At 72.5% G+C, this 40,612-nt stretch carries 29 protein-coding genes and 3 tRNA genes (1 of these 32 only partly in view); 14 read left to right on the forward strand and 18 right to left on the reverse strand.

Features of this window, described 5'->3' with window-relative positions; genetic code table 11:
* Positions 1-359: the beginning of an FGGY family carbohydrate kinase gene (locus ACZ63F_RS14555; RefSeq protein WP_469711061.1), read on the reverse strand. 1,096 nt of this gene lie to the left of the window's left edge; 359 of the gene's 1,455 nt are visible here — the first part of the coding sequence; its start codon is at positions 357-359; its stop codon lies off the left edge, out of view.
* A 150-nt stretch (positions 360-509) separates the two neighbouring features.
* Entirely contained in the window at positions 510-815 is a 306-nt protein-coding gene (locus ACZ63F_RS14560; RefSeq protein ID WP_469711062.1) for a YtxH domain-containing protein, read from the reverse strand.
* A gap of 134 nt (positions 816-949) precedes the next feature.
* Between ACZ63F_RS14560 and ACZ63F_RS14565 the strand changes: the two genes are divergently transcribed.
* From ACZ63F_RS14565 to ACZ63F_RS14575, 3 genes are all read left to right on the forward strand, one after another.
* Positions 950-1,022 (forward strand) — tRNA-Asn (locus ACZ63F_RS14565).
* 5 nt (positions 1,023-1,027) lie between these two features.
* Positions 1,028-1,100: transfer RNA gene (locus ACZ63F_RS14570), tRNA-Asn, on the forward strand.
* 178 nt (positions 1,101-1,278) lie between these two features.
* Positions 1,279-1,355: transfer RNA gene (locus tag ACZ63F_RS14575), tRNA-Ile, on the forward strand.
* 315 nt (positions 1,356-1,670) lie between these two features.
* On the opposite strand, the gene ACZ63F_RS14580 is transcribed toward ACZ63F_RS14575, so the two are convergent.
* A complete protein-coding gene (locus ACZ63F_RS14580; protein WP_469711063.1) occupies positions 1,671-3,320 on the reverse strand; it encodes an alkaline phosphatase family protein in 1,650 nt (549 codons plus the stop codon).
* Between the two features lie 415 nt (positions 3,321-3,735).
* On the opposite strand from ACZ63F_RS14580, the gene ACZ63F_RS14585 reads away from it, so the two are divergent.
* Positions 3,736-3,978 (forward strand): DUF5302 domain-containing protein, encoded by a 243-nt coding sequence (locus ACZ63F_RS14585; RefSeq protein ID WP_469711065.1) that lies wholly within the window; start codon positions 3,736-3,738, stop codon positions 3,976-3,978.
* 273 nt (positions 3,979-4,251) lie between these two features.
* Here the strand turns inward: ACZ63F_RS14585 and ACZ63F_RS14590 are convergent, their stop codons facing one another.
* Positions 4,252-5,250, reverse strand: a complete 999-nt coding sequence (locus ACZ63F_RS14590; protein WP_469711067.1) for a DMT family transporter — start codon at positions 5,248-5,250, stop codon at positions 4,252-4,254.
* Between the two features lie 129 nt (positions 5,251-5,379).
* On the opposite strand from ACZ63F_RS14590, the gene ACZ63F_RS14595 reads away from it, so the two are divergent.
* On the forward strand, positions 5,380-6,300 hold the full coding sequence (locus tag ACZ63F_RS14595; RefSeq protein ID WP_469711070.1) for a LysR family transcriptional regulator: 921 nt from the start codon (positions 5,380-5,382) through the stop codon (positions 6,298-6,300).
* A gap of 22 nt (positions 6,301-6,322) precedes the next feature.
* On the opposite strand, the gene ACZ63F_RS14600 is transcribed toward ACZ63F_RS14595, so the two are convergent.
* The 3 genes from ACZ63F_RS14600 to ACZ63F_RS14610 are packed head-to-tail and all read right to left on the reverse strand — an operon-like array spanning position 6,323 to position 9,770.
* The gene (locus ACZ63F_RS14600) at positions 6,323-6,886 is read right to left on the reverse strand and encodes a DUF742 domain-containing protein (protein ID WP_469711071.1); all 564 of its coding nucleotides are present in this window, start codon (positions 6,884-6,886) and stop codon (positions 6,323-6,325) included.
* Positions 6,887-6,903: 17 nt separating this feature from the next.
* A complete protein-coding gene (locus ACZ63F_RS14605; protein ID WP_469711073.1) occupies positions 6,904-7,338 on the reverse strand; it encodes a roadblock/LC7 domain-containing protein in 435 nt (144 codons plus the stop codon).
* On the reverse strand, positions 7,335-9,770 hold the full coding sequence (locus ACZ63F_RS14610) for a sensor histidine kinase (RefSeq protein ID WP_469711075.1): 2,436 nt from the start codon (positions 9,768-9,770) through the stop codon (positions 7,335-7,337). The genes ACZ63F_RS14605 and ACZ63F_RS14610 overlap by 4 nt, the downstream gene beginning before the upstream one ends.
* A gap of 483 nt (positions 9,771-10,253) precedes the next feature.
* Here ACZ63F_RS14610 and ACZ63F_RS14615 point away from each other — a divergent pair, with 483 nt between their 5' ends.
* The gene (locus ACZ63F_RS14615) at positions 10,254-10,646 is read left to right on the forward strand and encodes a DUF485 domain-containing protein (RefSeq protein WP_469711077.1); all 393 of its coding nucleotides are present in this window, start codon (positions 10,254-10,256) and stop codon (positions 10,644-10,646) included.
* Positions 10,643-12,238 carry a solute symporter family protein gene (locus ACZ63F_RS14620; RefSeq protein ID WP_469711079.1) on the forward strand — a complete coding sequence of 532 codons (1,596 nt, stop codon included), beginning with the start codon at positions 10,643-10,645 and terminating at the stop codon, positions 12,236-12,238. The genes ACZ63F_RS14615 and ACZ63F_RS14620 overlap by 4 nt, the downstream gene beginning before the upstream one ends.
* Positions 12,239-12,296: 58 nt before the next feature.
* On the opposite strand, the gene ACZ63F_RS14625 is transcribed toward ACZ63F_RS14620, so the two are convergent.
* Positions 12,297-13,034: a phosphotransferase gene (locus ACZ63F_RS14625; protein ID WP_469711081.1), complete on the reverse strand. Its 738-nt coding sequence runs from the start codon at positions 13,032-13,034 to the stop codon at positions 12,297-12,299.
* A gap of 216 nt (positions 13,035-13,250) precedes the next feature.
* On the opposite strand from ACZ63F_RS14625, the gene ACZ63F_RS14630 reads away from it, so the two are divergent.
* Together ACZ63F_RS14630 and ACZ63F_RS14635 are read left to right on the forward strand one after the other, a co-directional pair.
* The gene (locus ACZ63F_RS14630; protein WP_469711083.1) at positions 13,251-14,231 is read left to right on the forward strand and encodes an alpha/beta hydrolase family protein; all 981 of its coding nucleotides are present in this window, start codon (positions 13,251-13,253) and stop codon (positions 14,229-14,231) included.
* Between the two features lie 161 nt (positions 14,232-14,392).
* The gene (locus ACZ63F_RS14635; protein WP_469711086.1) at positions 14,393-15,454 is read left to right on the forward strand and encodes a helix-turn-helix domain-containing protein; all 1,062 of its coding nucleotides are present in this window, start codon (positions 14,393-14,395) and stop codon (positions 15,452-15,454) included.
* Positions 15,455-15,533: 79 nt separating this feature from the next.
* On the opposite strand, the gene ACZ63F_RS14640 is transcribed toward ACZ63F_RS14635, so the two are convergent.
* From ACZ63F_RS14640 to ACZ63F_RS14650, 3 genes are read right to left on the reverse strand one after another with little or no spacing between them, the layout of a single operon-like run.
* Positions 15,534-16,283, reverse strand: coding sequence for a D-Ala-D-Ala carboxypeptidase family metallohydrolase (locus ACZ63F_RS14640; RefSeq protein WP_469711087.1), 750 nt, complete (start codon positions 16,281-16,283; stop codon positions 15,534-15,536).
* A gap of 27 nt (positions 16,284-16,310) precedes the next feature.
* On the reverse strand, positions 16,311-16,736 hold the full coding sequence (locus tag ACZ63F_RS14645; RefSeq protein WP_469711089.1) for a hypothetical protein: 426 nt from the start codon (positions 16,734-16,736) through the stop codon (positions 16,311-16,313).
* 27 nt (positions 16,737-16,763) lie between these two features.
* Positions 16,764-18,461 carry a GH25 family lysozyme gene (locus ACZ63F_RS14650; protein ID WP_469711092.1) on the reverse strand — a complete coding sequence of 566 codons (1,698 nt, stop codon included), beginning with the start codon at positions 18,459-18,461 and terminating at the stop codon, positions 16,764-16,766.
* A 337-nt stretch (positions 18,462-18,798) separates the two neighbouring features.
* Between ACZ63F_RS14650 and ACZ63F_RS14655 the strand changes: the two genes are divergently transcribed.
* Positions 18,799-20,685, forward strand: a complete 1,887-nt coding sequence (locus ACZ63F_RS14655; protein ID WP_469711094.1) for a hypothetical protein — start codon at positions 18,799-18,801, stop codon at positions 20,683-20,685.
* Positions 20,686-20,828: 143 nt separating this feature from the next.
* Positions 20,829-21,629 carry a hypothetical protein gene (locus ACZ63F_RS14660; protein WP_469711096.1) on the forward strand — a complete coding sequence of 267 codons (801 nt, stop codon included), beginning with the start codon at positions 20,829-20,831 and terminating at the stop codon, positions 21,627-21,629.
* Between the two features lie 73 nt (positions 21,630-21,702).
* On the opposite strand, the gene ACZ63F_RS14665 is transcribed toward ACZ63F_RS14660, so the two are convergent.
* Positions 21,703-23,328 carry a S53 family peptidase gene (locus tag ACZ63F_RS14665; protein WP_469711097.1) on the reverse strand — a complete coding sequence of 542 codons (1,626 nt, stop codon included), beginning with the start codon at positions 23,326-23,328 and terminating at the stop codon, positions 21,703-21,705.
* 134 nt (positions 23,329-23,462) lie between these two features.
* On the reverse strand, positions 23,463-26,738 hold the full coding sequence (locus ACZ63F_RS14670; protein ID WP_469711100.1) for an AAA family ATPase: 3,276 nt from the start codon (positions 26,736-26,738) through the stop codon (positions 23,463-23,465).
* Positions 26,739-26,933: 195 nt separating this feature from the next.
* On the opposite strand from ACZ63F_RS14670, the gene ACZ63F_RS14675 reads away from it, so the two are divergent.
* Positions 26,934-28,253, forward strand: coding sequence for an alpha/beta hydrolase (locus tag ACZ63F_RS14675; protein WP_469711101.1), 1,320 nt, complete (start codon positions 26,934-26,936; stop codon positions 28,251-28,253).
* Between the two features lie 59 nt (positions 28,254-28,312).
* Positions 28,313-28,930, forward strand: coding sequence for a DJ-1/PfpI family protein (locus ACZ63F_RS14680; RefSeq protein WP_352353454.1), 618 nt, complete (start codon positions 28,313-28,315; stop codon positions 28,928-28,930).
* Between the two features lie 44 nt (positions 28,931-28,974).
* Here the strand turns inward: ACZ63F_RS14680 and ACZ63F_RS14685 are convergent, their stop codons facing one another.
* Positions 28,975-30,711: a dolichyl-phosphate-mannose--protein mannosyltransferase gene (locus ACZ63F_RS14685; protein WP_469711102.1), complete on the reverse strand. Its 1,737-nt coding sequence runs from the start codon at positions 30,709-30,711 to the stop codon at positions 28,975-28,977.
* 389 nt (positions 30,712-31,100) lie between these two features.
* On the opposite strand from ACZ63F_RS14685, the gene ACZ63F_RS14690 reads away from it, so the two are divergent.
* The gene (locus tag ACZ63F_RS14690) at positions 31,101-31,979 is read left to right on the forward strand and encodes an alpha/beta fold hydrolase (protein WP_469711104.1); all 879 of its coding nucleotides are present in this window, start codon (positions 31,101-31,103) and stop codon (positions 31,977-31,979) included.
* 40 nt (positions 31,980-32,019) lie between these two features.
* Here ACZ63F_RS14690 and fxsT read toward each other — a convergent pair whose 3' ends face one another.
* The 4 genes from fxsT to fxsBH all read right to left on the reverse strand — a co-directional run bounded on the left by fxsT (position 32,020) and on the right by fxsBH (position 40,296).
* Positions 32,020-35,949: an FxSxx-COOH system tetratricopeptide repeat protein gene (gene fxsT / locus ACZ63F_RS14695; protein WP_469711106.1), complete on the reverse strand. Its 3,930-nt coding sequence runs from the start codon at positions 35,947-35,949 to the stop codon at positions 32,020-32,022.
* Positions 35,946-37,247, reverse strand: coding sequence for a TIR-like protein FxsC (locus ACZ63F_RS14700; RefSeq protein WP_469711108.1), 1,302 nt, complete (start codon positions 37,245-37,247; stop codon positions 35,946-35,948). The genes fxsT and ACZ63F_RS14700 overlap by 4 nt, the downstream gene beginning before the upstream one ends.
* Positions 37,248-37,360: 113 nt before the next feature.
* Complete coding sequence (locus ACZ63F_RS14705; RefSeq protein ID WP_469711110.1) at positions 37,361-38,149, reverse strand: AAC(3) family N-acetyltransferase; 789 nt, start codon at positions 38,147-38,149, stop codon at positions 37,361-37,363.
* The gene (fxsBH, locus tag ACZ63F_RS14710; protein ID WP_469711113.1) at positions 38,146-40,296 is read right to left on the reverse strand and encodes a radical SAM/SPASM protein FxsBH, inactivated beta-hydroxylase extension form; all 2,151 of its coding nucleotides are present in this window, start codon (positions 40,294-40,296) and stop codon (positions 38,146-38,148) included. Before fxsBH ends, ACZ63F_RS14705 begins: the two co-directional genes overlap by 4 nt.
* Between the last annotated feature and the right edge of the window lie 316 nt (positions 40,297-40,612).

Consider the following 40,612-nt stretch of genomic DNA (forward strand, 5'->3'; position numbering starts at 1 on the left):
GCCCAGGCCTCCCGGCCGCCCAGAGCGTCGATGAGATCGGCGGCCGCCACCTGGGCGCGCTTGTCCCCGCCGACCATCGCGGGGCGCACGGTGCTGCCCTGGGCGTCCAGCGGGATCAGCGCGTTCTGTTGCGCGGACACGCCGATGGCCTGCACGCCCTCCAGGAGTCCGCCGCCGGCGGCCTCGCCGAGGGAGAGCAGCCAGGCCTGCGGGTCGACGTCACTGGGGCGCGCCGCGCCGTCCGGCGTGTCGACCGGGTGCGGTGCGTATCCCTGGCGGAGCACCGCACCCGTGTCCGTGTCGCAGACCACGATGCGAGTGAAATCGGGTGAGCTGTCCAACCCGGCGACTATCCCCATGACCGAAATTCTGCCGCACGCGCCGCTGTGGTTCGGCCGAGGGCGCCGTAGGGGTTCGCGTGGTCCTGTGGGCGCGGGGCGCGCTGTGGCCGGTCGCGCAGTTCCCCGCGCCCCTGTGGGGGTTGCCGCCGGGCGCGTCGAAAAGTTGACCTACGTGTTGCTGGTGCCCCAGTCGTCGCCGGCTGCTCCGTTGGTGTTGCGGTCGCGCAGGGACCGGACCCGGGACGCGACCGAGTCGGGCATGTGGTCGCCGACCTTCTCGCTCACCGAGTGGATGGCCTTGCCCGCGTAGACGCGGCCCTGCTGGGCGGCGGTCTCCGCGGTGTTCCGGACGGCCGGGTTCTGGGCGACCTGGCGGGCGGACTTCTTCAGCTGTTCGTAGCGCTCTCGTCCGGCCCGCGTGCCGAGCACGTAACCGAGAGCGAGCCCGACGACGAACGTGAGCTTGTAGCGCATGGCGGTGCCACCCTTCCGACGTGGGGGAGTACCGATTGGCGGAGCACCCCCCTGCTTGCGCTAATGTATGTGTCGCAGCGAGCGGGCGCTTCCTGGCGAATACCCAGGTAGGTACGTTCGATGCAACGAGGCATTCCTCCGTAGCTCAATTGGCAGAGCAGCCGGCTGTTAACCGGCAGGTTACTGGTTCGAGTCCAGTCGGGGGAGCTCGGTCCTCCGTAGCTCAATTGGCAGAGCAGCCGGCTGTTAACCGGCAGGTTACTGGTTCGAGTCCAGTCGGGGGAGCATGCTGAACGAGGACCCCTGGCGGGGTCCTTTTTCATGTCCGCGGGAACCGCCGGGCCTGCACCGATGTCCTGAAGGTCGTGACTGTCCGCAGAAGCCGACCAGCCGAAGCAGGAGATCGTATGAGCGGCTATGCTGCGGCAGACGGCGCGCACACTTGTACGCGACACGCCGCTATGGGGCGGTAGCTCAGCCGGTTAGAGCAGCGGACTCATAATCCGTCGGCCGTGGGTTCGAGTCCCACCCGCCCCACCATGCAGGCCCCTGATCTGTGGAAGCGTCTCATCTCGGGCGCGGATTCAGGGCTTCGGGCTACGGAGCTGAATCCGCTGCTCGTGCGTTCGACTCCATGGCCGTCCGGTGGTGCCGCTCGGCACCGCGCGAGCCCTGCTGTCTCAGGCCGATCGTGCGGACCGGCGGCTGCCCTGTCGTGCGGGCGATGGTTTCGAGGTCGCGGTCGTAGTGGAGGAAGGTGAGTCCTGCACCGCTCAACGGCTCCGGTGAAGGGGACGGCAGGCCCTTGGCAAGACGGTGCGCCCCGCCGTGCGCGGCCGGGGCGCACCGCACGGGTCAGCGGACCGGCAGCACGGCGGTGTGCTCCTCGCGCACGGCCTTGAGGGAGCGGGGGTCCAGACCGAGCAGGCTCAGGATCGTCGGCGCGATCTGTTTGGTCTGCACGTCCGCCGAGTCGCGCACGCCGTCCGGGACGGAGGCGCCGGACACGACGAGGGGGACGTCGAGGTCGTCGGAGTGGCCGCCGCCGTGCTCGGCGATCTTCTTGGTGCCGCCGGTGTAGACGACGCCGTACTGCGCGACACCGAAGAGGTCGGGGACCCGGGCGTCGCCGGCCCTGACGTGGAAGTAGTCGGCCGCGGCCCGGCCTGCGTAGACCTTGCTGAGGCCGCTGTGCGTGTAGGCCTTCGGCGCGGCGTTGACGTCGGTGCCGGTGCCGCTCTGCGCGAGCAGGTACTGCTTGGCGAAGGCGGTGGCGGCCGCGGAGCGGTCGGAGAGCCACAGCAGCATGGCGTCGTCGTCCACCGCGTGCGTGACGAGGTCGGCGGCGCCGGGATGCAGCTTCTTCCAGGCGGCGTTGAGGCCGTCCAGCAGCGGGCCGTCGTCGACGCGGGTGAGCGCGGCGGGGTCGGTGGGGGACTGGCCGTGCTTGGTGGAGAGGATGACGGTGGTGCTGCCGGACAGGTGCCGCCTGCGGATCTCGGCGGTCAGGGCGCCGATCTCCGTGTTGACGAAGTCCAGGTTCTTCACCAGCAGCGGGCCCGGGACGTTCTTGGCGGTGTAGCCGCCGGTGAGACCGTCCGAGGCGGGCAGCTTCTGCGCGGTGGAGACGGACTGGAAGTTGAGGCCGAAGACCGCCGGGGTGCCGACCTTGTGGGAGCGGCTGTGGTCGTAGCCGTCGATCTCGTTGAGGACCGCCCGCACCTTGTAGCCGTCGTACTGTTCGGTGGCCTTGTTGTCCTTGGTCCAGTCGTCGCCGGAGGCGTAGCCGAGGGCGTCGCTGTTGATCTCCGGGGTGAACAGGTCCTGGACGCCGGTGCCCGAGGGGCCGTTGAGGATCTCGTAGGCGGCGTGCTTGTCCGACCAGGCGGTGCGCAGACCCGCCTGGCGGGCCACCTCGAAGACGGTGTTCACCTTGAGGTACGCGTGCGGGTAGACCGGCTTGCAGGTCTTCGGGTCGACGGGCAGCTTCGACGCGTCGATCAGACTCTCCGGGTGGCCGGTCATCGACAGGATGCTGTCCGGCAGGCCCGCGAGGCCCTGACCGGCGTCGATGGAGGCCTGGTTCTTGTCCAGGTCCTCGGTGAGGTCCACCTCGGCCCCGGGCTTGACGCCCTTGCAGCTGGTGGTTCCGGCCGGGAGGAGCGCGGCGTTGTAGGTGTCGTCGTAGTAGACACCCGTGGTGCCAGGGCTTCCGCCGGTCGCCTGGGCGACCATGCCGGGGAAGGAGTCGGACGGCGTGGTGGTCCTGGCGTGGGTGTACTCCACGCCGCCGCCGACCAGCCGGGCCAGCGCGGACTCCGGGTGTCTGGCGACGTACCAGGCCAGGTCCGACTGGTGCAGCCCGTCGACGGAGATCAGCAGGACATGCCTGGTGGCGGCCCGGTGGGGGGCGGCGGCGAACGCGGAGGGCTGGGCGGCGGTCACTCCGGCCAGGACTCCGGCGGCGGCGAGGACGGCTGCTGACCTGACGTAACGTCTGGACATGTGTTCTCTCCCGGGTGTTCGGGGCGGGCGGGCTGCTGGTGCCGGGCTCATCAGAGTGGCGCCTTGTGTACCGGGAACGGCGCAGGTGTGAACACACCCGGAATGAGCGGTCGGGTCTTCGCCAAGCAGGTCTGTTTTTCGCCAGGAAGGGCGTTCGCAGCTTCGGGAGAGCAGAACGACCGGAGCCGGCAGGTCGCCGACGGGGCGTGGAGAGTTCAGGGTGCGGTGTGCTCGGCCGGTGCGAAGGGGCCCCGACAGTCGGGCTACTGCCACTGGCAGATGGCCGACGCGGTCCGCATCCGGTCGAGGATCGCATTACACGGCGGGACAAGAGCCATGATGATGTCGCCGGCGCCCCGCACTGCGCTCGGCATGACAAGCTGTGCTTCCCACTGCCCGAACCCAGGAGGTCACCATGACCGCAGAGTCTGCGCCCGAAGAAGGTTCGGAGCCGACTGACGCCGAGGCGTCCGCTCTCGTGCCCGACAGCGACGGCCAGTACGACCTGAAACGCAAGTTCCGGGAGGCCCTGGCGCGCAAGCGCGGTCTGCAGGCGGACGCCGCTGACCTTGCTGCGAACGTCGATGCGTCGAAGGTCCGTGGGGCGCACGGCCCGGCTGCGAGCCAGCGGTCGTTCCGGCGCAAGAGCGGCGGCTGAGCCGACCGGGCCGGCGGTCCGGCCGCCCTGCAACACACCCTACGCCTCACCGAATCGGTTCCCCGCGACGGTTCACCGGCACGTCCAGTCGGCTGCACGCCCGAGTAATGCGCCTGGCGGAGCCGGAACCGGCCGCGGCATGCGTGCGCGCTGTTCACGATCGGCGGCGGCGCGGTGTTCCCTGACACGGTGATGCACGAGTGCTCGGTGTGCGTCCGGCCCGGGCCGTCGTGCCGTCCCCGGGACGCTCGCGTCGTACCGCGGGGTCTGGGCTCAAGTGCGTTCGCGGTGGCCGGACTTCTCCAGCAGGGGACGCGGGGCCTCGGACGGGTGCGGCTCCGGGGCGAGCCCGGGGGCCGCCGGTTGCCCGGTGGCCGTCGCCGGGCCCCCCTGCCTTCGGGTCATCCCCACACCCACCAGTACCACCGCCATCCCCAGCACCACCCGGGCGCTCAGGTCCTCGCCCAGGACGACAGCCCCCAACAGCACGGACACCACCGGCAGGAGATAGCCGACCACGGCGGCGTTGGTCGCGCCCTCGTCGTTGATGATCCGGTAGGTGAGGTGGAAGGTGGCCGCGGTGCAGAACACGCCGAGGACGAGGGCCGCGACGAGGACCGCCGGGCCGGGATCGAACGCGTCCAGGCCGCCGAGCGGCACCGCGAGGGCGGTCAGCCCGCTCGCGGCGACGAGCTGGGCGGCGGAGAGCGAGATCGTGGGCGTGCCCTTGGGGACCAGGGTGCGGCCCATGTACGTGAACGCGACGGCGTAACTGGCGGCGGCGCCCAGGATCGCGAGGGCACCCCAGCCGGTGGCCCCGGTCGCCCGCCAGGGGGCGAAGATGACGATCACGCCGGTGAAGCCGAGCAGCAGCCCCGCCAGCCGTACGGGCCGCAGCCCGCGCTCCGAGCCGAGGGCGACACCGAGGACGACCGACCAGAGCGGGGTCGTGGCGTTCAGGACGCCCGCGAGCCCGGAGTCGACGGTCTGCTGGCCCACGCTGAACAACGCGAACGGCAGGGCGTTGCAGAAGAAGGCCGCGACGACGATGTGCCGCCAGACGGCGACGCCCTTCGGCAGCCGGTGCCCCGTCGCGTAGCAGGCGACGACGAGGACGAGCGCGCCGAGGGCACAGCGCACGAACGTGACCTGGAGCGGGGAGAGCCCGCGCAGCGCCAGCTCGATCCACAGGAAGGTGGAGCCCCACAGCAGGGCGAGCACGGCCACCCGCATGCCGCCCCGCAGGGCCCGCGTGCCGCTGTCGTCGCTCATGTCGTCTCCCTGATCTCGTTTCCCCGGCCGGTGGTTGCCCCGTCCCTGCCCTGCGGCTCCTACGACGGTGCCCCAGCCAAGCTTTGAGAACAAGCAAACGCTTCTACCCATACTGTTAAGCTGTGCTACATGCTCGATGTGAGGCGACTGCAGGTCCTGCGCGCGGTGGTCACCAGCGGTACGGTCACCGCGGCCGCGGCCCACCTCGGCTACACCCCGTCCGCCGTCAGCCAGCAGGTGGCGGCGCTGGAGAAACAGGCCGGTACGGCGCTGCTCGAACGGGTCGGTCGCGGGGTGCGCCCCACGGCGGCCGGGCTGCTGCTCACCGAGCACGCCGCGCTGATCGGTTCGGCGGTCGCCCAGGCGGAGACGGCGCTCGCCGACCTCCGGGCCGGGCGTACCGGCCGGCTGTCGGTCCGGTACTTCGCCACGGCCGGCTCCACGCTGGTGGCACCCGCACTGGCCCGACTCCGCGCCGAGCACCCCGGTGTCCGCGTCGATCTCGAACTCACCGACCCGCAGGACCCGTTCCAGGGAGTGGCACGAGGCCGTCCCGACCTGGCCGTACTGGTCCAGGCGCGGGACCGCCCGGGCGACGGCTTCCGGCTCGTCCACCTCCTCGACGACCCGTACGCGGCCGTCCTGCCCCCCGGTCATCGGCTCGCCGGCGAGCAGGCGATCGACCTGCACGAGTTGTCCGGTGAGCAGTGGGTGGGCAGCGAGCCCCCCGGTCCCTGCCTCCAGCCCGTCATCGACTCCTGCGCGGCCGCCGGCTTCAGCCCCGACTTCGTCGTCCAGACCGAGGACCACGCCACCGCGCAGGGCTTTGTCGCGGCCGGTCTCGGCGTCGGTCTGATGCCGCTGCTCGGGCTGCGCAACCAGCACCCCGGTGTCGTCGTGCGTCCGGTCCGCAACCCCGAGCCGGTCCGGGTGATCTCGGCCGCGGTCCGGGAGACCGCCCTCGAACAGCCGGCCCTGCGCGGCCTCCTGGACGCGCTGCGGGACGCGGCCGCCGAAGCCGGCCCGGGCGACGGGCCCCGGTCACCGTGACCGCGGCCCGCGGTGATCCCCGTCAGATCCGGCGCAGTCCGGACAGCACCCGCTCCATCAGCGCCCGGGTCGGGGCCTCGCCCGGGTCGGTCGCCGTCTCGTGGACGACGATCATGCCGCGGTCCGCCAGGTCGCCGAGGAGGACCTTGGCCACGCCCAGCGGCACCGCCACGAGGGCCGCCACCTCGGCCACCGACCGCGGTTCCCGGCACAGGTCGAGCACCGCGTGGTCCCACTGGGTGACGGTGTCGTGAACGCCGTCCGGACCGGCGGCCGTGACCAGGGTCTCCACCTCGAAGTGGTGGTGCGACCTGGTCCGGCCGCCCGTCCACACGTAGGCGCGGACGAACGCCGCTGCCGCGGCCCCCGGCTCCGACGCGGCCTGCCGGTGGTCCGTCGGTGCGGCAGGCGGCGGCGCGGCCTCGTCGTCGCGCCCGGCGGGCTGCGGCGTGTCACCGGTGCCGGAGGTCTTCCGCCGGCGCCGTCCCGTGCCGAAACTGAACGCGTTGAGCACGTCGGCGAAGGTCTGCTCGTCCTCCGCGTCCTGGTCTCTTCGAGGGCCGGGCGGTCCTTCACCGGTGCTCATGGTCTCCTCGTCCGGGCTCAGCGGGCCGCGGCCTGCTGCAACTGCTGCAACTCGGTGCGCAGTTCCGGGGTCAGCAGCTCGCCGACCTGGTCGACGAGCACGGTCATCTCGTAGGCGATCTGACCGATCTCGCAGTCCGGAGCGGCCAGGGCGACCAGGCACGACCCGTCCCGGATCGACATCATCACCATGTTGCCGTGCTCCATCTGGACCACGGTGCGCAGCGCCTTCCCCGTGTCCAGGCAGCCGGCGGCACCCTGGATCAGGCTGACGGCACCCGCCGCGACGGTGGAGAGCTGCTCGGCGCGGTCGCCCGGCAGCTGGTCCGACGCGGTGAGCAGCAGCCCGTCGGCCGAGATCACCACGGCGTGCGCCACATGGGGGACGCGTTGCGTGAAGTTGGTGACCAGCCATCCGAACTGGCTCACCTCCGGGGACTGGGGTGAGGTCATGGCTTCTTCCTGCCGGTTTCCGATGAGTTGTGCGTCTGGTCGGGCTGCGTCCGACGAATGCCCGACTGGTAGCTGCTGAGGAAGCTCTGGGCGCGGCCGGCCTTCGTGCCCGCTGTGCCCGCGGTGCCGACGGTGCCCGCGGCCGCCCCGTCCTTGGCGGTGGACCGCTCCGGTCCGGCCGGAGCGGACCGGGTGCGCGGAACCCTTCTGGGCAACCCGGCCTGCGTGACGCCGGCCGCCGGCCGCTCGGGCTCCTGCACGTCGCGCCCGGCCGCCGGTGGTACGGGCGCGGGCTCCGTCGGCGTACCGACGGTGAACCACGACGGGGTCGCGGGTTTCCGGGGCGCGCCGTCGTCGTCCGCCGGGGCGGGTCCTGCCGTGACCGGGGCGGCCCCTGTCGTCGTGGCGGCGGCGAACGGCCGTTGCGGCGGGTGTGACGCCGTGTCACCGGGGTCCTTGCGGCCGCCGGGGGTCCGTACCGGAAGCGCGCCGGCGGGGCGTTCGGACGCGGTGTCCGGCTGGTCCGTGCGGGCCGCAGGCGCCTGCGCCGTGACCAGCTTCGCCGGTACCCGTACCCGTGCCCGCAGTCCCTTGACGCCCGGCCGCGCGCTCAGGCTGACGGCGATGCCGTGCCGGGAGGCCAGGCGGCCGACCACGAGCAGGCCCAGCTGCCGGGAGGCGCGCGTGTCCGCGGCGGTGCCCGTCGCCACGCTCCGGTTGGACCTGGCGAGGTCGTCGGCGCTCATCCCGATTCCCTCGTCCTGGACCTCGATCAGCAGCGAGCCGTCGTCCTCCCGGGTGGCGCCTACGACCACCTGGGTGTGCGGCGGGGAGAACGTGGTCGCGTTGTCGAGCAGTTCGGCGACCAGCCGCCCCAGGTCACCGGCCGCGTACCCGATGACGTCGACGGGAGGGCCGGGCCGGACGAGCACGCGCCGGTAGTGCTCGATCTCGGAGACCGCACCCCTCAGCACGGTGTCCACCGCCGCACTCCGGGCGGAGCGCACCAGGGTGCTGCCGCACAGGACCATCATGTTCTCGTTGTTGCGCCGCATCCGCGTCGCCAGGTGATCGAGCGTGAAGAGGCTGGCCAGCTGTTCCGGGTCCTCCTCGTGCCGTTCGAGCTGTTCCATCAGCCGCAGCAGCCGGTCCACCAGGCTCTGGCTGCGCCGGGAGAGGTTGACCAGGGTGTCCCTGAGGTCACCGCGCAGCGCGGCCTGCTCCGCCGCCAGCCGCACCGCCTGGGCGTGCACCGTGTCGAAGGCTCTGGCGAGCTGGCCGAACTCCTCCGTGGTGTGCACCGGCACGGCGTCGACGACGGTGTGCGCCTTCCGCCCCTCGCGCATGTCCTCGACCGCGGCGGGCAGCCGGTGCTCCGCCACGTCGAGTGCGGTCGAGCGCAGGACGGTCAGGGACCGCAGCAGATGCCGGCCGATCCCGAGACCGATGGCAAGGGCGAGCAGCAGCACCGCGAAGAGGATGACGGACGCCAGACCCGCCTGGTCGCTCGTCCGGTCCTGCATCCCGGCCGACGTGGTCCGCATGGTGCGCAGGAAGCCGTCCGCCGCCTTGTCGACGAGAGCACCGGTGGTCTCCGAGTCGCGGTTCCAGCTGTCGACCGGGACACGCAGCGACGGGGTGGTGTCCCGCGCGGCCAGTGCGTCGCTCACCACGTGCGCGCGCCGGCTGACGGCCGGTCCGGTGACCGTCCGCCGGTAGGCGCTGAGCTCCGCGGGGGTGGCCACCGCCCGGAAGGCGGCGAGGCTGTCCCGCAGGCGCAGGTCGGCCTCCTGCAGCGCCCTGAGGAGTGCCGGGGCCGCCGGACGGTTACGGCCGGCGGCCAGCAGCAGGATGGCGTGTTCGAGGTGGATCTGCTCCTCGGCCCGCTCCAGGCCGTACAACGCGGTCGCCGATCGGGTGAGTTCAGGGCTGATGAACCCGCTGCCGAGTGCCTGGTCCAGATCGAGCAGCCCCGTGATGATCGTGCCGTAGTCGTCGAGTGCCCTCCAGGAACCGATGCCGGCCGACGCCACCTGCGCGCGCAGGGCGGGCAGGCGGGCCAGCAGGCCGACGGCGTCCCGGTAGCGGTTCGCCGCGACGCCCGTGAGGGAGACGCTCTGCTTCTCCGTGCGGGCGAGGGCGGTCCGGGCGCTGTCGACACTCCGCGTCTGCTGCCGCAGGCCGGCGGGATCGTCGACGGCGGCGGTGTCGGCGCTCAGCAGTTCGACGGACATCGTGCGTTCCATCTGCAGGGCCTGCAGCAGCGTCCGCAGCTGACCGCGCATGGTGACCAGGCGTTGCAGGCCCGCGTAGGAGTTGGCGCGGGTGACGTCGTCATGGATCTGCACGACGCCGAGGCCGACGGCGAGCAGGGCGGGTACGAGCAGCACCGCCGTCAGTTTCACGAGAAGCCGCCAGTTCCGCCACTGCACGACCGAAGCCCACAGCGACGGTCGTACGGGAGGTGTGGTCGTATGCCCGGCCGCGGTCACGATATGAACTCCGTGCTCGGAACAGCTTGCTTGCAGGGACGCGGTGGAACCGAGGCGAGCTTAGGGCAGCGGGGCAAACGGCAACAATGCCGCTCCCCGGCCGCGCTGCCGACGAGTCAAACCGTTACTCACATGCTCTCCATATTTCGTGGGCCGGCCGGTGACGCCGTGCGGCTGCGGGCCGCTTCGGTAACTCCTGGGCAAAAAGAAGATCAAACGGCTTTCGGTTCGCGACTTCTCGGGGCCCGTCGGGACGCCCATGCGGGTTTCACTGCTCAACGCCCGGTCCGTTGGGTGTTGGTTGACGGTACGCGGTATCTCACTACACTCTCCACCGCCCGGGGGCCACGGTTTGCTGCTTCCCTCGCTCGTCGCAGGGGAGCGTCCGTGTGCCCTCCTGCCCGCATCCCAGGAACGAGGAACGTGACCAGACCGGCAGGGGCGCCCGCCTCCGAAGCGTCCGAGCGGCCTGCCGGGCGGGAGTTCACCGGGCTCCGTCACGAGGGCGGGCCCGACTACTCCGCGATTCAGCAGAGCGAGGAGTTCGCCCGGCTGCGCAGACGGCTTCGGTTGTTCGTCTTCCCGATGAGTGCGCTCTTCTTCTGCTGGTACATGACGTTCGCTCTGTTGTCGGCATATGCCCACGGGTTCATGAGTCACAAGGTGACGGGCGAAATCAACATGGGCACCGTCCTCGGCCTGATGCAGTTCGCGTCCACGGTCGCGATCGTCCTGGCGTACCGTCGTTTCGCCGGGAAGAAGCTCGATCCGGAAGTGGACAGGATCCAGGAGCTGGCAGGAGGCGACAAGGAATGACACCGCAGATCGCCGCCGGCCCGACCGGCAGCCCCGCGCTCAATCTGAGCGTCTTCCTGGTATTCGTCGCCATCACTCTGTTCATCGTCTACCGGGTCACCAACAGAAACCAGACGGCATCCGACTACTACGCGGCGGGCAGCGCCTTCACCGGTGCGCAGAACGGCATCGCGATGTCCGGGGACTTCCTCTCCGCGGCCTCCTTCCTGGGAATCTCCGGGGCGATCGCCGTCCACGGTTACGACGGATTCCTCTACTCCGTCGGATGGCTCGTCGCCTGGCTGGTCGCCCTGCTGCTCATCGGGGAACGACTGCGCAACACCGGGCGGTTCACCATGGGCGACGTGATGGCCTTCCGCATGAGGCAGCGCCCGGTGCGGGCCGCGGCGGCCAACGCGACCCTGGTGATCACGTTCTTCTACATGCTCGCCCAGATGGCCGGTGCCGGCGGCCTGGTCGCCCTGCTGCTGGACGTGCACACCAGGGGTGGACAGGCACTGCTGATCAGCGGCGTGGGCGTCGTCATGCTCCTCTACGTGCTGGTGGGCGGGATGAAGGGCACGACCTGGGTGCAGATCATCAAGGCCGGCCTGCTCCTGGTCTGCGTGACCTTCATCAGCGTGTTCATCATCGGCAAGTTCGGGTTCAGCTTCTCGGCGCTGCTCGAACAGGCGACCCACAACAGCCCGTTGGGCGAACGGCTGCTGGAACCGGGCAGCCTGTACGGCCACGACGCGAGGAGCCGGCTCGAGTTCGTCTCGCTGGCCCTGTCACTGGTCCTGGGCATCTCCAGCCTGCCGCACGTGCTGATGCGCTTCTACACCGTGCCCGACGCCAAGGAGGCACGCAGGTCGGTGGTGTGGTGCTCCTGGTCGATGTTCACGTTCTACCTGGGCATCCTGGTGGTCGGTTACGGCGCCACCGCCCTGGTCGGCTCCGACGCGATCGTGCACGCCCCGGGCGGGGAGAACTCCGCGGCGCCCCTGCTCGCCTTCCGTATCGGCGGGGTCGTGCTCCTGGGCGTCGTCTCGGCGGTGGCCTTCGCGACGATCCTGGCGGTGGTGGCCGGTCTGACCCTGGCCGCCTCGGCCTCGTTCGCCCACGACGTCTACGCCAACGTGATACGCCGCGGTCATGCCGATCCCCGGTCCGAGATCCGGGTCGCCCGCCTGACGGCGGTCGTGGTCGGTCTGCTGGCCATCGTCGGCGGCATCGTGGCCGACGGCCAGAACGTCGCCTTCCTCGTGTCGCTGGCCCTGGCACTCGCCGCATCCGCCAATCTGCCGACGATGCTCTACACGCTGTACTGGAAACGCTTCAACACCTCCGGGACGCTGTGGAGCATCTACGGCGGGCTGGTGTCCTGCCTCGTGCTCATCGTCCTCTCGCCGGCGGTCTCCGGTACGCCCACGTCGATCGTCAAGAGCGTCGACTTCCACTGCTTCCCGCTCATGAATCCCGGCGTCGTGTCGATTCCGCTCTCGTTCGCGTGCGGATATCTCGGCACCGTGTTCAGCAGGCGCCCCGCGGATCCGGACAAGCAGGCGGAGATGGAGGTCCGGGCGCTGACCGGAATCGGCGCCCGGCGGTAGCCGACCGCGGCGGGACCGGCATACGCAGGGCTCCTGACCGGCTGAACGACTCGGCCGGTCAGCGCAAGGCGCGATCCAGGTGGGCCCGGTGCTCCGACAGCCACTGATGCGCCCGCCGCACCTCCGCCACCACGCCGGCCTCGCGGAGACGGATCATCGCGGGGTCTTTGGAGCGGGCGCCGGCCTCGATGCCGCGCCAACACCGGTCCTGCCACCACAGGATCACAGGGACGAGACGACGTCGGTCCACGAGCTCGTACGCATCGGCGATCAACCGCAACCGTCGGGCGGTGTCGGAGAGGTCGGCAATGCCCGGCCCGAGCCGGAGGTACTGCCAGCAGACGTGGGCGACGTCATGGATGCGCGCACCCGGCGCCGCCAGATCCCAGTCGATGAAGGCCACCGGGCGCAGGACGCCGCCGACGGGCCGGTAGACGGTGTTCCTCGGCGCGAGGTCGTTGTGGCAGACGACCTCGCGCGAGGCTGCGAGTTCCGTGCCGGCCGTCAGGTCGTGGAACTCCCGCACGAGTCGGGCGACCCGCAGCAGACTCCCGTCGGAGTGCACCTCCGGCGGCTGCCGCGGTCTCCACGCCACGTGCCCGTCGAGGTAGGTGAGGACCTCACGGACCTCCTCGTCGATACCGAGGTACCGCGGTGCGCCGGGCCAGCCGCCGGCCTCGAGCAGCTTCAGCAGGTCCCCGACGAACCGGGTACGGGCGGACGCGGGACGACGCACGGTGGCGCCGATACGCACTACGTGGTTGACAAGGCCACCGGGCAGCGACGACTCGTGCATGCCACCACTGTGCACGACCTTCCGTCCCACCGGCGGCCTCGTGGCGCGCAGAGCGTTGGGACCTGCTTCACCGTCCGGCCGGGCACCGTGACACAGCTCCACGGCACGCGGCCCGTCCGGAGCCGCTTGACAAAGCGGGACGTTGTCCCGGATAGTAATCGGGACAGTGTTCCGTTTCGCGTGACTGCGATCGGACGCAGAAGGGAACCGCTCGTCATGAGTGCATCCACCGACACCCCCGACGCCGACAGCGGCACCGCCCACTCCGGCCGGCCCGCTCCCGTCCTCTCGTACAGTCCGGTGACCCTGTCCGTGCCCGGACGCCCCGTGGACCTCCAGGTCCGTGTCTCCGTGCCCGCGGCCGGGACCGGCCTGCCCGTCGTCCTGCTCTCCCACGGGCACGGCGGCTCCCACAACCTCTCCTCGCTGAACGGGTACGCGCCCCTCGCCAACCTCTGGGCGGCCGCCGGTTTCGCCGTCGTCCAGCCCACCCACCTCAGCTCCCGGACCCTGGCCCGGCGGCTCGCCGACGCCCCCGGAGCCCCCTTCTTCTGGCGCTCGCGCGCCGAGGACATGAGCCGCATCCTCGACCGGCTCGACGAGATCGCGCACACCGTGCCGCAGCTCGCCGGGCGCCTCGACCACGACCGGATCGCGGTCGCCGGCCACTCCCTCGGCGGCCACACCGCGAGCCTCCTGCTGGGCGCCCGGACCACCGACCCCGGCACCGGGGCGGAAGTGGACCTGCGGGACCCCCGGATCAGGACGGGCGTGCTGCTCGCCGCACCCGGCAGGGGCGGCGACGTCCTCAACGGGTGGATGGCCGACAGGGTGCCGTTCTTCCACGGCACCGACTTCTCCACGATGACCGCGCCCACCCTGGTCGTCGCCGGCGACAAGGACGACTCCGCGCACTTCACCGACATCGGCCCCGGCTGGCACGCCGACCCCTACCACCTCGCCCCCGCCCCCAAGACCCTGTTCACCCTCTTCGGTGCCGAGCACCTGCTCGGCGGCATATCGGGGTACGACGCCGACGAGACCACCGACGAGAACCCCGAGCGCGTCGCCGCCGTCGGCCGCCTCACCGCGGCCTACCTGCGCACCCAGCTGCTGTCCGACCCCTACGCCTGGCAGAAGGCGTGCGAGGCGCTGACGACCGGAACCGCCCCGGCGGGGCGGGTCGAGTGCAAGTAGGCCACCAAAGGAGAAGCGAGGCGTATTTGTTTGACGGATTGTCAAATACCTTTATTCAAAAGGTCATTGTCGATCGCATCAGGACAACGGAACAACGTACGCGGTCCAATTCCGCGGTGTAGCTTCTACCCGTCAGTAGAGGCCTGAACAACGGGGGACGCGTGGTTGCCTCTCCGCATACCGAGAAGTTCGCCGCCCGTCTTCGGATGCTGAAGGACCGCAGCGGCCGGGGGTACGACCGCCTCGGCAAGGACACCGGCGTCAGCGGTTCCAGTCTGCACCGGTACTGCTCCGGTCTCAGCGTCCCGGTGGACTACCGCGTGGTGCACGCCTTCGCCAAGGTGTGCGGCGCCGACGCGGAGGAACTCCGCGAACTCCACCGGCTGTGGGCGCTGGCGGACACCGACCGGGACGCGCCGGCGAACGTGGCTGCCGTAGCGGAGGATGCGGCCGTAGCGGAGGACAAGGACGTCACCCCGCCGAAGACCGGGCGGACGCGGCGGTTCAGGGTGCCCGACAAGCTGTCCCCGCGGGCCGCGGTGCTGGCCGCCGCGGTCGTGGTGGTGCTGGTGGCCGGCTTCGTGTGGCTGCCCGGCAGCGCTCCCGACGGTGCCGCGTCGGCGTCCGGTGACAGGGTGCTGGACTCCCCGGCCTGCAAGACCGTGAGCATGGGGCAGCACGACGCCTGCGTGCGCGAGGTACAGACCCTGCTGGCGCGGGCGAAGGGCAAGCTCGCCGTCGACGGCGACTTCGGGCCGGAGACCCTGCGCAGGGTGACCGCGTTCCAGGTGCTGGCGGGGCTGCCGGCCACCAACGTGGTCGACGACGCCACCAGGAAGGCTCTTTACGCGCAGCGGGTGAGCATGACGACCTGGCCGCCGGCCAGGGTGGCGAAGCGGATCCGCGAGGTGTTCACCGAGGATCCCGGCACCGCCGTGGCCGTCGCCCGCTGCGCGTCGTTCCTCGACCCGCTGTACGTGCTGCCGAACACCAACGGCAGCCGCAACTGGGGCGTGTTCCAGATCTCCGACGCCCGGCTGCGGGACCTCGACGGCACCCCGCTGCGGGCGTTCGACCCGGACTGGAACATCAGGGCGGCCCACCGGTTGTGGAGCGTCCGGCACGACTTCCACGACTGGCCCTCCTGCGAGGCGGCGCTCAAGAGCACGCCCAGCGGCACGCCCAGCAGCACGCCGAAGACCACACCGAAGAGCACGCCGTAGAGCACGCCGACGGGCCGAAGCCCGGAGCTCCGGGTACCGAAGCGGCGGTACCCGGAGCTCCACTCCCCCGAGAGCGGCGTCAGACCGTGCCGTCCTCCCACCACCAGTCACGGCCGAGGTCGGCCCTGCTGTCCACGTGCTGGTGGTCGACGGTGTAGGTCTCGAGACCGGAGAACCCGCAGGTCTCCGCCTTCTGGTAGACGGTCTTGGTGGCCACCCCGGGCACGTCCAGGTCGGCCGCCGTACCGTACAGGTGCATGCTGTCGCTGGCCCCGCCGATCTCGGCGTTGTGCGCGATGCTGCGGAAGCCGGAGTTGACGGTGATCGGCTTGTCGCCCAGCTTCTTGCGCAGCGCCTCCAGCTTGTACATGCAGCGGCGGACGTTCTCCTTCACCTGGGAGGCGCTCAGCTTGCCGCCGTTGAAGGTGCCGTCCGTCTGGTTCACGAACTCGCTGAAGTTGAAGTGGAGCGTGGAACCGTCCGACTGCTCCAGGGAGTTGAGCTTCGCCTGGGTGTTGGGGCCGACCTCGGCGTCGGCGCTGAGACCGTACGCCGCCTGGAACCGGCGTACGGCGGCGGCCGTGCCGGGGCCGAAGTCCCCGTCGATGCTCACCCGGCTGTGGCCGGCGCTGTCCGCCGCCCAGCCCGCGACCCGGATCTGCAGTTCGGTCACGTCGGCACCGGTGGCGCCCTGGGTCAGGGTGCGCGACCAGGAGTAGGCCTGCGCGGTGCCCGAGAACAGCAGCTGGCCGAAGGCTATGCCGGCGCCAGCGGCCAGCGTGCCGCGCAGCATGGTGCGGCGGTCCAGGGGACGGGAGGAAAAGGTCATGGTCGTCCTTTCGGGCTTTCGAGGGGGTCAGTAGGCGATCTGGAACGTCACGTTCTGCGCGTCGATGTCGTAGGCGTGTATGCGCAGGACGAAGTGGGTGCCGTCCTTGACGTCGGTGGCGACGGTTCCCCACTCGGTACCGTGCGTGGTGTACGCGTCATCGTTGTTGCACTTGGTGGTGTGGTCGACGAACACCACGCAGGCGTCCAGGTACACGCCCGGCTCGTCCGTGATGAGCCGCAGGTTGACGTCGTTGCACCGCGAGGACGTGGTGTAGGTGCCGTACTCCTTGGCGGCCGACTGGTAGTGGTACGTCAGGGTCTTCGCGCCGCCGTAGCAACTGGTGGCGACGGCCGAGGCGACCGGGGTCTGTGCCGAGGCGGGCACGGCGCCCAGGCCCAGCAGGGCGGCCGCGGTGCACAGGGCCGAGGCGAGCGTTCTGTTGCGGGTCATGGTGGTCTCCGTACGGGCGGCGGGGGGTCAGAAGGCGATCTGCATGACGGCGTCGTCGCCCTCCAGGGGCACGCCGTTGGGGACGGTGAACTTGGTGCCGTCGAGCACGTCGGTGGCGATGGTCGTCCAGCTGCGGCCGACCTTGGTCCAGTGGTTGCAGGCGCCGGTCTTCGCGAACTTCACGCAGGCGTTCACGTAGTCCGCGGTTCCGCCGGTGACCCGCATGTTGATGTCGGTGCAGCGGCTGGTCGTCCAGTAGGGGCCGAAGTCGAGGACGTCCCCGTAGCGCACCGTCACCGCCCCGCCGTAGCAGGTCGTGGCGGCCGCGGCGGAGACGGACGCCGTCGCGGTACCGCTCCGGTTGGCCAGCCGGTCGAGGTCGGCCTGGGTGCCGTTGAACACGTCGGCGGTCGCCGGGGCCTTGATGCCCGGGAACAGCGCGGCGTCGGTGTACTGCCACATCGTCCAGGTCGTCGAGCCGTTCGGCAGCGGCGGCTGGGTGATCGACTGGCGGTAGTCCGCGAGTTGCAGCGGATACCGGGCGAAGGCGGTGGTCGAACCGAGGCAGTCGTCCAGGAAGGACTTCTGCGTGTAGATGACGGGGGTGCGGCCGAAGGCCGCCTCCACCTTGTCGAGCCAGGCCTTGGCGTCGGCCACCGTGCCGTAGGTGGGACAGCGTCCGGTGCCGTCGTCCATGCGCTCCAGGTCGAACACCGGCGGCAGGTCGCCCGCGCGCTGCCCGGTGTAGCCGGTCGCGCGCACCGCGGCGATGAACCGGTCGGCCTGCGCGCCGCCCGTGTCGGCCGCGGTGCCCGTGTAGAAGTGGTAGGGCGCGACCGCGAGTCCCGCCGCCCTGGCCGCCGGCAGGTCGGTGGCGAGGTACTCGTCGGTGACGTTCAGGCCGCGGGTGGCCTTGATCGTCGCGAACTCGACGCCCGAGGCCCGTACGGCCTTCCAGTCGATCGGCGCGCCGCCCGGGTGCTGGTACTTGGCCGTGTCCAGGCCGTCGACCGGGTAGCCGGCCGGCCGCGGTGGCGTGCAGTACGTGTTACGGCCGGACCAGTCGGCCAGTCGGGCCCAGGTGTTGGGCCCCACGACGCCGTCGGCGCTGAGGCCCGCGCAGTGCTGGAGCTCGACGACCCGGCCCTCGGTGCCGCCCCCGAAGTCGCCGTCGATGGTCAGCGGCGGGTAGTGGAACGGCTCCATGGCCAGGTTCAGCCGGCACTGCAGTTCCTTGACCTCGACGCCGTTCGCGCCCTCGCGCAGGGTCGGGCGCGTGTCGGTGTGACCGCACACGGCCGCCTGCGCCGTGGCCGAGGTGCCCTGGGTGGCGCAGGTGTGCGGCGCGGCGGCCCAGGTGTTGAGCGCAGCCCAGGTCTGCGGGCCGAGCACGCCGTCCACGCCCAGCCCGGCACACGCCTGGAACTCCTTGACCCGCGTCTCCGTCGCCGGGCCGAACGAGCCGTCCGCCGCTATCGGCGTGTACCGGCTCGGCTTCGTCGCGAGGTCGAGTTCGCACTGGGCCTCGACCGTCGGGTCCCCCGTCGATCCCTGCCGCAGCGTGGGCTGTTCGCCGGTGTGCCCGCAGACCGCGACCGCGGTGGCGGCGGCTGCGGCGGTGGCGGCGGTCGCGGACTGGGCCGCGTGCACCGCCGTGGGTCCGTACAGGGGCAGGACCGCTGCCACGGCGAGGGTCAGACCCCGCAGTAGCGTCCTCCGTCCCATCTGTGTTCCCCCTCATGTGAGTTGGCCGGGAGCCCCCGGCCCGGTCATGCTGGCAGCGGCGGTCGCGCGAGCCGGAGCCCCTCGCCCCGGATCGGGACGCCGGGACGCTCACCCGCCGCTGACCTGCGGGGACGGACGACCGCTGGGACGCGCGTGGGACACGGGCCGGGGCAGGACCGAGCCGGCGCCTGGCAACGGCCGTCCGCCGCGGGGGACGGCCGACGCCCCAACGGGGTGACGGTGACCGCGGTCCGCAGGCGTGATCCCCCCACCGGTCGGGTAGCAACGTCGTGTTTCGCGGCCGCTCGCGGCGACTGGTGTGAAGGGGGAGCACAGGGTGTCGGACGACGGCCCGCCGGACGGCTGGGAGGCGCACGAGCGGCGGCTGTGGGAGGCGTACCGTCGGGGCGAGTGGTGCGAGGACGTGCCGGAGGTGCGGGCCGAGGTCCTGCGGTGGCTGCTCGTCGCGGCGCCGCGCCCGGTGCCCGGGCGGCTGGCCCGGCTCCGGCTTCGCGGCACCCGGATCACCGGCACCCTGGATCTGGCCGAGGCGGCCGTCCAGGGCGCGATACGACTCGACTCCTGCCGCTTCGACGAAGTGCCCTGCTTCGACGGCGGGCAGTTCGGGGTGCTCCAGCTGAAGGACTGCGCCCTGCCGGGGCTGAGTGCGGCCGGGGCGCGGATCGGCCAGGAGTGCGAGGTCGTGGGCTGCACCCTCGACGGCACCCTCACCCTCCGCTCCCTGACCGTCGGCACGCATCTGCTGCTCGACCGCTCGACCGTGCACGCGCCCGACGGCACGGCGGCCGTCGACGCGCGGTCGATCGCCGTCGGGGAACACCTCTCGGCGACCGGCCTCGTGTGCACCGGGCCGGTCCGGCTGATGAGCTCCCGGGTGCAGGACACCCTCGGCTTCCGCGGCGCCCGGCTCCAGGGCGAGGGCGCCTGCCTCCAGGCTCCCGAACTGACCGTGGGCGGCGGCCTCTACCTCGACCGTGGGTTCTCCGGCGACGGGGGGATCAACCTCTACGGCGCCTCGATCGGCGGTTCGCTGCACCTGGAGGACGCCACCCTGACCGGCCCCGACGCCCAGGACGCCGACCCCGCCCTGCAGTTGCTCTGCGCGTCGGTCGGCGGCGACATACAGGCCGGCTCGGGGCTCGCCGTGTGGGGCAGCGTCGACATGCGGGACACCTCGGTGCGGGGCAGCGTCGTGCTGCGGCGGGCCCGGCTGCGCCATCCGGCCGGCACCGCGCTCAGGGCCCACCGGCTGCACGTCGGTGGCGACCTCGACTGCCGGGACGGCTTCGTCTCCGAGGGCACCGTGGACCTCTGCGACGCGCGGGTCGGCGGCTCGGCCCTCTTCGAGGGCGCCGAGCTGACCGGCCGCGCCGGGGCCGCCGCCCTGCGGGCCAACGGCATAGAGGTGGGCGCGGAGTTCAACTGCTGCGACGGGCTGACCGCACACGGCCGGATCTCCCTCAGCAGCATCACCGTACGGGCCAGGCTCTGCTTCGAGAACGCCCTGCTGGACGTCCCGGCGGGGGAGCGGGCCCTGATCTGCCGGCGGTCCGCGGCCGCCGAGCTGACGCTGAAGCCCCGCGAGGCACCGCGCGGCATCGTCGACCTCAGCCACACCCGGGTCGGCGTGCTCCGCGACGACCCGGCCGGCTGGCCCCGCTCGCTGGTCCTGGAGGGCCTCGCCTACGACAGCACCAAGCCCGCGCTGCCCGGGCACCGCCGGCTGACCTGGCTCGACCGCGACCCGGCCGGCTTCGCACCGCAGCCCTACGAGCAACTGGCCGCCAGCTACCGGCGCCACGGCCGGGACGCCGACGCCCGCCTCGTCCTGCTCGCCAAACAGCGCCGCAGGCGGGCCACCCTGGCCTGGCCCGCCCGGCTCTGGAGCCTGCTGCAGGACCTCACCGTCGGCTACGGGTACCGGCCGCTGCGCGCGGTGCTGCTGCTCGCCGTCTGCTTCACCGTCGGCACCGTGCTGTTCGCGACCTGGCCGCCGCTGCCCTACGGCGACGGCACGCCCCCGGATTTCCAGCCGGCGGTGTACACCCTCGACCTGCTGCTTCCGGTGGTCGACTTCGGGCAGGAGCGGTCGTACAGCTCCCACGGCGCCCTGCAGTGGGTGGTGGTCGCCCTGGTCAGCGTGGGCTGGGTGCTCGCGTCCACGGTCGTGGCGGGGGCCAACCGGGTCCTGCGCAGGTCCTGATCCGCGCGCCTGGGCCGGCCACCGTGAACACGGTGGGAACCACAGGGCAACCGTGACAGTCCCCCACCTGTCTAGCCGGTGTGACGCAGCATCAGGACCCGCCGTCCGCAGGCGGCGGGCCGTCGATCCCGAGAGGGGATTCCATGCGCATCCGTCCCGCCGTCGCCGCCGTGTCCCTTGCCACCGGCCTTTCCGCCCTTGCCGCGTCGGCGGCCCCGACAGCCGCCCTGGCGGCCAACCGGGCCGCGTCGAGCGACACCGTGTTCTCGCACGTCGTCGTCGACGGTGGCAAGGACATCGTCCTCGGCCTCACCACCAGGAAGACCGTCACCATCACCTGGACGGCGACCGACCCGGACGGCGTCGCCGCCTCATGGGCCTACCTGTGGCACGGCCCGAACACCGACGACGCCGACGGCATCCTGCCGCTCTACCCGCCGCCGGGTACCTGCACGGTGTCGGCCACCGACCCCACCACCTCCGCCTGCAGGGTGAGCTTCGCCGTGGACGCCGCGCGGGACCTCGACCACAACGGCCTGGCCGGCACCTGGAAGGTGCTCGCGGGGGCCCAGGACACCACCGACGACTGGACCGAGATCGACGCCGCGGGCACGGCCCGCATCAAGCGGCTGGCCAGAGTGACGGTGAACGCCTCGCCCGAGCCGGTGAAGAAGGGAAGGACCATCACCGTCACCGGCAAGCTCGGTCGCGCGAACTGGGAGAACGGCAGCTACACCGGCTACCAGGGGCAGGCGGTCGGGCTGCAGTTCCGCAAGAAGGGCAGCAGCACCTACACCACCCTGAAGACCGTCACCAGCGGCAGCGCCGGAGCGCTGAGGACCACCACCAAGGCCAAGGCCGACGGCTACTTCCGGTTCGTCTTCGCCGGCACCGCCACCACCGGCCCGGCCACCGCGGCCGGCGACTTCGTCGACGTGAGGTGAGCACGGCCGCCCCCGCGCGGGCCGGGAGTGGTCCCGGTCCACGCGGGGGCGGTTCGCCGGTTCGGCGGGCGGGTCAGCCGAGCAGCTTCGTCGCCAGCGTCGAGGCGTTGTACGAGCCCCAGCCGGTGGTGAAGTCCCAGCCGGTGGCCGCGGAGTAGGCGCCGTTGCTGCCGCTGGTGATGTCGTGGAAGCCGGTGCCGCTCGCCGCGTACAGGGCCGGGTTGGCGAAGCCGAGGTTGGCCTTGCCGGCCGCCGCGGCCTGCTGGTTGTAGAGGGCCGCGAACGCCGCCCACTCGGGGGCCGCGGCGCTGGTGCCGCCGACCGAGGACCAGGAGCCCTGCGAGTAGATGGAGACGCCGGGGCTCGGGTTGGCGTGCGCCGAGACGTCCGGGACCTGGCGGTAGCCGCCGCCCGCGCTCTTCTGGACGGCCGTCTGCCAGCTCGGGATCTTGAAGACGGAGGACTTGCCGCCACCGCCGCCGGACCACGCCACCTCCTTGCTGAAGGCGTTGGCCGAGGTCACGGTCAGCTTGGTGCCGCCGACGCCGGTGACGTACGGGTCGCTGGCCGGGTAGTCGACGGAGGTGCCGCCGTCGCCCGCGTCGTCGGAGCCGTCGTCACCGGAGGCCGCGTAGAAGCCGAGGCCCTCGGCGGCGCCCGCCTTGAAGACGGCGTCCACGGCGTTGATGTTGGAGGTGGTGCGGGCGGACTCGGCCGCGCCCCAGCTGATCGAGGTGGTCGGGATGCCGCTGTCGACGATGGCCTGGTAGGTGTCGACCTCGCCGGCGTCGGAGTTGGGGCCCTCGAAGACCGTCACGTTCGCCTTCGGGGCGATCGCGTGCAGGACCTCGATGTCCAGCTCGACCTCGACCTGGCCGTCGCCGAGCGCACCCGAGCCGCCGTCGACCTTGGACACGGTCGGGGTGGGCGAGCCCAGGCTGTAGTTGGTGTCGTACTTGGTGATGTTGGACTGCTGGAAGCCGTCGAACTCCAGGAGCGCGATCTTCTGGCCGCTGCCGGTGTACGTGCCGGAGACGTTGTAGCCGCCCTTGAGCTGGGCCGGGGTGTAGCCGCCGCCGGGGCCGTTGTGCGGGGAGACGGTGTGCGGGGTCGCCTGGTGGTGCAGCTGGACGCGGTTGTTGAGGCCGGCCACGTCGCTGACGATGGCGGCGAGGGAGGACGGGAGCGTCGGCGCGCTGTCGTTGGCGTAGAAGGAGCGGCCCGTAGCCGAGTCCTTCCAGGTCGACAGCCGGGTGCCGAACGCCTTCTGCAGCTGGGCGGCGGTGCCGCTGGCGTCGACGAGCAGGTTGCCGGAGTGCACCTTGCCGACAGTGACGCCCTGCGAGCGCAGGTAGTCCTTCAGCTGCTCGACCTCGGCGTCGGTCCGGCCGAAGCGGGCGGCGAACTGGCCCTTTGTCAGGTAGTGGCCGTAGGCGGCCGAGTGCGGGTCGCTGACCTTCGCTATGAAGGTGTCGAGGGCGCTGCCGCCTCTGGGCGTCAGGCTGATCGCCACCGATATGCGCTTGGCCGAGCTGACGTTGCCGGTGCGGGACGCGTCGTGCTTCAGGCCGGGCAGCACGTCCCCGGCGACGGCGGCCCGGGCGGTGTGCGGGGCGTCGGCCGCGTAGGCGGCGGGAACGACCGCCGTGATCAGCGCCGGCGCGGCGACCAGACCGAGCAGTTTCAGGCGTGACTTCACCGAGGTTCCTCCGGAGAGTGGAGAGTGGGGGGTGGGGAGTGTTCCGGAAGCGGAACGGGATCACCGTAGGAACTGCGGCGCCGCCCCCGTAAGCGGGGGAACCCTTGCGTTACGTGTTAACGGCCGGTGTCATGTCAACGGCGTGTGTCGAGCGGGCCGGGGAGCCGGGCCCGGTTGGCCTGACTGACCGTCACCGTCTGGGCGGCAGGGCCGGGTTGGTCGTCCTCGGCGGTGTCCACGGCCGCGCCCGAGGCGATGACGGCGACGGCCATGGCGTGCGCCAGCGCGGTGCGGGAGCGGACGCCGACCTTGCGGTAGACCCGGGACAGCGTCCCCTCGACCGTCTTGACGCTGATGAACAGCTCGGCGGCGACCTCCCTGTTGGTCGCCCCGCCCCCGACCAGTTCGGCGATCCGCGCCTCCGTGGGCGTGAGGTCCGGCGCGGCCGCGCCCGCCTCGGCGCCGCGCTCCCCGGCGGCCAGCCGGGCCAGTTCGTCCCTGGCCCGGCCCGCGAGCGGGGCCGCGCCGATCCGGGTCGCCGTCTCCAGGGCCTCGGCGAGCGCCTGCCGGGCCGCGTTCCGGCGGCGGGCGCGGCGCTCGACCGCGCCGAGCGCGATCAGGGTGCGCACCAGCTCGACCGGGAGCGGCAGCGGGCGCAGCAGGTCGACGGCGGCACGCAGCCGTACCGCGCCCTCCCGGGCCCGGCCGAGCCCCGCCTCGCGCAGCCCCTCCGCCCGGTCCAGCGCCGCCAGGACACTGCCGGGTGCCCCGTCCGGCACCCGCGCGCGGGCGTCGTGGAGCACCGCCCCGGCTTCCTCCGTCTCGCCGAGCACGACCAGGGCCTCGGCCAGGTCGCCGTACCAGTGCAGCAGCGGCGGGTCGGCGGCGCACATCGCCTCGCCGAGTTCCCGGACGCGTTGCAGCGCCTCGACGGCGGCCGCCGCGCCGCGCGGATCGCCGCCGAGGAGTTCGGCCTGCCCGAGGACGGCGAGGGCGCGCAGCAGGAACAGCCGGTCGCCGTCGGCCTCGGAGGCGCGGACCGCCCGTGCGGCCAGCCGGCGGGCCTCCTCGGGGGTGCCGCCCGCGGTCGCGGCCAGGGCCGCCGCGTACAGCGCCGGAGCCGTGCCGGTCAGGGCGCGCGAGCAGCGGGCCGCGGTGCGCAGCGCCTCCCGGCAGTGCCCGGCGCGCACCTGGATGCGGGTCAGCGCCACCAGGGTCGCGACGGTGTCCTCGGCCCCGGCCGGCTCCCCGGCCGCGGCGAGCAGCGGGACGACCTGGTCGCGGGCCTCGGTCACCCGGTCGGAGTCCAGGGCGAGGATCGCCCGCATGCGGATCAGCCGCCGGCTCTCCGGGCCGCCGGGACGCTCCGCTGGGTGCGCCGCGACATCCGACGGTGCCGGGAGCTGTGGTGTGTCGGGTGCCGCTTCGTCGTGGCTGGTCGCGCAGTTCCCCGCGCCCCTTTGGGGCGGTGCCGGGATCTGTGGTGTGTCGGGTGCCGCTTCGTCGTGGCTGGTCGCGCAGTTCCCCGCGCCCCTAGGGGGTGCTGTCGGGCCCGGGTGGACTTCGGCTGCGGCTTGGTCGTGGTTGGTTGCGCAGTTCCCCGCGCCCCTTTGGGGTGGTGGCGGGGTCTGTGGTGTGTCGGGTGCTGCTTGGTCGTGGCTGGTTGCGCAGTTCCCCGCGCCCCTAGGGGGTGCTGTCGGGCCCGGGTGGACTTCGGCTGCGGCTTGGTCGTGGCTGGTCGCGCAGTTCCCCGCGCCCCTGGAGGGCGCTGCAGGACCGCAGCGGAGCAAGGTCAGGGCCTCTGTCAGGGCCGCGTCGGCGGCGATCGGGTCACCGGCCAGGGAGCGCACCCGGGCGAGGGTGGCGAGGGCGTCGATCCTGGTTCGGGTGTCGCCGGCCGCGGCCGCCTGCCGGGCGTGCTCGGCCGCCTCCGTCAGCTCCCCGCACAACAGGCCCCGCACGGCGGCCCAGTGGTGCAGCCGGGCCTCGGAGCGCGGATCGCCTGCCGCGTCCCGCAGACCGTCCGCGATCAGGTCCTCGGCGCCCTCCAGCGCCTGCCCGGCGCATTGCAGCAGGACCAGCCGGGCCCGCACCCGCTGCGCCGCCGAGCCGGACCGGACGAGCACGGCCCCGGCGGCCTCGCGCGCCTCCTCGGTGCGCCCGGCGTCGCAGGCGTACTCGGCGGCGGCCAGCAGCCGTTCGGCACGTTCCGCCGGGTGGGCGGCCGGGGTGCGGCGGGCGGCGAGGGCGGCCAGCTCGAAGGCGGTGCCGGAGGCGCCGTCGTGGCGCGCGGAACCGGCCGCCGCCATCAGGGTGCGGGCCGTGTCCTCGTCCTCGTAGGGATGGGCGAGCGCGAGATGGCGGGCCCGCTCCACCGGTTCGGGCACCGCGCGGGCCAGCAGCGCGTGCGCCTGCCGACGCTCCTGCTCGGAGGCGTCGGCGTGCACGGCCGCCCGCAGCACGGGGTGGCGGAACCGTACGACCCCGTCGGCGTCGGCGGTCGCGATGCCGAGCCGTTCCGCCTGCGCGAGGCCGGCGGCCGGGTCCGGGAACCCGGCCGCCCGCAGCAGGGTGAGACTGGGGCGGGCCGCGGCGCTCGCGACGAGGAGGGCGCGCCGCACCGGCTCCGGCAGCGCACGCGCCCGTTCCAGCAGGTGGGCGCGCAGCCCCGGGGGCACCGGCGGCAGCGCGCCGAACCCGCCGGGCGCCGGGGCGTGCCGGGCGGCCCGCCCCAACTCCATTGCGTAGTACGGGTTTCCGGCAGCGGTTCGCTGGACCGCCCGGAGCAGCGCCGGGGGCAGGTCGGCGCCGAGGCCGGTGCGGACCAGGTGGGCCGTCTCGCCGTCGGTCAGGGGCGGTACGGGGAGTTCGGCGGTGCCCGGCGGGCAGCAGTGCAGCCACTCCGGCCGGCCGCCGTCCGGCACCCGCTCGGCGGCGAGCATCCGTATCCCCGGGCCGGCGAGCCGTCGTACGACGTGGGCGAGGACCTCGGCGGTCGATTCGTCGAGCCACTGCAGGCCGTCGACGACCAGCAGGACGGGCCCGTCGGCCGCCAGGGCACGCAGCGCGTCGAGGACGGCGACCCGCACGGCGAGCAGGCCGCGGCCGTCCGCGGGGCCCCCGCCGCGCAGCAGGGCCGACCGCAGCGCCGCCCGGGGCTCCGGCGGCAGGTTCTCCAGCAGGCTCTCCGGGACCCGCGCGAACAGGTCGACCAGCCCGGCGAAGGGCAACCGGGCGTCCGCCTCGGCGGGCGAGCAGTGCAGGACGGTTCCGGCGGCCGGGTCCGCCGCGAGGGCCGCGACGAGCGCGGACTTGCCGATGCCGGCGGGACCGTGGAGGAGCAGTCCGGGGCGGGCCGCCGCCTGGACCCGGGCGGCGTCGAGAAGCGCTCGGCGCCCGGTGGGTTGCATGTGTTCATGACAACCCCGGCGATCGGGTGTGTCAATGACGTCCGTCACGTCGCGGCGGCGCGCCCCCTGCCCGACATGGTCCAACAGGTCATGTCTTCTTCCTGAATCCCTCGTTACGGAACGCGGAAGGCTCTTCCGCCCTCCTCCTGTGCGGAAGCAACGAAACACGGGCAGGGAAAACAGGGACTGAGTGACATGGGTTTGACCAGTCGAACGACCGTATACGCGCTGGCGGCGCTGGCCGCCCTGTGTGTGGCGCTGCTGGTCTGGCTGTGGCCACGGCTCGCCAAGACGGGGCTGTGGCAGGTGCTGGGGCGGCTCGGGGCCGTCGCGGTGACACAGGTGACGATCGTCGCGGCGTTCGCCTGCGCCGTGAACTCGTCGTACCAGTTCTTCGGCTCCTGGAACGAACTGCTGGGCAACGTCGACACCGCCCCGGTCGGCGTGACCCAGGCGGCCGGCGGGAACGGCGGAGGCTCGGTGAACGGCATAAGCAGCGTTCACGGGGGTTCGCTCGTACAGCCCGCCGGGGACCAGCAGTTGAGCAGGGTCAGCGGGCTGCCCGACGGGCCCGCCGAGGCCGTCGGCCGGGTGGAGTCCGTGAAGATCATCGGCCGGCGCACCGGCGTGATCGACCCGGCCTTCGTCTACCTCCCGCCGCAGTACTTCCAGAAGGCGTACCACCGCATGCGGTTCCCGGTTGTCGTCGCGCTCAGCGGCTACCCCGGCAGCATCTACAACCTCGCCCAGCACCTGCGGGTCTCGCAGACCGCCGGCGAACTCCAGCGCAAGGGACAGATGCAGCCGACGATCATGGTGATGATCCGGCCCACCATCGCGCCGCCGCGCGACACCGAGTGCGTGGACGTCCCCGGCGGGCCGCAGACCGAGACGTTCCTGGCCAAGGACCTCCCGGACGCGATCAAGTCGGTCTACCGGGCCGGCCACGACGCGAGCTCCTGGGGCGTCATGGGGTACTCCTCCGGCGCCAGCTGCGCCCTCCAGCTCGCCATGCGCGACCCCGGCGTCTACACCACGGCCGCCGCCCTGTCGCCCGACTACCGGGTCAAGGACGACCCCACCACCGGCAACCTCTTCGGCAGCGGTCCCGGCCGCCAGGCCCGGATCGACGGCCACGACCTGATGTGGCGGCTGAAGCACCTGCCCGCGCCGCAGGTCTCGGTCCTGGTCGCCATGAGCAAGCACGGCGAGAAGGGCTACGCCGAGACCCAGGCCTTCATCAAGGCCGTCAAGGCACCCATGCGGGTCGTCTCCATCCTCCCCGAGAACGGCAGCCACAACTTCCCCACCTGGGTACGGGAGATGCCCGCCGCCCTGAAGTGGATGAACCAGCAGCTGACCTTCCCGCAGGACGTCGTGCCCCTGCACCACCCGAAGAAGCCGGTGACCGAGGCGGCGGGCAAGCCCACTCCGAGCGCCACCTCCGTTCCCGGCCACGGGCACCGCTCGCTGCGCGCGGAGGGCCCGGAGCCCACGGCCACGGCACACCGCTGACCGGTGCACGTCCCGTAGAGTGGGCGGCCGGTGCCGGACCAGGGGAGTGGGGAGTGGCGATGCAGGTAGCCGTGGTCACCTTCGACGGGTTCAACGAGCTGGACTCCTTCATCGCGGCCGCGCTGGTGAACCGGTGCCGCAAGCAGGGGCTGGAGGCGTTCATCACGACGCCCGCCCCGGTCGTCACGTCCATGAACGGCGTCGAGGTGACCGGGCAGCGGCCGCTGGAGTTCGTCGCCGAGGCCGACGTCGTGCTGGTCGGCAGCGGGGTGCGGGCCCGGGACGTGGTCGCCGACGACCGGCTGGTCTCACGCCTGCCGCTCGACCCCGCCCGGCAGTTGATCGGCGCCCAGTGCTCCGGCGCCCTCGTGCTGGCCCGGCTCGGCCTGCTGGACGGCCGGCCCGCGTGCACCGACACCGTCAGCCGGCCCTGGGTCGAGGCCCGCGGGGTCACCGTGCTCGACGCGCCGTTCCACAGCGAGGGGAACATCGCCACGGCCGGCGGCTGCATGGCCTCCCAGTACCTCGGCGCCTGGGTGATCTCCCGGACCCTCGGCGACGAGGCCGTGCGCGAGGTCATCGGTTACACGGCACCCGTCGGCGAGAAGCAGGAGACCGTCGAGCGGGTCCTGCGCGCCGTCCGCACCGGCGAGACGGCGGTCGCGGCACCGCGCTGAGCGGCGGTCGCGGCAATGCGCTGAGCGGCGGATCCGGGCGGCGTTCAGATCCAGGTGTCGAGCCACATCCTGGACTGCCAGCCGCTGTAGGGAATCGTCTGGCCGGTGTAGACCGGGTAGAAGTAGACGAAGTTCCAGGCGATGAGAAGCACCAGCACCCCCGCGGCCACCGCGCCCCCCAGCCGCCGCCGCTCCGACGCGCCCCGCGGCCCGAGCAGGGCTGCGACCATCATCGCCACGGCCAGGCACAGGTACGGCACGAAGACCACGGCGTAGAAGGAGAAGACCGTACGGTCCTGGTAGAGGAACCAGGGGAGGTAGCCGGCCGCCACCGCGCAGAGGATCGCGCCGGCCCGCCAGTCGCGGCGCAGCGCCCACCGGTAGAGCAGGTAGGCGACGGCGAGACAGGCCGACCACCACAGCATGGGGGTGCCCAGCGCGAGGACCGTGCGGGAGCAGGCGGCCGCGGTGGAGCAGCCGTCCTGGCCCGGCTGCGGGGAGTCGTAGGCGAACAGCACGGGACGGCCGAGGACCAGCCAGCTCCACGGGTTCGACTGGTACTTGTGCGGCGTGTGCAGGTTCACGTTGAACTGGTAGACGAGGTACTCGTAGTGCCAGAAGCTGCGCAGCGGTGCCGGTATCCACGACCAGGTGCCGCCCCGGCCGTCCGCCCAGTGCCGGCCCCAGCCGTCGTCGGACAGGAACCAGCCGGTCCAGGACAGCAGGTACGTCAGGAGCGCGGTCGGGACGAGGGAGAGGACCGACCGGCCGAGGTCCCGGCGCAGGACCGCCCGGTACGGGTGGCGGGCCCCGGCGACGCGACGGGCGCCGACGTCCCACAGCAGCGTCAGGACCACGAAGAAGACCAGTACGTACAGGCCGTTCCACTTCGTCGAGGCCGCCAGGCCCAGCAGGACGCCGGCCGCGAGGCGCCAGGGCCGGCGGCCCGTCCCGGCGCGGTCGCCGGTGTCCGCGTCCGGGCGCACCCGGCCCTCCGCGTCGGCCGGCAGGGCCGCGGCCAGCCGGGCCCGGGACCGGTCCCGGTCGATCAGCAGGCAGCCGAACGCCGCCAGCACGAAGAACATGACGACGAGGTCGAGCAGCGCGGTGCGGCTCATCACCAGGTGCAGGCCGTCGATCGCCAGCAGCGCCCCGGCCAGACAGCCCAGGAACGTCGAACGGAGCAGGCGGCGGCCGATGCGGCACAGCATGAACACCGACAGGGTGCCGAGGGCAGCCGTCATGAACCGCCAGCCGACCGGGTCGAGGCCGAACAGCCACTCGCCGACGGAGATCACCCACTTGCCGGTCGGCGGGTGCGCGACGAAGGAACCGGTGTCGGAGAGCGAGATCACCTGGGGGTGCGCCAGGATCTGCGGGTCGGCGATCTTGCGGTCCGGCCAGGTGCCCTCGTAACCGAGGTGCAGCAGCGCCCAGGCGTCCTTGGCGTAGTACGTCTCGTCGAAGATGAGGTCCCGCGGCCGGCCGAGGTGCCAGAAGCGCAGGACGCCGGCCAGGGCGGCGACGAGCAGCGGGCCCAGCCACTCCGTCGCCCGCGCGAGCCGCCGCGCCCGGGCCGGGCCGAGGCCCACGAGTTGCCAGAGCCGGGTGGGGGGCTCGGGGAAGGGCGGGACCAGGCGTTCCCGGACACCGGCGTACGCGCCCGCGCGCGGGGCCCCGGCGTAACCGAACCGGCGCAGCCGGTCCGGCCACCCCGGGGACTTCGGCGCCGGGCGTATGCCGTCGAGGTCGTGGGAACGCGTCGCGCTGCTGTTCGTCACCGGACGACCTTAGGCCGTCCCCACACCGGTCCGCGAAGCGGCCGTGGCGTCGTCACGGCTGTGGCGTCGTCACCGCGGCGGCGCCGGCCCGGCGTCCACGGCGGGGGGTCCGCCAACTTTCCTGCCCCGCACCAGGCTTGGAGCTGCCATGTGCGGGGCAGAGCCCTCCTACCGGACAGCAGGTACCGGTCAGGCTCGGCAAGAGGAGGGCGTCATGGACGGTCGGATCCGCGTACGCGTTGTTCGTCGGCCCGCTCCCCGCGGGCAGGAGATCGACCGCAGGACGCCTTCGGGGCGCATCCTGCCGTACTGAGCGCTTCGCTGGGGACGCCGCGGGGTGGTGTCGGGCGGCGTGGTCCCGGCCATGGCCGCGGGAGGGGGACACGGGCGTGCCTGATCTGGTGCGGACGACGGGCGGCCGGCGGCTGCGGGTGGAGGTGTCGGGGGATCCCCGGGGGCGGCCGGTGTTCCTGCTGCACGGCATGCCGGGCAGCAGGGTGGGGCCGCGGCCCCGGCCGATGTTCCTGTACCAGCGCGGCGCCCGCCTCATCAGCTTCGACCGGCCGGGCTACGGGGGCTCGGACCGCCGCCCCGGGCGGCGGGTCGTGGACGTCGTCGAGGACGTGGCGGCCGTGGCCGACGCCCTCGGGCTGGGCCGGTTCGCGGTGGCCGGCCGCTCCGGGGGCGGACCGCACGCCCTCGCCTGTGCGGCGCTGCTGCCGGGCCGGGTGACCCGGGCGGCCGCCCTGGTGGGGCTCGCGCCGCGGGACGCCGAGGGGCTCGACTGGTTCGCCGGGATGGCACCGTTCAACGTCCAGGAGTTCCACACCGCCTTCACCGACCCCGAGCGGTACGCGGCCCGGCTCATCCCGCGCTCGGCCGTCATCCGCAGCAATCCGGCGCGGATGCTGGAGGACCTGCGGGCCGACCTGACCGAGGAGGACCGGCTGATCGTCTCCGACACCAGCATCCGGTCCATGCTGCTGCGCACCTACCACGAGGCACTGCGCACCTCGCCGTACGGCTGGATCGACGACGCGTTGGCGCTGACCAGCCCATGGGGTTTCGACCCGGCGCAGATCGGGGTGCCGGTGCTGCTGTGGGCCGGTGCGAAGGACGTGTTCTCGCCCGCCTCCCACTTCTCCTGGCTGGCCGCCCGCATTCCACGTGCCAAGGCCGTCCTGGAGCCGAAGGCGGCCCACTTCGCGTCGCTGCGCGCGCTGCCCGACGTACTGGACTGGCTGCTGGCGGGTACGCCGAGGGGCTGACGGTGCGCGGCCCCGGCGTGCCGTCCGCCGCCGCGTGCGGTCACACGGCGAGCGGCTCCAGGTCCCGGTACACCCTGCGTTCCTCCAGCGCGAAACGGGTGATGCCGTTGTTCTCGCCGAGTTGCCGGCGCAGCCCCTTCAGGTCCCTGACCGCCTCGTCGCGCAGCGCGCGGGCCTCGTCCAGGCGGCCGAGGGCGGTCAGGGTCAGGGCGCTGTTGCTGACGACGGCGAGGGCCTCGGGATGCTGGGCGCCGAGGTCGGCGCGGAGCGCGTCGGCGCTGCGCTGCTCCCGCTCCCATGCCTCCTCCGGCCGCCCGGTCTCGGCGAGCACGATCGCGTAGTTGGCGGAGCAGAACTGGGTGTGCGGGTGGTGGGCGCCGAGTACGTCGGTCATGCGGGCCAGCACCTTCAGGAACACGTCCTCGGCCTGCTCGCTGTCGCCGCAGCCCCAGTGGAAGACGCCGAGGTTGTTCATCGCGGCCTGGGTGTAGGGGTGGGCCTCGCCCGGCTTCTTCACGTACTCGGCGAGCACCTTCTGGGCGACGTCGCGCGCCTGCTCCCGGTCCTCGGCCGCGAACAGGTCCGCGGCGTGGTTCAGCTCGCAGGCGAGGAGGTCCGGGGTGGAGACCGTGTACTGCGCCCGGTACTGCTCCAGGGTCGCGGAGGTCAGCCGCCGGGCGTCCTCCAGCTGGCCCGCCCTGCGCAGCGACACCGCGAGCGACTTCGCGCACCGCAGGGTGCCGGGGAACTCCTTGCCGAGCACGCGCTTGTGCTGGTCGTACGCCTGGGACAGCACGGCCACCGACGCCGTGTACTCGCCGACCTCGCGCAGGTCGCGGCCGAGGTTCTCGGCGGACGAGAGGGTGTAGATGTGATCGGCGCCGTGGACCTTCGTGCGGCGGGCGAAGGTGACGTCGTCGATCTGCCGGGCGTCCCGGTACCTGCCGACCATGCGCAGCGCCAGGGCGAGGTTGTTGGCCGCGTTCAGGGTGCGCGGGTGGGCCTCGTAGAAGAGTTCGCTGAAGCCCTCGTGCGCCTCCCTCGCGAGCTCCACGGCCTTGGTGTACTCGCCGAGTGCCGCGAGGTCGCTGGAGAGGCCGGAGGTGGTGATGAAGGTGTGCGGGTGCCGGTCGCCGAGCAGCCGGCGCTGCCGCTGCAGCACGTCGTCGTCCAGCTCCCGTGCCTCGACGTAAAGCCCCTGGGAGCGCAGCACGTTGGCGAGCTGGCAGCGCAGGTACAGGTACTGCTCGTCGTCCTCGCCGAGGGGCTCCTTCCAGTGGTCGAGGAGTTCCTCGGCGAGGCGCTGCGCCCGCGGGAACTCACCGCGCTTCCACAGGTAGCGGACACGGTCGACGAGCAGCCTGCGCGGCTCCGACTCGGTGCAGTTGCGGATGTCGGAGGCGGTCAGATGGGGCCAGATGATGTCGAACTGCGGCCAGTTCTCGCGGTTGTCGGTGGGTTCGTCGCCCTTGGGGCGGGCGCCTCTGAGGATCTTGTGCACCGCGTGCCGGGCGATGCGCCGCTCCTCTTCCGACATCTGGGAGCGGATCACCGCCTGCACGAGTCGGTGCACCTGGATCGAGCGGGAGATCTGGTCGACCTTGGCGAGGGCGAGCTGGCTGATCTCCCGCACCAGCTGGCCGATCAGCAGGCTCTCCGTCAGGCCGAGGGCGGTGACCATCTCGTTGCTGTCGTAGAGCAGTTCGGAGGAGATCGGCTCGGCGGCGAGGAACGCGCACAGCTGCAGCAGCCGGACCGAGGCGGGCGACCGTTCCTTCAGCCGCCGGATGGAGATGTTCCAGGTGGCGGCCACCGTGTCGGGGTAGTCGGCGGGCTGGTTGAGCCCCATCACCGCGGCCGTCTCCTCGCTGAGGCGGCGCAGGTACTCGGCCGTCGGCATGGCGGTCTCGGCCAGCCAGGCCCCGGCCTGCTCCACGGCGAGCGGCAGGTCGCCCACGGCGTCCGCGACCTGGTCGGCCTCCGCGGGGGAGAGGCCCGGGGCGCGCCGGGACAGGTGCTCGACGCTCTCCTGCCGCTGGAAGACGTCGACCGGCAGCGTCTCGCCCTTGTCCGACCACGCCTGGTTCCGCGAGGTGACGAGGATGTGCCCACCGCCGGTGGTCGGCATGTACCCGGCGAGGTCGTCCGGGTCGTCGGCGTTGTCGAAGACGAGGATCCACCGCTTGGTCGGGTTGCCCCGGGAGAGCATGCGGACGGTTTCCTTGCTGGCCAGCGCCATGTCCTCGCCGCCGGGCGCGCCGATCCGGGAGCCGAGTTCGGCCAGCGTGGACACCACGTTGTCGATGTTCTCGGACGGCACCCACCACACCAGGTCGTAGTCGGCGCTGAACCGGTGCACGTACTCCAGCGCGATCTGCGTCTTGCCGACCCCGCCCATTCCGAACAGAGCCTGCTGCTGCGGCAGTACGGCGGTCATGCCGCTGCGCAGCTGCTCCCGCACCTTTTCGAGGATGTAACCCCGGCCGGTGAAGGTGCTGTTGCGCTGTGGCACGTTCCAGTGGTCCGGTACGTGGCCGGGGAACCGGGGCGCCGCAGGCCCGCCCTTGGGCAACTGGCCGGGCAGTTCGAGCGCGCCGAGCAGCGCGCCCTCGCAGCCTCCTTCGTCGAGCCCGTGGAGTTCGACGAGGTCGGCCTGGTGCCGGTACGAGTCCGGCGGCCGGACCTCGTCCACCCGTACCGATATCAGCGGTCCGGGCAGCCCGTCACCGCTGACGGACGGGCTCGGCAGGCTTCCCGTGTGCCGGGATCCGTACAGCGCCCTGGACCACAGGAGCAGGACGCGGGTGCCGGGGACGAGGCTGTCGAGCGGGCCGGCGGCCACGTCGCGCAGCGAGACGGTGCAGCCCGCGCGCTTCAGCAGCGACTCGATCCAGTCGGCCCACATCCGGTTCTCGGCCGCGTACACGACGGCCACCCGCGCCCCGTTGGCCTGCGGCCGGCGCCGGATGAAGGCGTCCCGGCTGCGCAGCCGCGCCGGTTCCGGGATCGGCGGCAGCGTGGTGACCTCGTCGTCGGTCACGGCCGCGGCGAGCCGCTCGAAGGCGGCCAGCAGCGACTTGGGGTCGCCCTTCTTGTCCCCGACGACGGCGAGGGTCTCCTCGTAGGCGTAGTACGGCTTGTACGGTATTTCGACGCTGCCCCAGTAGGCGGTGACCTCGTCGGCGCTCAGCCGCTCCCCGTCCGGTCCCTTCGGCAGCCCGGCGAACTTCATCCGGGCCACCGCGCGGCCCGCCTCGACCTTGTCCTTCTCGCCGTCGTCGACGCGCATCGGCACGGGCAGCACCCGGATGCGCCGCTTGCGGTGGTCGTCGCCGACGCTGTGCGCGACCTCGGCGGCGCCGTCGATGGACTGGTCGCTGAGGGTGAAGCAGTCCACGAGGACGTCGGGCATCTGGAGGGTGCAGATGTCCGCGGTGTCCGACAGGCCGGTGCGCGAGTCGATCAGTACGTAGTCGTACGACTCCTTCATGCTGTCGCGCAGCGCCTCCAGGAACATGCCGCCGTTGAGGCGGTCGTAGAAGTTGTCCCACTCCAGGGAGGAGGCCGTGCCCGAGTAGGCCCGGAACTGGCGGCCCGCGGAGAGGAAGTCGAGCGAGCCGCCGTCCTCGAAGGCGAGCCCCTGCCGTTCGGGGGAGAGCGAGACGGCGTGCTGTTCCACGTCCGCGAACTGCAGGTGCCAGGACCCCGTGCGGCTGATTCCGTCGGTCGCCGCCCAGGCGTAGTCCTGGAGGATGTTGAGGACGCCGCCGGTGGCGGTGAGCACGTTGGGGTCCAGGAACGGGTGGAAGAAGCGATCCAGCCCCGGGGCCTCCAGGTCCCAGTCCACGGCGAGGACGCGTTTGCCGTTGGCGGCGAGGATCCACGCCGTGTTGGCCAGCGCCATCGTCCGTCCGGTGCCGCCCTTGTACGAGTAGAAGGTGATGATGCGTCCGTCCCTTGCGGCCGTCATGCCTCTCCTCCGGGTTCGTCTCCCGCGTCCGGGCCGGACGGCGGGTAGGGGTCCGCCAGACGGGGTCTGGGGAAGTGCGGGCCCGGCGGCAGTCGGACCTCGGCGTTCTTCAGGAACTGCCGGGTCGTGTAGGCCACGACCTCGGGCAGCACCCTGGTGAAGGACTTGAGCGTGGGGACGCCGTTGACGGCGATCCGGGCGTCGCTGCGCCGGGCCCGCTCCAGGATGGTCGGCATCACCCGCTCCAGCTCCTCGGCGAGCCGGCGCCCCTCCTGGCCGTGGTTCTGCAGGTCGGCCCGGCAGCGCGGCACGATCGCGCTCACCCACGGGCGGGCGTACGCGTCGAACGTCTTCAGCCTGCGCCGGCGTTCCTCGTCGCTCAGCGCCCACTGGTCCACCAGCAGGATGCCGGGCTGCCGCTCGCCGGAGCCGCGTGGCTCCTCGGCGGGGCTCTCGTCGTCGAAGGCGGCGACCGTCACCCGGTAGTCCAGCGAGCGGATCAGTTCCTCGGCGTGCGTGGACAGCGCGCGCGTCGACTCGGTGTGGTACGGGTTCCAGTCCAGCGCGTCGTCGCCGTACGGCCTGGCGTCCCGGTGCTGCGGGACGGAGTCCTCGGTGGGGGCGGCCACGGTCAGCCGGATGTGCCGGGGGCCGGTGCCACGCGGTTTGAAGGCGCTCGGCGTGCTCTCGTAGTCCCTCGGGCGGCCGGGCGGCAGCCGGGCCTCGCGGGCCGCCTGCACGATGCGTTCGGCGAGGCCGAACACGGTCTCGTCGTACTCGTCGCGCAGCCTGCTGAGCTTGATCAGCCCGTAGATCCCGTTGTTCAGGTACCGCCCGCCCGACGACGTGCTCTCGATGTGCATGTGGCGTACGGAGTCGGGGAGTTCACGCATGTCGACGCGTGTCCACAGGGCGGGCACGATGGCCGAGGCGGTGGCCGTTCCGGTGGTCCTGGCGTTCAGCATCCGCTCGTGGAACGCGTACCACTCGCGGCCGCACATCTCGCTGGAGAAGTAGCGCGGTGAGAACAGCGGTACGAACACCCGGCAGACGGCGAGGTTCTCACTCAGTTTCTCCGGCCAGCCCTCCCCGGACCGCATCTCCCGGTCCATGAAGCCGGGCGGGGACCCCGCGGGCAGGTCGGTGAGCGCCACGATGTGATTGCACAGGTCGTTGAACAGCACGCGCACCCAGTGGTCCGGGTCGCCGCTGTCCGGGCCCCACTGCGGGGTGTGGGCGTACGACAGGAAGAAGTAGGGCCGGTTGTCCGGAGCCCGGTCCTGCACCCGTTCCCCCATGTCCGCACGTCCCCCTGCCCGTCGGCAAGCCGCTGGGCCGCCCCCGTCGACGGTGCGCGCCTCCGCCGGACTCAACAATGTGCCCGACGGACCCCGCTTCCGGTTCACTGCTTTCAGGCCAAAGGCGGTCGATATCCAGACATCTGCCCCTTGGCGTGGCCCACCACGTCCCGCATGGCGCAGAGCACGACCGCCCGCGACGCCCACTCGGCCTCGGCGAGCATGCGGCGCGGCAGCCGGGAGCCGATCTTCCCGAAGTCGCTGTCGTCCAGGGCGAGATCCCGGTACTCGACCCAGTTCCCCTTGTCGCCCACCACGCACCGGTACGTACGCCGGGGCGGCCTGGGCCGCATCAGGTACTCGGCGTAGTGGAACGCGCTGCACACCTCGAACCCGACCCGCAGCAGCAGGATCTGGGCGTCGGCGGCGTACAGCCTCGCCATCGGGGAGAGCCTGCCCAGGTGGCTGCGCAGCGCATGCCGGCGCAGCAACCTGCCTGCCGCGGGCCCGAGTCCGGCGAAGGAGGTCTGCGGATGCGTGCTGCGCACCGCGCCGGGCGTCGACCGCACGCACTCGGCGAGCGCCCCCATGGTCGGGCACCCGGTGGCGTCCGGTTCGAACGGCGGCATCGCCTCGCGGTACGCGGCCGCCTCGGCCTCGTCCAGGCCTGCGACGGCCTGCCGGTAGGCGCGGGAGGTGTCGGAGTTCTCGGGCGTGAACGCGGGCACGATCAGGGTGCCCCCGGGACCGAGTGCGGCGAGCAGCCCGTCCCGGACCCGCTCCGGCGCGACCCCGGTGCCGCCCAGGGAGGCGTGCACCATCAGCACCCCGCCCCGCCGGACGCCCAACTCGCGGAGCAGTCCGTCCAGTTCCGCTGCCGTCGACTGTGCCGTCCCGGTCATGATCCCTCGCAGACGCTCGACCACTGCGACCACATGCGGGCCACCAGCACGGCCCCGGTCGCCGTCAGTTCGGACTCCGGCAGCAGGGTGAGCGCGGTGAGCGCGCGTGCCGCCTCCTCGTGCGCCGCCTGCCCCAGCCCGTCGTCCGCCCGGTCCAGCAAAGCGCCGGCGGGGCTGCCGGGCCGGTGCAGGTCGGCCGTCTCGCGCAGCGCGGTGAGGCGGGCCCGGCGCCCGATGCGGGGGAGTTCCCGGGCGAACTCCTCGGGGGTCACGTCGACCGCCACGCCCAGCGCCCCGAACCCGTGGCCGCCCAGTGCCAGACCGCTGCCCTCCGTCAGCGGGGTGAGGACGGTGGGGCGGAACGCCTCCGGCGCGCAGGGCCCGTCCGGGGGCTCCTTGGCCAGCAGCTCGTAGGCGCGCGCCATCCGTTCGGCGAACTCGCCGCGCTCCAGGGGCGGGGCGACGGGGAAGGGATAGCAGTCGCGGTAGGGGTCGGCGTCGTCGACCAGTGGACCGTCCTGGACCGGCAGCCGGTCCACGGGGCGCCAGTGCGTGGGGACGGGGGCCCCGTCGAGGCGTACCCAGCCTGCGCCGGACTCCCGGTTCTCGCGTACCCGGAAGGCGTCCGGTGCCACGGTGACCTCGATGCGGCCGGGGGCGTCCAGGCGGTAGGTGCCCCAGGTCGGCAGGTGCAGCCGGGTGCCGGGCTGGTCCCAGGAGAGCGTGGCCGGTACTCCTGCCCGCAGGGCCGCGGCGACGGCCAGGGACATGAACCGGGCCGTGTCGGCGGGGCCGCGCAGGGAGCGCTGGAGGCTGGTGCGCACATAGGGGTGCGCCAGCACCTCGTCCAGGTGGGGCGCGGTCCCGGCGTCGGCGTCCAGGGCCAGCAGCAGCCGCCAGGCGTCCGCCCAGTCCGGCTCGGACGCCAGGTGCTGCTGTGCCCGGCGCAGCAGCACCCGGTCCAGTTCCAACTGCGCCCACGAGAGTTGGTCCGAGCCCAGGACCGCGGGGGAGAACGCGCGGTCGGTCACCCGGTCGGCGATGCCCTCGATCAGGGAGCGGAGGTCGCCGCAGAAGACACTGGGGTTGTCGAAGCCGTTCCCCGAGCGGTACCGGTGCCCGTACAGGCCGCCGCCGCAGGACCGCACCACCGGACAGCCGCGGCAGGTGTCGCCGAGTCCGTCGACCCCCTGCTGCCGGGCCTGGACACCGGGGTGCGCGGCGAACTCGGCGAATCCGTGCCGGAAGACGTCGTACCCCGTCTCCGGGGCGCCCGCGTAGGCGGACTTCAGCCAGTCGGCCTGCTCGAAGTCCCCGTCCGTCTCGATCACGGCGAGGTCGCTGGGCGCCAGCCCCAGCGCCTCGGTCAGGGGCGGCCCGCCGCGCAGCGTGCTCAGCACCGAGTCGAAGGTCCGCACCGGCATCGGGCGGCCCTGCTGCTCCCAGCGGTCGAAGACCGCGAGCAGCCAGTCGGCGTACGGGGTGGTGGTGCCGGCCGGGTTGGGCGGGGGGCTGTCCCAGGTGGAGTGCGGAAGCAGGTAGTCGATCCGCGGCGGGGCCAGCTCGGTGAGGGCGTCGTGCACGGCGACCGGGTCGTTGGCCACGTCCACCGTGCACAGCACCCCGCTGAACAGGTGACGGTACTCGGGCTCCTGGAGCAGCCGGATGCCGCGGACCACGCGCTCGTAGCTGCTGCGTCCCCTGCGGTCGAGCCGGTGCCGGTCGTTGGCCGCGCGGTCGCCGTCGAGCGACACGCTGACCCGGACCCCGAACTCCCGGCAGACGTCCAGGTGCCGCCGGTTCAGGGTGACCGCGTTGGTGTGCATGCGCAGGTCGAGCGCGGTCAGTGGGGCGAGGGCGCGGGTGAGTTCCGCGCAGATGTCGCGCAGCCGGGCCGGACCGACCAGCAGCGGTTCGCCGCCGTGCAGGATCACCGAGACGGATTCCAGGGCCCGGGACCCGGCGTATTCGGCCAGTCGGGCGGCGACGGCGCGCACCGTCTCCGGGCGGATGAAGGTCGGGCGGGACCGCCAGCTCTGGTCGGCGTGCTGATACACGTAACAGTGGTCGCAGAGCAGATCGCACCTGCTGTGGATCTTGAGGACCAGCTGTCTCAGAGGTGGGTCGTCGGGCGACTGGCTCGTCACTGGAGTCAGTCTGTCAGACTTCCCGTGCCCGAGGCGCCCCAAACCGCTTGATCGGTGGGCGCGTTGACGCCAATGGCGCACTGGCGTGGGTGCCGGCGGTACGCCCGTCCGCCGGGCGCACCCACGTCAGAGTGAACGTCCTCGTGTCGTCGTTCCCGGTCAGAACGCCGAGTTGAACGTCGACTGGCCCGAACGGCGGTCGGCGACGTCGGTCACGCGGCCCGGGGGGGGGGGGGGGGGGGGGGGGGGGGGGGGGGGGTGCGGGGGGGGGGGGGGGGGGGGGGGGGGGGGGGGGGGGGGGGGGGGGGGGGGGGGT

It is taken from the genome of Streptomyces sp. NPDC104761, from assembly GCF_055583445.1.

Bases quoted from the DNA above. Each gene is read 5' to 3' on its own strand.
- ACZ63F_RS14590 (WP_469711067.1), bottom strand. From the start codon at position 5,250: ATGAGCGACGACAGCGGCACGCGGGCCCTGCGGGGCGGCATGCGGGTG.
- ACZ63F_RS14560 (WP_469711062.1), bottom strand. From the start codon at position 815: ATGCGCTACAAGCTCACGTTCGTCGTCGGGCTCGCTCTCGGTTACGTG.
- ACZ63F_RS14585 (WP_469711065.1), top strand. From the start codon at position 3,736: ATGACCGCAGAGTCTGCGCCCGAAGAAGGTTCGGAGCCGACTGACGCC.
- ACZ63F_RS14580 (WP_469711063.1), bottom strand. From the start codon at position 3,320: ATGTCCAGACGTTACGTCAGGTCAGCAGCCGTCCTCGCCGCCGCCGGA.
- ACZ63F_RS14660 (WP_469711096.1), top strand. From the start codon at position 20,829: ATGCGCATCCGTCCCGCCGTCGCCGCCGTGTCCCTTGCCACCGGCCTT.
- ACZ63F_RS14630 (WP_469711083.1), top strand. From the start codon at position 13,251: ATGAGTGCATCCACCGACACCCCCGACGCCGACAGCGGCACCGCCCAC.
- ACZ63F_RS14700 (WP_469711108.1), bottom strand. From the start codon at position 37,247: ATGGGGGAACGGGTGCAGGACCGGGCTCCGGACAACCGGCCCTACTTC.
- ACZ63F_RS14650 (WP_469711092.1), bottom strand. From the start codon at position 18,461: ATGGGACGGAGGACGCTACTGCGGGGTCTGACCCTCGCCGTGGCAGCG.
- fxsT (WP_469711106.1), bottom strand. From the start codon at position 35,949: ATGACGGCCGCAAGGGACGGACGCATCATCACCTTCTACTCGTACAAG.
- ACZ63F_RS14625 (WP_469711081.1), bottom strand. From the start codon at position 13,034: ATGCACGAGTCGTCGCTGCCCGGTGGCCTTGTCAACCACGTAGTGCGT.
- ACZ63F_RS14640 (WP_469711087.1), bottom strand. From the start codon at position 16,283: ATGACCTTTTCCTCCCGTCCCCTGGACCGCCGCACCATGCTGCGCGGC.
- ACZ63F_RS14645 (WP_469711089.1), bottom strand. From the start codon at position 16,736: ATGACCCGCAACAGAACGCTCGCCTCGGCCCTGTGCACCGCGGCCGCC.
- ACZ63F_RS14620 (WP_469711079.1), top strand. From the start codon at position 10,643: ATGACACCGCAGATCGCCGCCGGCCCGACCGGCAGCCCCGCGCTCAAT.
- ACZ63F_RS14605 (WP_469711073.1), bottom strand. From the start codon at position 7,338: ATGACCTCACCCCAGTCCCCGGAGGTGAGCCAGTTCGGATGGCTGGTC.
- ACZ63F_RS14705 (WP_469711110.1), bottom strand. From the start codon at position 38,149: ATGACCGGGACGGCACAGTCGACGGCAGCGGAACTGGACGGACTGCTC.
- ACZ63F_RS14675 (WP_469711101.1), top strand. From the start codon at position 26,934: ATGGGTTTGACCAGTCGAACGACCGTATACGCGCTGGCGGCGCTGGCC.
- ACZ63F_RS14680 (WP_352353454.1), top strand. From the start codon at position 28,313: ATGCAGGTAGCCGTGGTCACCTTCGACGGGTTCAACGAGCTGGACTCC.
- ACZ63F_RS14595 (WP_469711070.1), top strand. From the start codon at position 5,380: ATGCTCGATGTGAGGCGACTGCAGGTCCTGCGCGCGGTGGTCACCAGC.
- ACZ63F_RS14670 (WP_469711100.1), bottom strand. From the start codon at position 26,738: ATGCAACCCACCGGGCGCCGAGCGCTTCTCGACGCCGCCCGGGTCCAG.
- ACZ63F_RS14600 (WP_469711071.1), bottom strand. From the start codon at position 6,886: ATGAGCACCGGTGAAGGACCGCCCGGCCCTCGAAGAGACCAGGACGCG.